The sequence below is a fragment of the Pseudomonadota bacterium genome (assembly GCA_027624955.1).
Classification (GTDB): Bacteria; Pseudomonadota; Alphaproteobacteria; order UBA828; family UBA828; genus PTKB01.
In genome coordinates, this window is record JAQBTG010000006.1 from 57,672 (window position 1) to 106,860 (window position 49,189).

44 protein-coding genes (1 of these 44 running past the window's edge) are annotated in these 49,189 nt (G+C 59.6%); 27 read left to right on the forward strand and 17 right to left on the reverse strand.

Translation table 11 applies throughout. The features are described from left to right. The 9 genes from O3A94_03885 to O3A94_03925 form a co-directional block, all read left to right on the forward strand. Positions 1–2,454: the 3' portion of an ATP-dependent DNA helicase gene (locus tag O3A94_03885; protein ID MDA1355392.1), read on the forward strand. The gene continues 414 nt to the left of window position 1, outside the view; the window shows 2,454 of its 2,868 coding nt (coding positions 415–2,868); its start codon lies off the left edge, out of view; its stop codon occupies positions 2,452–2,454. Positions 2,455–2,559: 105 nt separating this feature from the next. Next, entirely contained in the window at positions 2,560–2,991 is a 432-nt protein-coding gene (locus tag O3A94_03890) for a tellurite resistance TerB family protein (GenBank protein ID MDA1355393.1), read from the forward strand. Between the two features lie 101 nt (positions 2,992–3,092). Continuing rightward, a complete protein-coding gene (flgB, locus tag O3A94_03895; protein ID MDA1355394.1) occupies positions 3,093–3,503 on the forward strand; it encodes a flagellar basal body rod protein FlgB in 411 nt (136 codons plus the stop codon). Positions 3,504–3,533: 30 nt separating this feature from the next. Continuing rightward, complete coding sequence (locus O3A94_03900) at positions 3,534–3,839, forward strand: hypothetical protein (GenBank protein MDA1355395.1); 306 nt, start codon at positions 3,534–3,536, stop codon at positions 3,837–3,839. After that, on the forward strand, positions 3,824–4,144 hold the full coding sequence (gene fliE, locus O3A94_03905; protein MDA1355396.1) for a flagellar hook-basal body complex protein FliE: 321 nt from the start codon (positions 3,824–3,826) through the stop codon (positions 4,142–4,144). The genes O3A94_03900 and fliE overlap by 16 nt, the downstream gene beginning before the upstream one ends. A gap of 16 nt (positions 4,145–4,160) precedes the next feature. Then, positions 4,161–4,427, forward strand: a complete 267-nt coding sequence (gene fliQ / locus O3A94_03910; protein ID MDA1355397.1) for a flagellar biosynthesis protein FliQ — start codon at positions 4,161–4,163, stop codon at positions 4,425–4,427. A gap of 13 nt (positions 4,428–4,440) precedes the next feature. Beyond that, the gene (gene fliR / locus O3A94_03915) at positions 4,441–5,205 is read left to right on the forward strand and encodes a flagellar biosynthetic protein FliR (protein MDA1355398.1); all 765 of its coding nucleotides are present in this window, start codon (positions 4,441–4,443) and stop codon (positions 5,203–5,205) included. A gap of 3 nt (positions 5,206–5,208) precedes the next feature. Beyond that, on the forward strand, positions 5,209–6,297 hold the full coding sequence (flhB, locus tag O3A94_03920; GenBank protein ID MDA1355399.1) for a flagellar biosynthesis protein FlhB: 1,089 nt from the start codon (positions 5,209–5,211) through the stop codon (positions 6,295–6,297). Positions 6,298–6,322: 25 nt separating this feature from the next. Further along, positions 6,323–8,482 (forward strand): ATP-binding protein, encoded by a 2,160-nt coding sequence (locus tag O3A94_03925; GenBank protein ID MDA1355400.1) that lies wholly within the window; start codon positions 6,323–6,325, stop codon positions 8,480–8,482. Here the strand turns inward: O3A94_03925 and O3A94_03930 are convergent. The 6 genes from O3A94_03930 to O3A94_03955 form a co-directional block, all read right to left on the reverse strand. Then, entirely contained in the window at positions 8,479–9,504 is a 1,026-nt protein-coding gene (locus O3A94_03930) for a branched-chain amino acid ABC transporter permease (GenBank protein MDA1355401.1), read from the reverse strand. The genes O3A94_03925 and O3A94_03930 overlap by 4 nt on opposite strands. Then, positions 9,504–10,385, reverse strand: a complete 882-nt coding sequence (locus tag O3A94_03935) for a branched-chain amino acid ABC transporter permease (protein ID MDA1355402.1) — start codon at positions 10,383–10,385, stop codon at positions 9,504–9,506. Before O3A94_03935 ends, O3A94_03930 begins: the two co-directional genes overlap by 1 nt. Before the next feature lie 98 nt (positions 10,386–10,483). After that, positions 10,484–11,674 carry an ABC transporter substrate-binding protein gene (locus O3A94_03940; GenBank protein ID MDA1355403.1) on the reverse strand — a complete coding sequence of 397 codons (1,191 nt, stop codon included), beginning with the start codon at positions 11,672–11,674 and terminating at the stop codon, positions 10,484–10,486. Positions 11,675–11,814: 140 nt separating this feature from the next. Beyond that, on the reverse strand, positions 11,815–12,714 hold the full coding sequence (locus O3A94_03945; GenBank protein ID MDA1355404.1) for a polysaccharide deacetylase family protein: 900 nt from the start codon (positions 12,712–12,714) through the stop codon (positions 11,815–11,817). Between the two features lie 22 nt (positions 12,715–12,736). Next, positions 12,737–14,182, reverse strand: coding sequence for an amidase family protein (locus O3A94_03950; protein ID MDA1355405.1), 1,446 nt, complete (start codon positions 14,180–14,182; stop codon positions 12,737–12,739). A 165-nt stretch (positions 14,183–14,347) separates the two neighbouring features. After that, positions 14,348–15,211, reverse strand: a complete 864-nt coding sequence (locus O3A94_03955; protein ID MDA1355406.1) for an oxaloacetate decarboxylase — start codon at positions 15,209–15,211, stop codon at positions 14,348–14,350. A gap of 86 nt (positions 15,212–15,297) precedes the next feature. Between O3A94_03955 and O3A94_03960 the strand changes: the two genes are divergently transcribed. The 3 genes from O3A94_03960 (at position 15,298) to O3A94_03970 (ending at position 18,389) form a co-directional block, all read left to right on the forward strand. Further along, entirely contained in the window at positions 15,298–16,065 is a 768-nt protein-coding gene (locus O3A94_03960; GenBank protein MDA1355407.1) for an SDR family NAD(P)-dependent oxidoreductase, read from the forward strand. 72 nt (positions 16,066–16,137) lie between these two features. Beyond that, positions 16,138–17,526: an FAD-binding protein gene (locus O3A94_03965; GenBank protein ID MDA1355408.1), complete on the forward strand. Its 1,389-nt coding sequence runs from the start codon at positions 16,138–16,140 to the stop codon at positions 17,524–17,526. Continuing rightward, positions 17,523–18,389, forward strand: a complete 867-nt coding sequence (locus tag O3A94_03970) for a CoA ester lyase (protein ID MDA1355409.1) — start codon at positions 17,523–17,525, stop codon at positions 18,387–18,389. Before O3A94_03965 ends, O3A94_03970 begins: the two co-directional genes overlap by 4 nt. 56 nt (positions 18,390–18,445) lie before the next feature. Here O3A94_03970 and O3A94_03975 read toward each other — a convergent pair whose 3' ends face one another. From O3A94_03975 to O3A94_03985, 3 genes are all read right to left on the reverse strand, one after another. Continuing rightward, positions 18,446–19,186 (reverse strand): SDR family NAD(P)-dependent oxidoreductase, encoded by a 741-nt coding sequence (locus O3A94_03975; GenBank protein MDA1355410.1) that lies wholly within the window; start codon positions 19,184–19,186, stop codon positions 18,446–18,448. 65 nt (positions 19,187–19,251) lie between these two features. After that, on the reverse strand, positions 19,252–20,433 hold the full coding sequence (locus O3A94_03980) for a VWA domain-containing protein (protein MDA1355411.1): 1,182 nt from the start codon (positions 20,431–20,433) through the stop codon (positions 19,252–19,254). A 10-nt stretch (positions 20,434–20,443) separates the two neighbouring features. Next, positions 20,444–21,289, reverse strand: a complete 846-nt coding sequence (locus tag O3A94_03985) for a MoxR family ATPase (protein ID MDA1355412.1) — start codon at positions 21,287–21,289, stop codon at positions 20,444–20,446. A 60-nt stretch (positions 21,290–21,349) separates the two neighbouring features. On the opposite strand from O3A94_03985, the gene O3A94_03990 reads away from it, so the two are divergent. From O3A94_03990 to O3A94_04005, 4 genes are all read left to right on the forward strand, one after another. Further along, positions 21,350–22,744 (forward strand): FAD-dependent oxidoreductase, encoded by a 1,395-nt coding sequence (locus tag O3A94_03990; protein ID MDA1355413.1) that lies wholly within the window; start codon positions 21,350–21,352, stop codon positions 22,742–22,744. A gap of 29 nt (positions 22,745–22,773) precedes the next feature. After that, complete coding sequence (locus O3A94_03995) at positions 22,774–23,730, forward strand: 3-hydroxyacyl-CoA dehydrogenase NAD-binding domain-containing protein (protein ID MDA1355414.1); 957 nt, start codon at positions 22,774–22,776, stop codon at positions 23,728–23,730. A gap of 2 nt (positions 23,731–23,732) precedes the next feature. Beyond that, complete coding sequence (locus O3A94_04000; GenBank protein ID MDA1355415.1) at positions 23,733–24,854, forward strand: Ldh family oxidoreductase; 1,122 nt, start codon at positions 23,733–23,735, stop codon at positions 24,852–24,854. Between the two features lie 99 nt (positions 24,855–24,953). Continuing rightward, positions 24,954–26,051, forward strand: coding sequence for an LLM class flavin-dependent oxidoreductase (locus O3A94_04005; protein ID MDA1355416.1), 1,098 nt, complete (start codon positions 24,954–24,956; stop codon positions 26,049–26,051). A gap of 6 nt (positions 26,052–26,057) precedes the next feature. Here O3A94_04005 and O3A94_04010 read toward each other — a convergent pair whose 3' ends face one another. Further along, positions 26,058–26,732, reverse strand: coding sequence for an NUDIX hydrolase (locus tag O3A94_04010; protein MDA1355417.1), 675 nt, complete (start codon positions 26,730–26,732; stop codon positions 26,058–26,060). 132 nt (positions 26,733–26,864) lie between these two features. Here O3A94_04010 and O3A94_04015 point away from each other — a divergent pair, with 132 nt between their 5' ends. From O3A94_04015 to O3A94_04030, 4 genes are read left to right on the forward strand one after another with little or no spacing between them, the layout of a single operon-like run. Beyond that, on the forward strand, positions 26,865–27,338 hold the full coding sequence (locus O3A94_04015) for an SRPBCC family protein (protein MDA1355418.1): 474 nt from the start codon (positions 26,865–26,867) through the stop codon (positions 27,336–27,338). A gap of 10 nt (positions 27,339–27,348) precedes the next feature. Continuing rightward, positions 27,349–28,206, forward strand: a complete 858-nt coding sequence (locus tag O3A94_04020; protein MDA1355419.1) for an FAD binding domain-containing protein — start codon at positions 27,349–27,351, stop codon at positions 28,204–28,206. Continuing rightward, complete coding sequence (locus O3A94_04025; GenBank protein ID MDA1355420.1) at positions 28,203–28,697, forward strand: (2Fe-2S)-binding protein; 495 nt, start codon at positions 28,203–28,205, stop codon at positions 28,695–28,697. Before O3A94_04020 ends, O3A94_04025 begins: the two co-directional genes overlap by 4 nt. Then, entirely contained in the window at positions 28,694–31,006 is a 2,313-nt protein-coding gene (locus O3A94_04030; protein MDA1355421.1) for a xanthine dehydrogenase family protein molybdopterin-binding subunit, read from the forward strand. The genes O3A94_04025 and O3A94_04030 overlap by 4 nt, the downstream gene beginning before the upstream one ends. Before the next feature lie 12 nt (positions 31,007–31,018). Here the strand turns inward: O3A94_04030 and O3A94_04035 are convergent, their stop codons facing one another. Further along, complete coding sequence (locus O3A94_04035) at positions 31,019–32,482, reverse strand: hypothetical protein (GenBank protein ID MDA1355422.1); 1,464 nt, start codon at positions 32,480–32,482, stop codon at positions 31,019–31,021. A gap of 109 nt (positions 32,483–32,591) precedes the next feature. Between O3A94_04035 and O3A94_04040 the strand changes: the two genes are divergently transcribed. Then, a complete protein-coding gene (locus O3A94_04040) occupies positions 32,592–33,053 on the forward strand; it encodes an OsmC family protein (GenBank protein MDA1355423.1) in 462 nt (153 codons plus the stop codon). On the opposite strand, the gene O3A94_04045 is transcribed toward O3A94_04040, so the two are convergent. The 6 genes from O3A94_04045 to O3A94_04070 form a co-directional block, all read right to left on the reverse strand. Further along, positions 33,050–34,849: a hydantoinase B/oxoprolinase family protein gene (locus O3A94_04045; protein MDA1355424.1), complete on the reverse strand. Its 1,800-nt coding sequence runs from the start codon at positions 34,847–34,849 to the stop codon at positions 33,050–33,052. The genes O3A94_04040 and O3A94_04045 overlap by 4 nt on opposite strands. Before the next feature lie 13 nt (positions 34,850–34,862). Next, the gene (locus O3A94_04050; GenBank protein ID MDA1355425.1) at positions 34,863–36,944 is read right to left on the reverse strand and encodes a hydantoinase/oxoprolinase family protein; all 2,082 of its coding nucleotides are present in this window, start codon (positions 36,942–36,944) and stop codon (positions 34,863–34,865) included. A gap of 92 nt (positions 36,945–37,036) precedes the next feature. Next, positions 37,037–39,079: an FAD-dependent oxidoreductase gene (locus O3A94_04055; GenBank protein ID MDA1355426.1), complete on the reverse strand. Its 2,043-nt coding sequence runs from the start codon at positions 39,077–39,079 to the stop codon at positions 37,037–37,039. Positions 39,080–39,107: 28 nt separating this feature from the next. Further along, positions 39,108–40,523 (reverse strand): benzoyl-CoA 2,3-epoxidase subunit BoxB, encoded by a 1,416-nt coding sequence (gene boxB / locus O3A94_04060; GenBank protein ID MDA1355427.1) that lies wholly within the window; start codon positions 40,521–40,523, stop codon positions 39,108–39,110. A 3-nt stretch (positions 40,524–40,526) separates the two neighbouring features. Beyond that, entirely contained in the window at positions 40,527–42,176 is a 1,650-nt protein-coding gene (boxC, locus tag O3A94_04065; protein MDA1355428.1) for a 2,3-epoxybenzoyl-CoA dihydrolase, read from the reverse strand. A gap of 28 nt (positions 42,177–42,204) precedes the next feature. Beyond that, positions 42,205–42,975, reverse strand: a complete 771-nt coding sequence (locus tag O3A94_04070; protein ID MDA1355429.1) for an enoyl-CoA hydratase/isomerase family protein — start codon at positions 42,973–42,975, stop codon at positions 42,205–42,207. 94 nt (positions 42,976–43,069) lie between these two features. Here O3A94_04070 and O3A94_04075 point away from each other — a divergent pair, with 94 nt between their 5' ends. The 6 genes from O3A94_04075 to O3A94_04100 all read left to right on the forward strand — a co-directional run. After that, entirely contained in the window at positions 43,070–43,906 is an 837-nt protein-coding gene (locus O3A94_04075; protein MDA1355430.1) for a carbohydrate ABC transporter permease, read from the forward strand. 423 nt (positions 43,907–44,329) lie between these two features. Continuing rightward, entirely contained in the window at positions 44,330–45,823 is a 1,494-nt protein-coding gene (locus O3A94_04080) for an extracellular solute-binding protein (protein ID MDA1355431.1), read from the forward strand. A gap of 157 nt (positions 45,824–45,980) precedes the next feature. Beyond that, positions 45,981–46,847: a sugar ABC transporter permease gene (locus O3A94_04085; GenBank protein MDA1355432.1), complete on the forward strand. Its 867-nt coding sequence runs from the start codon at positions 45,981–45,983 to the stop codon at positions 46,845–46,847. 2 nt (positions 46,848–46,849) lie between these two features. Further along, positions 46,850–47,800 carry a carbohydrate ABC transporter permease gene (locus O3A94_04090; protein ID MDA1355433.1) on the forward strand — a complete coding sequence of 317 codons (951 nt, stop codon included), beginning with the start codon at positions 46,850–46,852 and terminating at the stop codon, positions 47,798–47,800. A gap of 7 nt (positions 47,801–47,807) precedes the next feature. After that, a complete protein-coding gene (locus tag O3A94_04095; protein ID MDA1355434.1) occupies positions 47,808–48,914 on the forward strand; it encodes an ABC transporter ATP-binding protein in 1,107 nt (368 codons plus the stop codon). Beyond that, on the forward strand, positions 48,914–49,189 hold a 276-nt coding region (locus tag O3A94_04100; protein ID MDA1355435.1), incomplete at its 3' end, for an ATP-binding cassette domain-containing protein. The genes O3A94_04095 and O3A94_04100, both read left to right, overlap by 1 nt.

Sequence of the window (49,189 nt, forward strand, 5' to 3'; positions counted from 1 at the left end):
GCCGCCGTGCTGGAGAAAGCGGGGTGGATTTGGGGCGAAGCCGTGGTGCGAGCGCTTGGCCCGGCGGCTCAGAAGCGCAGCGCCGTGCCCGGGGCGCCCACCACCAGCGAAAACAATGCCCTTGCCGTTTGGACGCGACTCAAGGAATGGCAGGATTCGGCGCCGCTGGCCGCACCAAGTCATTTTGGTGTAAGCAATCCCGAGGCCCGCGCGCGCCTGGCGGAACTGCTTGGCGAAGGTGCCGAAGCGCGTCCGCAACAGGCGGATTATGCCTCGGCGGTGTGCGGCGCGTTTCAGCCGGCATTGGAGCCAGAACAGCCGCATTTGGTGCTGGCCGAGGCCGGAACCGGTGTTGGTAAGACGCTAGGCTATATCGCGCCGGCCAGTCTATGGGCGGAAAAGAACGAAGGCACCGTGTGGCTGTCGACCTTCACGCGCAACCTCCAGCGGCAAATCGACGGCGAATTGGACCGGCTGTTTCCCGACAGTGCCGTCAAAGCTGACAAGGTGGTAGTGCGCAAAGGGCGGGAGAATTATCTCTGCCTGTTGAATTTGGAAGAGGCGGTCAGCCGCAGTGTTTTGATACCGGGTGACCGCATTGCGATGGCGATGATGGCGCGCTGGGCCGAGGCGACGCGTGATGGAGATATGGTGGGCGGCGATTTCCCCGCCTGGTTGGCCGATTTGTTCGGCTATGGCCGCACCCTCGCCCTGACCGACCGGCGCGGCGAGTGCATCTATTCCGCCTGTCCGCATTACCGCAAATGCTACGTCGAGAAAAATCAACGCAAGGCGCGCGGCGCCGAGATCGTGATCGCCAACCATGCGCTGGTCATGGTGCAGGCCGCACAGGGCGCTTTTGCCTCCGGCGAACGAGGTGCGCCGACACGCTTTGTGTTCGACGAGGGGCATCATGTCTTCGGTGCGGCGGATTCGGCCTTCTCGGCACATTTGACCGGCAGTGAGGCACGCGAACTGAGGCGCTGGCTGATGGGCGCCGAGCGGAGCGGCGCAACCCGCCGTCGTGGCTTGAGAAGCCGCGTCGAGGATTTGATCTTCGAGGACGAAACCGCCTTGCAGGCGTTGGATCAGGCACTCAATGCGGCGCGGGCCTTGCCGTCCGATGACTGGGCAAAACGCGTGGCGGAAGGTGGGGCGCATGGTCCGACGGAGAAATTTCTCAGCTATATCCGCCAGCAAGTGATGGCGCGCAGCAACGATGGCGACGGCCCCTATAGCCTGGAGGCGCCCACAGTGCCGGAGATCGAAGGAATGGCCGGCGCGGCGGCAGCACTTGAATCTGCGCTCGGCGGCATTCGTCGCCCGCTCTTGGTTTTGGCGCAACGTCTCGCGGCGGCTCTGGACGAGAAGGCAGATTCGCTTGATAGCGCCCAGCGCGCCCGCATCGAAGGCGTGGTGCGCGGCGTCGCCCGGCGCGGCGAAGAACAGCTCGCCTCATGGTGCGGCATGCTGCAAACCCTGATGCTCTCTCCGGCCACCGCCAATGAGGATACGGGGCCAGATGTTGCCGTGGGTGTCGTCAAGGGCGGCGCCGAGGATGTCGTCAGGGATGTCGCCGAGGATGGCTATGTCGACTGGTTCGCGATTCAGCGTAGTGACGGGCGCGACATTGATCTCGGCATGCATCGCCATTTTATCGACCCGACCCGGCCCTTCGCTCAGGCCGTGCTTGCCGTATCGCATGGCGCGCTGTTGACATCGGCAACTCTACGCGATGGCTCCGGCGATTTTGCCGCGGATTGGGACGGCGCCGAAGCGCGTACCGGGGTCCGCCATGTGTTGGGTGCCAAAGCGGTGCGGGCGGAAGTTCCCTCGCCCTTCGATTACGGCGAACAGACCCGCATCTTCATCATCACCGACGTTCGCCGCAACGACGCGGATCAGGTCGCGGCCGCCTATCGTGAGCTATTCAAGGCCTCGGGCGGCGGCGCGCTCGGTTTGTTTACCGCCATTTCACGTCTGCGCGCGGCGCATTCCCGCATCGACGCCGCGCTCGATGCCGCCGGGTTGCGGCTCTGGGCACAACATGTCGATCCGCTCGACACCTCGACTCTTGTCGATATTTTTCGCGCCGATGAACATAGCTGCCTGCTAGGCACCGATGCGGTACGCGACGGTGTTGATGTGCCGGGCCAGAGCCTCCGGCTGATCGTCTTCGACCGGGTTCCGTGGCCGCGCCCCGACATCCTGCACAAGGCGCGCAAGAAGTGCTTCGGCGGCGCGCGCTATGACGACATGTTGACCCGCCTCAAGCTCAAGCAGGCTTACGGTCGATTGGTCCGGCGAGCCGATGACCGAGGCGTGTTTGTCATGTTAGATTCGGCGCTTCCAAGCCGCCTGCTCGGCGCTTTCCCACCTGAAGCGCCGATCGAACGACTGGGATTGGCCGACGCCATCGCTCAAACGCGGCGATTTCTCGGGACAACGGATTGAGGCGCCCTTGCCCGCAGGCGCGTAATCGCCTAAGAGGCAGGTAACGACAAGCAACAGCCGAGCAGCAAACGATTGCTGCGCGGACTACCCAGAAAAGAGGATGGTATGGCGAGCAGCACGACAGAATCGGGGCCGATCAGCCACCACAAGGCGTTGATTTACACCATGGTAATGGTTTCGGCTGCGGACCGTGAAATGACCGATGCCGAAATCATGGCAATTGGCGAGGAAGTTCAGCGGCTTCCCATTTTCCGCGATTACGACGTCGATTTGCTGCCGAGCGCAGCAGCCGAATGCGCGGAATATCTGCAGGCCGAGGACGGCCTCGACAATTTGTTGATCATGGTCAAAAAGGGCCTGCCAAAAAAACTGTATGAGACGGCCTACGCGTTGGCTTGTGATGTCGCCGTGGCTGACGGCAAGCTTTCGCAAGAGGAATTGCGCCTGTTGCAGATGCTGCGCAATCGCCTGGAATTGGACCGGCTCCATTCAGCCGCGATCGAACGCGGCGCCCGAGCGCGGCACGCGCTGCTCTAACACGGCAGTTAGATTGCTGATTAAGAGCAATTTGTTTTACGGAATGTTAACGAACTGAATTCATACTCGCTCGGCACAGCAAGGTCAGCGGTCGAGCGAGAATGAATCTCAACGATATCCCCCTGTTTCGCATGATGGGCCAACGAATGGAGTGGCTCTCGCAGCGCCAGCAGCTGCTCGCCCATAATGTGGCGAATGCCAACACCCCAGGCTACAAGGCCCAGGACCTCAACCCCCTCACCTTCGAGACCATGGTCCGCGCCGGCGCGGGGCGAATGGCCGCGCGCGCGACCCGCTCCGGGCACCTATCCGGCGGCACGGCTGGAAGCACCACCAAATTCAAACTCAAAGCCGAGACAGACAGCCGGCAAAAATCTATGACCGGCAACGATGTCGTGGTTGAGCAGGAAATGATGAAGGTCGCGCAAACCTCGATGGATTATCAGCTGACCACCAATCTGTACCGTAAGCATCTGGCGCTCATTCGCGCCGCCCTCAATCCGCCGCGTTAGAAGGCGGCCAATCAACGAAACGGATAGCCAATGGATCTGACGAAAATTCTCCTCACTTCCGCGTCCGGCATGCATGTGCAGGGCGAGCGCATGCGGATCGTGGCTGAAAACCTGGCCAATGCCGGCGCCAGCGCGAATTCGCCGGACGACGAACCCTATCGCCGCAAGTTGATCACCTTCAGCAATGAGCTGGACCGCGAGCTTGGCGTGCCCCGGGTCAATGTTGACCGCATCACATTCGACCAATCCGATTTCGGCCGTAAATACGATCCCGGCCACCCCGGCGCCAATGAACTTCAGATCAAGGAGGCAGCTTGGACATGGATATTAAGATAGCGAACGCCGCTGCGGCCTATGCGTCGCGCCAACTCGGCAACAGTTCCGCGACGAACGCGGCTTCCAGCGAAGGCGCGGGTTCCGCTGGTGGAGATTTTTCCAATCTGGTGAAGTCGGCCGTGAACGAGGCGGCGGCGACAACTCGCACCAGCGAGATGGTCAGCGCCCAAGCGCTGGTAAATCCGGGCGACCTGGGCTCGGTGGTCACAGCCGTGACCAGCGCGGAAATTACGATGCAGGCGGTGATCGCGGTGCGCGACAAGGTGGTTCCTGCATACCAAGATATCCTGCGCATGCCCATCTGACGGCGGGTTATCCACCGTGAACACCACCGACGTAATCGATGTCGGCCGCGAGGCCATCTATGCGTTGCTCAAGATGGGCGGTCCTGTGATGGCGATCGCCCTCGTCGTCGGCCTGCTCGTCGCCTTGTTTCAGGCGCTGACACAAATCCAGGAGATGACGCTCACTTTCGTACCCAAAATCGTCGTCATCTTTCTTGCCGTTTTGGTTTTGTTGCCCTTCATGATCTCGACTCTCACGACCCTTACGCAAGGGCTGTTCGAAAGAATCGCCACCGTCGGTTGATGCGGCGGGCGCTATGCTGAGCGGCTTTCTCCAGGGCGAGCTTTTCGCCTTTTTCTTGGTATTTTCGCGCATCGGTGCGGGCATGATGCTGCTTCCCGGATTCGGTGAAACATATGTTTCGCCGCGATTTCGCTTGCTCCTCGCGCTCGCAATTTCTTTCGTGGTCACACCGCTGGTGAGTGCCGGCCTACCGGCCATGCCGAGTGGAATTCTGGCGCTCTTTATCATGCTCATCGGCGAGATCGTCGTCGGGCTGTTTCTTGGCGCCGCGGGACGTCTTATGTTGGTTGTTCTGCAAACCACCGGCTTTCTAGTCGCCCAGGCGACCAATTTGGCTGCGGCGCAGGTCTTCGATCCCACCCAGGGAACGCAAGGTACGCTCACGGGTAATTTTCTCGGCATCATGGGCGTGTTGCTAATTTTTATCACCAACCTGCACCATATGATGCTCGGCGCCTTAATCCGCAGCTATGAGGTGTTTCCCTCCGGCGCCACGCCGCCGACAGATGATTTCGCCCATATGGCCACGCGCTTGGTCGGCGATGGCGTTGAACTGGCGCTTCAGCTCTCCGCGCCTGTTCTCCTGTTCGCGCTTATCTTCCAGGTTGGGCTCGGCCTGATGGCACGGCTGATGCCGCAGATGCATGTGTTCTTCGTTGGCATGCCGCTACAAATCATGCTCGGTTTCGCCGTCTTCGCGATGTCCCTCGGTGCCATGATGACATGGTATCTGGACCGCTTTGTCCGACCGTTCACTGTCATTCTCAGTGGAGGGTGAGGCATGGCCGATGAACAAGACCAATCACAAAAAACAGAAGACCCAACTTTAAAGAAACTCGACGACGCGCGTAAAAAAGGCCAGGGCGTCAACTCGCGCGAGATCACCAATCTGTTCATGCTGGTGGCGGCGGCGATCGTCGTGGCCGTGGTTCTGCCGGGCGTTATGGGAGACATCACAACCTCAATGCGGCCGTTTATCGCTGAGCCACATTTGATGAAGATCGGTGATGCCGAAGCGCCAGGTGGGCTCGCGAAAGTGGGTACCAGTATGCTGGGTGCCCTGGCTGCGCCACTCGGGATTTTCGTGGTCGCCGCTCTAGCGGCCGGGCTGGTACAGCGCGGGTTTAATGTCTCTGCCGAATCGATGAAACCGGAGTTAAAAAAAATCTCGCCGCTCAAAGGGCTCAAGCGCATGTTCTCGATGCGCTCGTTCACCGAGTTCGCTAAAGGCGTTGCCAAGCTGGTGATCGTCGGTGCGGTCGGCGTGGCCACGATTATGCCCGAAATGGACGGCTTGGAGCTGCTGACCAGCGTGTCGACCCTGCAATTTATTGAGCGAATTCATGATTTGGTTCTTCGCCTGCTGGTCGGTGTGTGTTCAATCTTGGCGCTTATTGCCGGCCTCGATTATCTCTATCAGCGTTTCGAGTTCATGAAGCAGATGCGGATGTCCCGCCAGGAGATCAAGGACGAGTACAAACAGGCCGAAGGAGATCCAGCGATCAAAGGAAAAATCCGCCAGCTCCGTCAGGAGCGGTCGCGCACCCGCATGATGTCTGCCGTGCCCAACGCTGATGTGGTAATAACCAATCCGACACATTTTGCCGTCGCCCTAAAATACGATTCCAACAACATGAATGCGCCGGTGCTAGTCGCGAAAGGTGCTGATTTAGTGGCCAAGCGCATGCGCGAAATTGCCGAGGAAAGCAACGTGCCGATCGTGCGCAATCCACCATTAACGCGCGCGCTCTACGCCACCGGCGAGCTCGATCGGGAAATCCCTCTCGATCATTATAAAGCGGTTGCCGAGGTGATCGGCTATGTCTGGCGTCTTAAGGGAAAACTGAGGCAAGATGGGTCCCAAGCATGATAGGAATTGAGTTCGGTATGGCGCGATGACTTGGGTTTTTGGTTTGGGTGCGGCCCTGGGTGCGGCGGCATTGGTCATCGCCGCACTGGTGCCGCCGGCCGGGGCAGCGTTATGGCCTGGCCTCATCCTGCTGTGTAGTGTGACGGGCTTCGTTTTGTTCCGGCATGTGCGCCACGACGCGAAATTTTCCCAACTTGCCGGTGGCACTGTCCTGCCGTTGCCAGCCGCCGACGGCGCCACGCCATTCAATACACCGTCAGAAAATTCGCGTGAAAGTTTGCTTGCGGCACTGTTGGACGGCACGCCGTCAGGCGCCTATGCAGCTACGGGCGACGGCCGGCTGATCTACGTCAATGAAACATTGGCGCGTGCCTTCGGCAAAGAACCCAGCGAATTGGTCGCCGAATGCGATGGTTTGACGCCCTATATTTGCGGTAATGGGGACGGGTGGCAGCCCGGCCGGGCGCTGGTCAACGGCGCTGCCGAGGGCGACCGGGAAATTATGCTGACCTTGCCGGGCGGCGGCGCGTCGCCCGTTGCGGCGAAAGTCCATGAGTGGCACCCCGTTGGTACCATCGGCACTGCCCAGCAACCGGCGGAGATCGCTACTGTGCTGGGTATCGTTAATTTGGCCAAAGTGTTTGAAGTGGTTGTGCCGGCCGAATTGACACAGCAGTTCCATCACCTTTTTGACGGCGTGCCGATCGGCATTGGGGTTCTCGACCGTGACGGCGCGCTCGTGGAATATAATGAGGCGTTGGAGCGTCTGGTAAATGTGCCGCCCGGCAGTTCGAGCGGCAGGAAGATCGTCGAGTTCATCGCCGCGGCGGAGCGCCCCGGAGTCGAGCAGGCGCTCGAAGCGATTCTGGCCGACCAACCTGTCGATCTGCCGCTCGAAGTTCATATCGAAGGCAAAGGCGGGCGAGTCGCCGCGCTGTTTGCCAGCCGAATCGAGAAAGCGGCAGGGGACCAATCCGAAATCATCGTTCACGCGGTCGATACGACGGATCAAAAAAACCTCGAATTGCAATTTTCCCAGGCCCAAAAGATGCAGGCCGTCGGCCAGCTCGCTGGCGGCATCGCACATGATTTCAATAATTTACTGACCGCGATCATCGGATTTTGCGATTTGCTTTTGATGCGCCATCAGGCCGGCGATCATTCTTTCTCCGATATCATGCAAATCAAGCAAAACTCCAACCGCGCGGCGAATTTGGTTCGCCAATTGCTGGCCTTTTCGCGCCAACAAACCCTGAAGCCCGAAGTTCTCTCGATCACAGATATGCTCGCCGATTTGACCAATCTCCTGCGCCGCCTGATCGGCGAGACGATCGAAATGAAGATGATCCATGGCCGCGATGTGGCTTACGTCAAAGCTGATCAGGGACAATTTGAACAGATCATCATCAATCTCGCGGTGAATGCGCGGGATGCAATGAAGGGCGGTGGCACATTGACCATCCGCACCAGCAATATCGCGCAGGTCGAGTCGGTCCGCATGGGGCATGATCTCCTGCCGCGTGGAGATTATGTCCTGATCGAGGTGAGTGACACCGGCGTGGGCATCCCAAAGGAGCATGCCGGCAAGATTTTTGAGCCGTTCTATACCACCAAGGAAGGCGGCGCCGGCACTGGCCTTGGCCTCTCCACAGTGTACGGCATCGTCAAACAGTTTGGCGGATATGTGTTCGTCGATAGCGAGCCGGACCAGGGGGCCAATTTCAATATTTTTCTACCGCAACATGCTACCGATCAAGGCAAAAAGCTAACGACGGAGCGGTCAAACGAAACCCCGCGGATCCAGGACCTAACTGGCCAGGGGACAATTCTTTTGGTGGAAGACGAAGATGCGGTGCGCATGTTCGGCGCTCGTGCGCTTCGCAACAAAGGCTATACCGTGCTCGAAGCAGATAGCGGCGAAACCGCATTGGAGCTCATGGAAGCCTCTGAGCAGCCGATCGACTTGCTGGTCACTGATGTCGTCATGCCGCGCATGGATGGCCCGACGCTGACCAAGGAGGTCGAGGCTCGGCGCCCCAATATCAAGGTTATCTATATCTCCGGCTATGCCGAAGACGCGTTCCGCTCGAAAGTCGACAGCAAGGTCAACTTTCTACCCAAGCCGTTCAGTCTGAGTCAGTTGGCGACCAAGGTGAAGGAAGTAATGCTGGCCGACGAGCACTAAGGCGCGCCGGCGCGGTGGCGTAGGAAAGCGGGCATGGAAAATTCCCACTTGCCCGCGATGCCGTTCGGGCGCACGGCTAAAACCAGCAGCATGAAAGCGGCCAAGCCTAATTCACCGAGCCCCGATACGCCGACCGGCTTTTCAATTTGCCTTAAACCCTCGCTGACGAACGAGATGGCGACAACGCCGACCACGGCGCCGGTAAGCGAGCGCATGCCGCCGACCAGCAGCATCACGATGGTGATGAAGGTCAGGTTGAGGTAGAGCAAATTGGCCTGGGTGATGGTTGCGGTGAAATGGACATAGAGCACGCCGCCGATGCCGGTCACGAACGCGCTGACAACAAAGGCGATAAGGCGCTGGAAGGTGATGTTCACGCCGGCCGCCCTGGCTGCGACCATGTCTTCGCGAGAGGCACGCAGCTGCAGACCGAATTTTGAACGGTCATACGCGAAAGCGATCAACAACGCGCCGGCAACGAAACCGAACGCTGTCCACAGATCGACATAGGTGGGCAGGCCGATCAGCGTGCTGGCGCCCTTGGTGAATGAATCCCATTGATTGTAAACCACCGTAATGATGGTGAAGACGGCAAACGTGCCGATCGCGGCGGCGATGCCGGAGAGGCGCATCAACGGCGCGCCGACAATCAACGCGAGCACGGCGGAAAGTAGCCCTGCCAGCAACGCGCCCGGCAAGACGTGCATCTCCATCAGGCCGAAGCCTTCCCAGATATTGGGCAGCATAATTTTTTTACGGATCACCGTCATGGTGAGCCAGGCGGACATATAGGCTGAGACGATCATGAAAGTGGAATGGCCGAACGACAGCACACCCGAATTGCCAACGAAAATATAGAGACCAACGACCACCGTCATCATGATCAAGGCTTTGGTCACCATGCGTTCGAAGGAGAGCGGCCCCAAATGCGAGAAGGCGACAATGACAGCGAGAATGAGAATCAGCGAGAGCACCGGCCAAAGCTGAGCCAATGCGCCGGTGCCGCGTTGGCCATGCGTCATCAAACGCGTTCCTGAAGTGCGGCGACCTTGATGATGCCGCCGGGGCGGTACATCAGGAACAGCAGCACCACGGCAAAAATGAAGGCTTCACGGTAGTTAAGCAGTGCCAGTGGCAACAGTCCGCCCAACACCACTTCCAATATGCCCACGGCGTATCCGCCAATTACCGCGCCGGTCAGGCTACCCATGCCACCGCACACCGTGGCGACAAAAGCGACCAAAGTTAAGCGCAACCCCATCGCCGGCAGCACGAGGCCGGTTTTGCCGAGCACCACGATCGCCGCCGCGCCGGCCAACAGGCCGCTGATAGCAAACGCCGCGGCAATCACCAGATTGACCCGCACCCCCATCATCCGTGCCATACGGACATCTTCGGAGGCGGCGCGCATGTTCACGCCGATCTTTGTGCGCTTCAGGAACAGCGTGAGCGCCGCCATGAGCACGAAGGAAAGCCCAATTGTAAAAAGGTTGAGCAGCGAAATGCTGAGCGTCCCCCAGACAATATGGTGATTGAGTACGGGCACGATATCGACGCCCAGCGCGCGCCCGCCCATCACCATCAAAACGAAATTTTGCAGGAAAAAGCTCACCGCAAAGGATGCCGCGAGCAACACGGACGGATCCGCCGTGCGCAACGGTCGAAAGGCGATTCTCTCAGTGGCCAGGGCGACCAGGATAGCGATAACGACACCGCCGAGGATGGTGAGCGGCCACGCTGCGGCGGCCAACATGAACATCGCATAGGCGCCCATCATCAAAAGATCGCCATGGGCGAAATTGACCAGCCGCATGATGCCGAAGATGAGGCCGATGCCGAGCGCCGCGAGGGCATAAAGCCCGCCGACGCTCAGCGCATCGATCACATATTGAAGGATTATCAAGTTCGGGACCTACAGCGTGCAGATAAGTAAAGGCCCCCGCAGCGTGCGTGATGACACACCACGAGGGCCCCTTGAATTAGCACCGATATGTTCCCGTATCAGAACGTAATCGGCGGTACTTTCTCGGCGGTGTAGCGCGTGATCGGCGCATGTTTGCCGTTCTGCACTTCCATAATCTGTAAACCACGATAGAGGTTGATATGCAGGTCCGGCGAGAAGCTTGTCGCACCGATCAGCAAGTTTTCATTGCTGAATTTGTCGAGCTCCTGGCGGATCGCATCGGGATCGAGCGAGCCGGCCCGTTCCGCCGCCATCGCCCAGGCCTCGATCAGGCTATAGCCGGTCAGCGAATGCGCAGTAATCGGCGCCGCGCCATGCATCGCCGTAAAGTCAGCGACATATTTATTAATCTTCGGGTCCGGATCGTTGCCGAACATGGAACCGTAGACGCCGAGATAGAATTCGCTCAAATTCGGCACCGCTTCCAGCCAAAACGCGCCGTCCATGGATTCGGAGGCGAGGATGGGCGTGTTGACGCCGGCCGCGCGGGCCTGCTTGATCAGCGCCGGGCCGTCGAATGTTGCGGCGCAGAGGAACACGAAGTCTGCGGTGTCGCTGGCCTTCATGCGGGTGACCTGGCCCTCGAAGGTTTTAACCTCGGCGAAGTTATAAACGTCCTCGCCGACGATCTCGCCGCCGAGCTCTTCCCAACGAACTTTGAAATTGGCACAGAGCGATTTGAAATATTCGACCATCGAATCCATTTCGACATAGACCTTGCGCCAGCCTTTTTCCTTAAACGCCCATTCCGCGAGCGTGGCGCCCTGCGCCGGGGTGCCGAGCGCCATGGTATAGGCCAGCGGGCCGATGCCTTGGACGCCGAATTTCGGATCACCCGCACAAGACGAGAACGTGACTTTGCCCATCGCCGAAGCCTGCAATGCCGCGGCCGCGCCGAAATCGAAATCGCAAGTCACGATGACCATTTCAGCGCCTTGCTCCAGCACTTCGATGGCGGCATTTGTGCCTTGCGCCGGATCGGATTTGGTGTCGGCGGTGACGATGGAAAGCTGCCGGCCCAACACGCCGCCCTTGGCGTTGATATCGGCGATGGCGAGCTGCGCACCCTTGAGCGGGCCGTCGTCATAGGGCTGAACGAAGCCACTGAGCGCGATCGCGGCGCCGATAACAATTGGGTCTTCCGCGCGGGCTTGGTCGGACGAGCCCGCCAACCCGGCAATGCCGAGCGCAAGCAGCCCGGCCATGGCCAAAGATGTGAGTCTCTTCATGATAGTTCTCCCTATTATTGTTTGACTCGAATTTCGTTTATTGCGTGTCGGAATTTTTCTCCGTTCCACGTTTCTATCTCAACTGTAGTATCGCACACCCTCTCAGGCCAGACCCAAAGCGGTTGCCGGTGTCTGCTCACCTACCCATGCATCTCCAACCACTCCCTCGCGATTTCCTCGCGGGTGGCGAACCACACGTCGTCATGGCTCTTGGCGTAGTCGATGAAGCGAGAGAGGCCGGCGATCTTGCCGGGGCGGCCGATGATGCGGGGGTGGAGGCCGATTGACATCATGCGCGGGTAGTTCGCTGCCTCGGCATAGAGGGTGTCGAAGCTGTCGCGCAAATAAGTGTCGAAATCGCCCGCCGTGACGAAGCCGGGCGCCAGCCAAAAGTTGAAATCATTGGCGTCTGAGACATATGGCACGACCAGATGGCGGGTGCCGTCGACGTCGACGAAATAGGGCGAATCGTCGTTATAGGCGTCGGAATCATAGATAAAGCCGCCCTCTTCGACCACCAGCCGGCGTGTGCGCACGCTCGGGCCATAGCGGCAATACCAGCCCACCGGGCGTTTGCCGCAGGTGCGCTCGAAGGATTCGATCGCCATGCGCATATGCTCGCGCTCTTCCTCTTCACTAAGCGTGAACACTTCCTCCCAGCGGTTGCCATGGCTGCAAATCTCATGGCCTCCGACGACCGCCGCCTTGGCGACGTCAGGATTATGCTCGAAGGCGACAGCGCAGGCGAAGAAGGTTGATTTCACCTCGGCCGCCTGGAGCACGTCGAGTATCCGCCAAACGCCGACCCGCGCGCCATATTCGGCCACCGATTCCGCCGCCAGATTGCGAATTTCCGGCGGCGTTGGATAGGCACCCCAGTCGAACATCGTATCCTGGCGGTTGTCGCCCATGGCGTGGGAATATTCCGACCCCTCCTCGTAATTGACGACGATGGAGACGGCGAGCCGGGCGCCGTTTGAGAAAGGTTTGGTCGGCGGCTTACCGCCATAGCCTACGAGATCGCGTTTGATTTCCGTCATCGTCTTTCCTTTGTTTGAGAATTTATCCGGCGTAGCAAACCGGTGGCCGCCGGGCCGCCCAGGGTTGCGCTTCTTCGAGCTGCGCCGCGAGGCGTATCAGAGTGGCCTCATCATTCATGCGCCCGGCGAACTGCATACCGACCGGCAAGCCGCCTGTCGTCCAATGCAGCGGCAGCGAGACAGCCGGGTGTCCGGTGGAATTGAACAGCGGCGTAAACGCACACCATTCGAAGACGCGGCGTGTCCATTCCGCGCTGTCCACGCCCTTGGCATTTTGATCGAGAGTGCCAAGCTTGATCGGAGGCTGAGCGAGAGTCGGCGACAGCAGCACATCATATTTTTCAAACGGCGCTGACGCCGCACGGTTGGCCTGGTTGAAAGCGGCCTGGGCGGCGAGAAACTCGGTCGCTGAGATGCTCAGACCATGGCGATAAATCGCTTCGGTGACGTGTTGCAAATTGTCCGGGCCGGGAACGCGATTCATGATTTTTCCCATGAGATCGATTGCCCAGGCGAGATTGGCCGACCAGATCACCACCAGCGCGTCGAAATAGCTTGGCCAATCGATCACCGGTGCATCTTCAACCAGTTCATGACCGAGCGATTCTAGAAGGCTGACGCATTTGTCCAAGCCGGCTATCACTTCCGCGTCCACTGGTGCGCTATTTATCGCCTTGGCGCTCCAGGCGATTTTTAGGCGCCCGGGTGGCAAAGAGCTTTCGTCGAGAAACGGGCGGGCCGGCGCGGCGATCACATTTGGCGCGCCGACATCGGCGCCCGCCACCGCGTCCAGCAGCGCGGCGCTGTCGCGCACACTGCGGCTGACGCAAAGCTCGATCGCCAGGCCGCTCAGCGGCTCCCCCGAAACCGGCCCGGCAGGCACGCGGCCTCGTGTCGGTTTCAGGCCAACCAGGCCGCAGGCCGCGGCTGGGATGCGGATCGAGCCACCGCCGTCGTTGGCGTGCGCCATCGGTAAGATGCGCGCCGCCACACTGGCCGCGGCGCCGCCGCTGGAGCCGCCCGGGCTCCGCGTCAGATCCCAGGGATTATGCGTCGGACCGTGAAAGGAGGATTCGCAGGTCGGATTGAAGCCGAATTCGGGCGTCGGTGTGGTTCCGATGGTCAGCAGGCCAGCAAGGCGAAAGCGCCGCATCAGTTCGGTATCGGCTTGCGGCACGAAGCCGTCGCAAAGTTTGCTGCCCATGCGAAATGGCGAGCCCGCAGCCTGTACGCCGATCTCTTTAATCAAGAACGGCACGCCGGTGAACGGTCCGCTCGGCAGGCCGGCAGTGAGGGCGCTCTCGGCCTGTGCGGAGAGATCGCCGACGACGCAGTTGAGTTCGGGGTTCAGTTGCGCGATGGCGCCGAGCGCATCTTCCATCAGCTCGCTCGGCTTGATGTCGCGTTTGCGCACCAGCTCCGCCAGCCCGAGTGCGTCATAGTCTCCGTAATTGGCTAGATTGGCCATGCCCAATTTCTCCCCTTTATTATGCCTCGGAGCATAGTTCAGATTGTCCAAGGTTGCTGGCGAGAATACACCACACTCGGGTTATTGTTCCGCTTTGAATTTGCGGAGGCCAAAACGAGAAGCAGCGAGAAAACCGGGCGCCTGGCCATTCGATCCGCCGAACGTCTAACCGCCGTATTTTTCGTCGAGCGCCACGACTTTCTCGAGATCCATCAACTCATTGAACTCGTCGAACGGCAGCATGCGATCGGCATAGCCGAGATAGGTACCGCTTTGCTTGATCTCGCCGTAGAGCTCGATCAGGGTTTTCGAAACCGCGTAGAGGGCATCTGTAAAGAGTATGAACTTGTAACCCATCTCGGCGACCCGGTCGGCTGGCAGCAGGGGAGATTTGCCGCCGTAGCACCAGTTGTAGAGCGCCGGCCGCGCTACCGCGCGCGGCACGGCAGCGGCCTGTTGCTCGCTTTCGGGGGCCTCTACAAAGACCACATCTGCGCCGGCTTCGGCGTAGATATTGGCGCGCTCGATCGCCTGCTCGAAGCCCTCAACGGCGATGGCGTCGGTTCTGGCGATGATGACGAAATCGCCGTCGCGCCGCGCATCCACCGCAGCTTTGATTTTCTGTTCGAACGCCGCGGCGGCAACCAGACGTTTGCCCGCCATATGGCCGCAGCGTTTGGGAAACACCTGGTCCTCGATATGCACCCCGGCAAGGCCAGCGCGCTCTAATTCAGCGATCAAACGACCGACATTGAGATGATTGCCATAGCCGTCATCGCCGTCGGCGATCACCGGGAGCTGGGTGTTGGCGGCAATGCGCCCGGCCAAATCCACCGTTTCGCTGAGCGTTAAATAGCCAACATCCGGCAGTCCGAGATGAGAGGCCGACAGGTTATAGCCGCCGACATGCATCACCTCGAAACCGGCGCGCTCGACGAGGCGCGCGGAGAGTGCATCATAGGCGCCGACGATCGGCACCAGCCCATCGCGGGCGATCAGCGCGCGAAGTTTTTTTGTTACTATGCTCACACTTGAATTCCCTCTTTTTCCGCGGGCCACGCGAGCTTAGCATCGGCGGCGCGCTGAGACGAAACTGAACGGATCGGATTGCAGTTATGGATTTTGCCGGAAGGGTCGCGCTGGTGACCGGCGGCGCCAGCGGTATCGGGCGTGAGGTGGCGCGGCAATTAGCGGCCAGGGGTGCCGCTGTGGCAGTGGCTGACATCAACATGGAGGGCGCTGAGGCGGTCGCCACCGAGCTGGTTTCGGCAGGCGCTAAAGCCATCGCCATTGCGTTTGATGTGGTAGACGCCGCGTCGGTCAACGCAGCGGTGGCCAAAACAAACAGCGAACTCGGCGGCCTGCACGTCTTGGTGCACAGCGCAGGGATCGGCGTCGAGCGTGGTTTCCTCGACACGACGGAGGCGGAATGGCGGCGCATCATCGATGTAGACCTGACCGGCACTTTCTTGTGTGGCCAGGCGGCGGCGCGCGAGATGGTCAAGGGCGGCTATGGCCGCATCGTCAACTTGTCCTCGACCGCGGCGATGCGCGGCGGTACCGGGCGCGCCGCGTACGGCGCTGCCAAAGGCGGCGTGGTGACGCTGACGCGGGTGATGGCGGTCGAATTGGCAAGTCATGGTGTGACCGTAAACGCATTGGCGCCGGGCGCGATCGATACCGAATTGGTCGCCAAGATGCATTCCGCCAAGACGCGTGAAGTCTACACCCGGGCGATCCCCGAAGACCGATACGGCACGCCCGCGGAGGTCGCCTCAGCGGCGCTTTATCTGGCGAGCGAAGAGGCACGCTACATCACCGGCCATATCATGGCGGTTGATGGCGGCTTTCTCGCCGCCGGACTCATGCTCGACAAAGACTAGCTAGGCAATTACCAACCGGCCCTGTTGGTGTATGATCGGAAATTAGCAGCCGCAACCTAACGGAAACAAATCATGGCAACTCAGTCCCTGCCGCGTGAAAACGCCATCAGTGAGCTTTCGCAATTGCTCGGTGACCGCCTGACCACCTCAGCCGCCGTGCGCGATCAGCACGCCAACGGCGAATGCGGCGTCTATACGCCGCAGCCACCGGACGCCGTGGCGTTTCCGCACAGCACCGAGGAAGTGTCCGCAATCGTCAGCATTTGTGCGGCCCACGCCGTGCCGATGGTGCCATACGGCGTTGGCACATCGGTGGAGGGCAATGTCACCGCGCCTTATGGTGGTGTATGCATCGATCTCAGCCAGATGAACGAAGTCGTGTGCGTGAACGAAGCGGATTTGGACTGTACCGTCCAGGCCGGCGTGACGCGCAAACAGCTCAACCAGTACCTCAAGGATACCGGCCTGTTCTTCCCGATCGACCCCGGCGCTGACGCGACCTTGGGCGGCATGGCGGCGACGCGCGCCTCGGGCACCAATGCGGTGCGTTACGGCACGCTGCGCGAGAACGTGCTTGGCCTGACCGTGGTTCTGCCTGACGGCAAAATCATCAAGACTGGCGGCCGGGCGCGCAAATCCGCCGCCGGCTATGATCTGACGCGCCTCATGGTCGGCTCGGAAGGCACCCTCGGCGTGATTACCGAAGTGACGCTCCGGCTATACGGAATTCCTGAGGCGATTTCGGCGGCGATGTGCTCATTCCCGACCCTGGAAGGCGCCGTTAACACCGTCATGCTGACCATCCAGTCAGGCATTCCGGTGGCGCGCATGGAATTACTCGACGATGTGCAGATGGATGCCTGTATGCGCTATTCGAAGCTCGATTACGCGCCTGACCACACGCTGCTGTTTGAATTTCACGGCACCGAGCGCGGCGTCGAGGAGCAAGCCCAAATGGTTGGCGAGATCGCAGCGGACTACGGCGGCTCTGATTTTCGCTGGACAACAACCACCGAGGAACGCAACGCCCTCTGGCAATCGCGCCATGACGTGCTTTATGCCTGCTTTGCGCTCCGGCCCGGCTGCATGGTCTGGGCAACCGATGTTTGCGTGCCGATCTCGCGGCTCGCCGAATGCCTGCTCGAGACCAAGCGCGAAATCGAAGAAAGCGATCTGATGGCGCCCATCGTCGGCCATGCCGGAGACGGCAATTTTCATGTCGGGTTCCTGCTTGAGCCGGGCAATGAAGACGAACTCGATCGGGCCAAGCGGGTCAACGACAATATGGTCGCTCGCGCGCTCGCCATGGGCGGCACCTGCACCGGCGAGCACGGTATCGGCGTCGGCAAGATCCGCTACATGGAAGCCGAACACGGCGATTCGGTGGACGTGATGCGCTTGATCAAGCGCTCGATGGATCCGCAAAACCTGATGAATCCGGGCAAGGTGCTGGCACTGTGACGGCGGATGGTTCGGTTCAGCCGCGCCGCAGCCTGATTTTCACGCCGGGCAACCGGCCGGATATGTTTCCGAAGGCGCTCCGCACCGGCGCCGATATCGTCACTGTTGATCTCGAAGACGCAATCGCGCCGCAACACAAGGATGAAGCGCGCGATAAGACCCTGGCCCTGTTCGCGGATTTGCCGGAGATCGGCGGCGTAGAATGTGTGGTGCGCGTTAATACGCTGCGCAGCGCCGATGGCCTCATGGATTTGAGCGCGATCATTGCCGCCGATGTGCCGCCGCTGGCGATCATGTTGCCCAAGGTCAAATCGGCGGAAGAAATAGAGCTACTCGACGAACTACTGATCGGAAAGTGCGCTGCCATCCGTTTTCACGTCATCATCGAAACCAATGACGGGCTCGACCGCTGTTACGACATCGCCAAATCCAGCCCGCGCATCGATTCTCTCCTGTTCGGCGCCGTCGACATGGCCGCCGAATTGCGCGTCGCGCCGGTGTGGGAGCCGTTATTCCGCGCCCGCTCCCAATTGGTGCACGCAGCGGCGGGGGCCGGCCTGGACTTAATCGATGTGCCGTTCCTCGATCTTGAAGACATGGCGGGATTGCGCGTGGAGGCAGAGCGCTGTGCTGCCCTCGGCTTCACGGGTAAGGGCGCTATCCACCCCAAGCAAATCGCCACCCTGAACGAGGCCTTCAGCCCCACTGAAGCGCAGATCGATTATGCCCGCCGCGTTATCAAAGCGTTCGAAGAAGGCGATTCCGGCCTGGTGCTCATCGACAACAAACTGATCGAAAAGCCGGTGCTGCGCTCGATGTACCGCATCCTCGCGGTCGCCGAGGCGGCACAGGCACGACGCTAGCGGGCCGCTGAAAAAGTCACTATCTGCGCTAGTAGAATTGCTCGCCCTCAACGTTTTCAAACATGTTGACCACCATTGATATGAATTTCAGCGCCATTGATGTAGGCCGATTCAGGCGAACACAGGAATTTGATCGTTTCCGCGACCTCCATGGGATCGCCAAGGCGGCCCATCGGAATTCTCCGCTCGACAAGTTCCTCGGTGCCCGCTGAAAGGATCGAGGTTTTAATCTCGCCCGGCGCAATGGCGTTCACCCGGACACCGAACTCTCCGAAATCCTTCGCGAGTTCGCGTGTCAGTGCCGCCAGCCCGGCTTTGGAACAGGCATAGGCGACCCCGGCAAACGGATGTACCCGAGAGCCAACGATGGACGTGACATTGACAATGGTGCCGCCCGAGATTTTCAGCTTAGGGAATAGCCCGCGCGCCAGCATGGCGATGGAGACAAGATTGACGTTGAGTACATCGATCCACATTTGATGGTCGCAATCAAGCACGCCCAGGCGACCGCCGTCCGGCTTTTTGGGCGATATGCCGGCATTGTTTACCAATGCGTCAAGCCCATGGTCGCCAATGCGGGAGGACAGCTCTGCGATCAACTGTGGATAGGATTCGGGATCGGCGAGGTCGGCTCGCACGTGATTCTCCGCGCCGCCTGGCCATGGACAATTCAAATCGAAAGGGTTGCGGGAAATTGTCAACACACGCCAGCCGTGCTCATGAAACAGCTTTACCGTGGCGTGTCCAATGCCCCGGCTGGCGCCGGTCAACAGCATCGTCTTCTGATTTACGGTCATTACGCCGGTCTCCGTCTGGTCAATTGGTGTTGCTCAAAATCGAGATTTATTCGCACCGGGACAGCCTATTTTCCAAGCTCGCGCATGGCCGATTCAAGGCCATTCAGGGTGAGCGGATACATGCGGTTTCCCATCAATTCCTGGATCATATTTATGGATTGGCTGGAGTGCCACCCGCGCTGCCGCAGCGGATTGAGCCAAACCGCATTGGGATAGGCGCGCAGCATCTGCTTTAGCCACAGCTCGCCGGGTTCTTCATTGAAATGCTCGACGCTGGCGCCGGGATAGACAATTTCATAAGGGCTCATGAAGGCGTCACCGACGAACACCACTTTATATTCCGAATCGTAGCTGTTGATCAGCTCCCAGGTATCGATTTGCTCGGTCCGGCGGCGGCGATTGTCGCGCCACACGCTTTCGTACAGACAATTGTGAAAGTAATAATATTCGAGATGCTTGAACTCGCTGCGCGCCGCCGAGAACAGCTGCTCGCAGCCCTGTACATGGGCGTTCATCGAGCCACCAACGTCGAGCAGGAGGAGGACTTTCGCCGCATTGTGGCGCTCTGGCACCATGCGGAGATCGAGCCAGCCGCCGTTGCGCGCGGTGGATTTTATCGTGTCGTCGATGTCGAGTTCGCTGAGCGCGCCTTCGCGGGCGAAACGGCGGAGACGCCGAAGAGCAATTTTCATGCCGCGCGTGCCGAGCTCGACCTCGCCGTCGAGATCGCGGAATTCGCGCTTGTCCCAAACTTTGACCGCGCGTCCCTGCCGGCCCTCGCGCTGGCCGATGCGCACGCCTTCCGGATTGTAGCCATAGGCGCCAAACGGCGAAGTGCCGGCGGTGCCGATCCATTTGCTGCCGCCCTGATGGCGTTCGTCCTGTTCGGCTAGGCGTTCGCGCAGCGTTTCCATCAGTTTTTCCCAGCCACCCAGCGCCTCGATCTTGGCCATTTCCTCTTCGCTCAAATTGAGCTCCGCCAGGCGCTTCAGCCATTCCGCCGGGATTTCTACTTCTTCATCATCCGCCGAGACGCGCTCGAGGCCCTTGAACACTTGGCCGAACACCTGGTCAAAGCGGTCGAGATGGCGCTCGTCCTTCACCAGAAGTGCGCGCGACAGATAATAGAATTGATCGACGCTGTAATCAGCAAGGCCCTTGTCCATCGCCGCCATCAGGTCGAGATATTCCGGCAGCGTAACCGGCACCCGCACCCGTTTCAGCTCACGGAAAAGATTTTGGAACAAGGCGCTGACCTCAGCGTTGTTCGCGCCGGTTGAGGAAGGCCAGTCGCTCGAACAGTTGCACGTCCTGTTCCGATTTCAGCAACGCGCCATAGAGCGGCGGAATGATTTGCGCCGAATCTGTGGCGCGCAAATCTTCCGGCGAAATATCTTCGGCCATCAGCAGCTTCAACCAATCCAGCAGTTCGGACGTCGACGGTTTTTTCTTCAGCCCCGGCGCCTCGCGGATATCGTAAAACAGTCCGAGTGCCGCGCTGACCAGACGTTTCTTGATGTCGGGGTGGTGCACGGCGACGATGCGCTCCATAGTTTCCCGGTCCGGAAAGCGGATGTAATGGAAGAAGCAGCGCCGGAGAAAGGCGTCCGGCAGCTCTTTTTCATTGTTGGAGGTGATGATGATCACAGGGCGATGCACCGCGCGGATCGTCTCCTTGGTCTCATAGACATGGAATTCCATGCGGTCGAGTTCGAGCAGAAGATCGTTGGGAAATTCAATGTCCGCCTTGTCGATCTCATCAATCAAGAGGACCGGCCGTTGATCGAGCGCAAACGCCTCCCACAATTTACCTGGCAAAATATAGTTGGAAATCTGCTTCACCCGCTCATCGCCAAGCTGGCCGTCGCGCAAGCGCGCCACCGCGTCATACTCATAAAGGCCGTGCTGTGCCTTGGTAGTCGATTTCACATGCCACTCGATAAGCGGCGCGTTCAGCGCCGCGGCGATCTCGGCGGCGAGGATGGTCTTGCCGGTGCCCGGCTCGCCCTTGACCAGCAGCGGCCGCTGTAATGTGATCGCGGCGTTGACGCCGGCGTTCAATTCCTCGGTAGTGACGTAAGTTTTGGTTCCTTTGAAGCGCAAGGGTTCTCTCCCATGATACAGATTTGTGCAGCAGCATAGGATTGGTGAAGGTCTATAACAATGCATGTGAAACCGGCTGAGGGCGAAACGTTTGAGACGGAATTTCCGGTCGTCATCATCGGCGGTGGCGCCTGCGGACTGACCGCGGCACTGACTCTGCGGGATGCTGGCGTTGGCGTGCTGGTGCTAGAGCGCGACACGCCGCCGGCTGGCTCCACGGCGCTTTCCTCTGGCTTTATTCCGGCCTGCACGACGCGCTGGCAGGCCGAACGCGGCGTCAAAGACAGTGTGGAGCTCATGGCCGGCGACATCCAGGCGCAAGCCAGAAACTTAGCCGACCCCGCGATCATCGATCTCTGTTGCCGACGCTCAGGCCCGACCCTCGAATGGTTGGCCGCGACGCACGGCATTCCTTTCGTCCTGATCGAAGGCTTCCTCTACACCGGCCAGCGGCGGGCGCGTATGCATGCGGTGCCGGAGCGCACCGGCGCGGCCTTGATGGCGCGCCTCTTGGCCGCTGCCGGGGCAGCGGAAATCGATATCCTGTGCGGCGCCGAAGTGCAGGAAATATATGCCGACGCGGATGGCCGGGTGCGCGGCGTTGGCTTTCGCCGGCCCGACGGCAGCGCCGAGCGAGTGGGGTGCCAGGCGCTAATCCTGGCGTGCAGCGGCTTCGGCGGAAACCGTGACATGGTGCGCCGCTATATCCCCGAAATGGCCGGCGCGGGATATTTCGGCCATGCCGGAAATCGCGGTGATGCGGTTCTATGGGGGGAACAGCTCGGTGCCGAAATTCGCCATATGGGCGCCTATCAGGGCCACGCCTCAGTGGCGGTGCCGCACGGCATCCTGATTACCTGGGCGGTGATGCGCGAAGGTGGAATTCAGGTCAATAGCGCGGGCAAGCGTTTCGCCGATGAGAGCCGGGGTTATTCCGAACATTCGATCGATGTCCTCGGCCAGCCTGGCGGGGCAGTGTGGGATATCTATGATTCATGCATCCATGCCCTGGCGATGGAATTCGAGGACTATCGTCAAGCCGACGCGGCGGGCGCGGTAAAAACTGCAATGAGCGGGGCGGCACTTGCTGCCAATCTCGGATTGCCTGAAGCCGCGCTTACAGAGACATTGGCGGAGACGCAGCGCCACGCAGAAATTGAAGGGCGCGATCTTTTTGGCCGGCACTTCGAAGGTAAACCGGCGCTGGCGCCACCTTATTACGCGGTGCGGGTCGGGGCCTCGCTTTTTCATACCCAGGGCGGACTCGCTATCGACACATTGGCGCGGGTGCTGCGCCGGGACGGGAACGCATTGCCCAATCTCTTTGCCGGCGGCGGCGCGGCTTGCGGTGTCTCCGGTCCCGAGGTATGGGGCTATTCCTCCGGCAATGGTTTGCTGACGGCGGTGATGCTGGGCCGCGTCGCGGGTGAGAGCGCGGCAGCTCTGGTATCTTGAAAATTGGACATTCACATGAGGGCACAAGTATGAATTTGGTGAAACCAGACGCGGTCGAGCGCGTCGCGATCCTCGGCGCCGGCACCATCGGCGCTTCCTGGGCGGCGCATTTCATGGCGCATGGCTTGGCCGTCAATGTGTGGGACCCGGCGCCCGGCTTCGAGGCGCGTTGCCGCGCCTTCATCGCTGCCGCCTGGCCCGCCCTTATCCGGCTCGGAGCGCCCGCCCTAGTGGATGAAAGCCGCATGGCGTTTTTCGATGATCCGGCGGAAGCGGTGCGCGACTGCCAGTTTGTTCAGGAAAGCGGCCCCGAGAACAAAGATATCAAGATCGAGCTCTATGGCCGCCTCGATGCTGTACTTCCTGACGATGTAATTATGGCGTCGAGCTCGTCTGGCCTCTTAATCAGCGAGCTTCAGGCGGGGCGCAAGGCGGCGGCGCGCTATGTCATCGGCCATCCCTTCAACCCGCCGCACCTCGTGCCCCTGGTTGAGGTTGTCGGCGGAGACGAAACCGATGCCGCTGCTGTCGAATGGGCGCTCGCCTTCTATAACGGCTGTGGCAAAAAGGCGATCCGCATCAACCGCGAAGTGCCCGGCCATCTTGCCAACCGGTTGCAAGCGGCAATGTGGCGTGAAGCGGTGCATCTGGTAGATAGCGGCGTGGCGAGCGTCGAGGATGTTGATATCGCCGTCTCCTACGGTCCCGGTTTGCGTTGGGCACTGATGGGGCCAAACCTCATCCTGCATCTCGCCGGCGGCGATGGTGGCGTCCGCCACGCGATTGAACATTTCGGTCCCGCGCTCGAATCCTGGTGGGCGGATCTTGGCCGCGAGCCCAAAATCTCTGACGCCGCGGCGGAGAAATTAATTGCCGGTGTGACCGCCGAAGCGGCGGGCCGCTCGCTCGACGAGCTAACCCGGGAGCGCGATCATTTGCTGATTTCGCTGTTGGAAATGCTCGCGCGCGAGCGCGGCAGGAGCTAGCCATGGCAAATCTCCAAAAGACAGACGTCACCGTCCCGGCCGATGTTCTCAGCCGGCTCGTCAGCGATACATTCGCTGCCGCCGGCTGTTCGGCCGACGAGGCGGGGCGCATCGGCCGGTATCTGACCTCGTCAAACCTTTCCGGCCATGAGAGCCACGGCGTCCTTCGCGTGCCGCGCTATCTCCATTGGCTGAAGGAAGGCTACGTCTCGCGCGATCAGGAAGTTTCTATCGTCAGCGAAAATGATGTGCTGGCCGTGGTCGACGGCAAGTTTGGGTTCGGCCAAACGGTCGGGCCACAGGCGGTGCGCCTCGGCATGGCGAAGGCCACCAAGTGCGGCCTCTCGTTGGTTGCGCTGCGCAATTCCGGCCATCTCGGACGCATCGGCGATTGGGCCGAGATGGCGGCGGCGGACGGCGTGATCTCAATACATTTCGTCAACACGTCCGGTCTTGGTTTGCTCGTGGCACCGTTCGGCGGGACGGAGCGCCGCATGTCGACCAATCCAGTGTGCATCGGTATTCCGTCGAAGGACGAACCATCTCTGGTGCTCGATTTCGCGACCTCAATCGTTGCCGAAGGCAAGGTGTTGAACGCGCTCGGCGGCGGCAAGCCACTGCCGGCGGACGCTTTGATCGATGGCGACGGCACGCTCTCTACCGATCCAGTGCTGATATATGGCGTCAGCGACAGCTCCCAGCCTTTGGATGTTCGCACCGGCTCGGGCGCGATCCGCGCGATGGGTGAGCATAAGGGCTCGGGCCTCTCCTTCATGTGCGAGATCCTGGCCGGCGCCCTGACCGGCTCGGGCTGCTCTACGCCGGGCAAGCAGCAATTGGCGAACGGCATGCTATCGATCTACATCGTGCCGGAATTTCTCACCACGTCGGATGGTTTTGCCGCCGAACTGCGCCAATATGTGGAATTTTTCCGCTCGGCGCGCCCGGCCGAAGCGGGCGGCGAGGTGCTTTGTCCGGGCGACGCGGAAACGCGCAACCGAGCACAGCGGCGGGCCGACGGCGTGCCCCTGCCGGGCTCAACCTGGCAGAGTTTGCTGGATGCGGCTAAGGATGCCGGAATGCCGGCCGCTGAAATTGAGGTCGCACGCGGCGCAGCGCTGTAAAACTGACGAATTCATGACATCGGCGCAGCGCGACGGGCTGGCAACCAGGGTTGAGATGCCGTTACAGTCGGCAGTATTCAGTCAGCAGGGGAGCGAACAGTGACAAAATTGCGTCTTGGAACTTATGTCGAATTTCAATGCCCGCCGGGGCGCGATCATGCCGAGCTAATCAACGATGTGATCCGATGCGCCGAGCATTCGGATCAGCGCGGATTCAACGTGTTCACCACGCTGGAGCATCCGTTTTTCGAGAAATTCGCCATCAATTGCGCGCCGCTGCCGCTCTTTACCAAGCTTGCCGAGCGCACGCGCAATCTGCGCTTTCGCACCCTCTGCCACACCCTGCCGCTGCACAATCCGATGGTTCTCTGCGGCCAGATCGCCGAGGCCGATATTCTTACCGGTGGGCGTATCGAAGTCGGCATCGGGCGTGGTCATGGTTGGCTGCAGGAGCCCGCAAATGTCGCCTATGAGGAAAGCCTTGAGCGCTTTCACGAATGCATCGAAATTCTCATTAAGGGCTGGACCGAAGAGCGCTTCTCGTTCCACGGCAAATATTACACCTGCGAAAATCTCTCGATCGTGCCGAAGCCGATCCAAAAACCGCATCCGCCGATCTTCCAGGTCGGTACCAGCTCCAAGACGTTCACCCAGGCGGGCGAGCGCGGCTGGAGCGTGGTGCTGGGCGCACCGACGCCGGACGATATCTTCATTGAGCCGCACAACATCTATCAGGAAGCCTGTGCCCGCGCCGGCACCACGCCGCATGTATCCTTCCTGAAAGCATTATACCTCGACGAAGATCAGCAGCGCGCCGAGCGCGACGCCGAGGAATATGCGATGCGGTTCATCGAATATAATGTGTCGCCGCTGAAGGAGATGAACCGCACCGAGGAGGTCAAAGCCCGGATGCGCGCCGGCGGATTCGATTTTTACGCCGGCGACGATTTCCTTCGTCTCGGCGATGTCTCCTATCAGGATATCGTCGATCTCGGCATCGTCTATATCGGCACGCCCGAGAAGGTCGCCAATCAACTGCTCACGCTATACGACAAGGTGCCCTTCGAGGAATTTATCCTGGTCAGCCATTATGGCGGCATTCCCGCGCATAAGGCGATCCAGACCCAGGAATTATTCGCCAAACAGGTATTGCCAATTGTCGAACGCGGCATCGCCGAGCGGCGTCACGCGGTTTAGAGCCCGCTACTCCATATTCAAAATATACTTTTCGCCAACGCGGCGGAAGAATGGGGTGGCTTCCACTTTGTCGCGCGGCGCCGGGTCCTGTAGCAGGCGGTCAATTTCGCGCAGTACCACGCCCGTGATGCGCGGGATCGGCATTTTCAGCGCCTCCGCTATCGGCACCCAGGCGATATCGTGAAGTTCGCCGTTGCCGGTGATTTGGCCGTGTAAGTCCTCCGCAAAGGCCATAAAGAATCGTGCGTTGAATCGGCGTGGCGATCCTGGTGGCGTTACGGCGCGGAAGATGTAATCGAGTTTGTCGAGCGACGGCGCCAGGTTGCGCTCCTGAAAACCGCGCCATTCGGTTCGCACCTTGTGGTGGGGCGGGGCGCTGGGGGCTGCCAACATGAGGCCTGTCTCTTCGAAGGTTTCGCGGATTGCGGCGGCAGCGAGAGAGCGCGCCCGCGCTAATGTGCAGGAACGCGCCAAGCGCTGTGCCACGCCTTCGCGCAATTCGCCCGCCGGTCGCACATAGCGGTCGCAAGCTTCCACGCCGCCGCCGGGAAAGACATAGCGCTCGGGCATGAACACTTGCTCCTTGCCGCGTTGGCCCATGAGTACCAAGGCGGTCCCGCCGTCCCGGCGTATAAGAGCGAGGGTGGCAGCGTCCTTGGGGCGAATCGCGGGGTTTTTCATGGCGCCGCGAAAGTAACCGATTTACGCCCGTTTGCCACGGTCCTTAAGACGCGAATTTTTTTCCGGTTTTGCGCGCCGATTGACAGGGCTGGGCGCGGGCCATAACAACGAAGCAAGAGCAAGTGGGGAAGCGTGATCATCGAGGAAAACTTTACCGTGGCGGCGCCGCTCGAGCATGTCTGGGACTGCATCCGCGATCCCGCCTTCATGGCGCCTTGCGTGCCCGGCTGCCACGACGTCGAGGATATCGGCGATGGCGCCTATCGGGCGGCTGTTAAAGTCGGTATCGGGCCGATCAAGACGGTATTCAAACTCGATATCCAGGTAGCTGAGGAACGGCCGCCCAGTTTTGCTCGGGTCGAGACGCGCGGCCAAGAAGGCACCAATGCCAGCCGCCTGACGGCAAAGAGCGAATTGACTTTGAGCGCGTCCGGCGCGGACGCCACCAATGTGCATTACCAATCCGATGTTCAGGTCACAGGGCGCTTGGTAAAATTCGGCCTCGGCATCATGAAAAAGAAGGCGGCGGCGCTGGGCGCTGAGTTCGCCGAGAACTTTCGCGCCGCCGCAGAGGCGAAATTGTCGGAACCTGTTGTCGGCGTCTGAGGCGAAGCCCATGGAATTTCATCAGCCCACAAGCCTCGACGCAGCCCTAGCCCTGCTCGCCGCCGACCCGGAAGCGCTGCTTTTGGCTGGCGGCGCGACATTGGTGGCGATGATGAATGCCGATCTGGTCGCGCCTTCTGCTCTGATTAGCCTGCGCGCCGTTACCGAGCTGCAGACAATCGAGGCGGCGGCAGATGGTGGCCTCCGTATCGGCGCCATGTTGAGCCACACCGCCCTGGCCGCTGAAGCACGGCTTACCGGCGGCAACGCCGTTGTCCGCGACGCGGCGGCGCAGATTGCCCACCCCTCCGTGCGCAATATCGGCACGCTCGGCGGCGCCGTGGCGCATGGCGATCCCAGTTCCGATCTGCCAGCGGCGTTGGTGGCGGCAAACGCGGTGATCGAAACTGCGGGCCCGGCGGGCAAACGTGAAATCTCCGCCGAGGATTTCTTCGAGGATTATCTCACCACGGCGCTGCAGGCGGGCGAGATGGTCGCAGCCGTCCGGCTGCCGGCGCCACCTGAAGGCGCGATGGGGCATTACGAAAAATTCGCCCGGGTGCACGGCGATTACGCCACATTGTCCGTCGCTCTGGTGCTCGCCATGGAGGGCGGCGAATGCAGCTTCGCGCGGATCGCGCTCGGCGCCGCTGGAGCCACGCCGGTGCGCGTGGCGGAAGCCGAAGCGTGTTTGATTGGCGCGGCGATGGATTCGGATGCGATCGAGGCCGCTGCCGCTAAACTGGTCGAGGCCAGCGATCCCGTGGACGATGTACGTGGCAGCGCCGAATACCGCTTGATGTTGGTGCCGCGTCTTCTGGGGCGCGCTCTCTCAGCCGCGCGGGCTAAGTTGGAATCTCAGTCATGAGCGATAAATTGGATATCACCCTCCAGGTAAATGGTGAGGAACGCGCGCTTCGCGTCCCGCCGTCGCGCACGCTGCTCGATGCGCTGCGTGGTGAACTGGCGCTGACCGGCTCGAAAAATGCCTGCAATCAAGGTGTTTGCGGCGCCTGTACCGTGTTGATCAACGGCCTGCCGATGAACGCTTGCCTGCTTCTCGCCGTTAACGTCACCGGGCGCGACATCATCAGCGTTGAGGGTTTCGGCGAATACGACGAGTTGTCCGTCATGCAGCAGGCCTTCGTTGATGCCGGAGCGATACAATGCGGCTTTTGCATGAGCGGCATGATCGTGAGTGCGACGGCATTACTGGCCGACAATCCGGCGCCCACGCGCGAGGAAATCCGCAACGCACTTTCGGGCAATCTCTGCCGCTGCTCCGGCTATGTTCGGGTCATCGACGCCGTTCAACTGGCCGCAAAGAGGCTTGGTCAAGCCGGAGGGCCCGGCACATGAGCGATATCGAAAGCGCAATCGGTAAAAGCCCGCCACGCCTGGACGCGGCGGAAAAGGCCGGCGGCAAGGCAATCTTCACGGGCGATATGCTGCTGCCCGGCATGTTGCACGGCGCGCTTCTCACCAGCCCCTATGCGCATGCGCGCATTCTCTCCTACGATGCCTCAGCGGCGCTGGCGCTGCCCGGGGTTAAGGCGGTTGTCACAGGCGAAGACATCACCGGCGGCCGGGTTGGCCTGGTGGTCAAGGATGAGTACGCCCTGGCGCTCGGCAAGGTGCGCTATATCGGCGATCCCGTGGCTGCGGTCGCGGCCATAGATGAAGCGACGGCACGCTTGGCGGCGCGTTTGATCGAGATCGATTATGAAGAGCTGCCCGCTGTCACGACGGTGGCGGAAGCAATGGCCGACGGCGCGCCGGTGTTGCATGAGAGTTTTGCTGAATACGCAAAAATTTATCAGGCGCCCGAGAATGCGGGCAATTTACTTGCCCGTGCCGAGGCCGTCATGGGCCGCGGGCTGGACGGCTTTGATGAGGCCGATATCATCGTTGAGGGCACCTACGAAGTGGGCGCGCAATATCATGCATATATGGAGCCGGTATCAGCGCTTGCCGCCTTCGGGCCGGACGGCCGGCTGACGGTCTGGTCGTCCACCCAGAGCATATTCCGCACCCAGGCCAATCTGCATGAGGGCCTCGGCATCCCAATGGGAAAAATTCGCTGCATCGCGCCGCGCGTCGGCGGCGGCTTCGGCGCCAAGGCGGAGGCCTCGGGCCAGCTCGTCGCCGCGATGCTAGCGCGAAAAGCCCGGGCGCCGGTCCGTCTCATCCTAAATCGCGATGAAGACATGACCACCATGCGCGCCCGCCATCCGGGCACCATCCGTGTGCGCACCGGCGCCAAGGCGGACGGCACCCTGGTGGCGCGTGAGATGGAACTTTGGTTCGACGCCGGTGCCTATGCCGATGACAGCCCGGCGGTGATGAATCTGGCGCTGTTTTACGCGCGTGGCCCCTACAGCATCCCGCACGTGCACGCCCTCGGTCATGCGGTCTATACCAACAAGCTTCGCTTTGGAGCGTTTCGCGGCTTCGGCAATCCGCAAGCCTCGTTTGCCTGTGAATCGCAATTGGATGAGATCGCTGAGGCGCTCGGTATCGATGCGATTGATCTCCGCATCAAGAACGCGATCAAAGCGGGCGAGCCGTGGCTTGGCGGGCAGAAGATTGCATCCTGCGCCCTGGTCGAATCTTTAGAGGCAGTGCGCGACGCGTCGGACTGGAGGCGCCCGCGCGAGGCGCCACCTGGAAAGAAGCGCGGGCTCGGTGTGGTTGGTTTGGCGCACACCTCGGCCTTTCTCTCAGCCGGCGCGATCGTGCGCCTTCAGGGCGATGGCACGATCATCCTCAATGTCGGCGCGGTAGATATCGGCCAGGGCTCAGATACCGTGCTCAGCCAGATGTGCGCCGCCGCCCTCGGCCTCGACATCGAGCAAGTGAGTTTTGCCCCGCCCGATACCGATTCTGCGCCCTATAACTTCGGCACCAATGCCAGCCGCGTGACTTACACAGTGGGTCAGGCCGTGCATCGGGCGGCGATGCAGGTGCGCACGCAATTGCTCGAACATGCCGCAGATATGTTGGAATGCCCGCCTGAGGAACTAGAGCTTCGCCCTGGCGGGCGCATCGGCGTGAACATCGAGCCGCCGGGCAACGCCGAGGTCAGTTTCGCCGATATCGCCGGGCGCTCGTTATGGGCAGTCGGCGGGCCGATCACCGGTTCCGGCAGCTTCATCCCCAACGATCCTCCAGACCCGGAGCACACTCAGATGACCGGCTTTCTCGGCTTGGATGCGCTGTCGGTCATCACCTTCGGCGCGCAAGTGGTTGAGGTTGAAGTCGATGAAACCACCGGCCAAGTGCAGGTGCTCGAAGCCTGGTGCGCCCATGATGTCGGCCGCGCCATCAATCCGGGCCTGGTGGAAAGCCAGATTGAAGGCGGCTTCGTGCAGGGCCTTGGCTATGCGCTATGCGAAGAAATGCTGTGGGAGGATGGCCGCCTGGTGAACCCGAGCTTTATGGATTACAAATTCCCCGGCACCATGGAAGCGCCCGATAAGATTCACACCATCGTCCTGGAAACACCGGAACCGAGTCACCCCTTTAGCGTCAAGGGCGTCGGCGAGCCGCCCCTGGTCGGCGCCGCCCCGGCCATCAACAACGCCATCTCGGCGGCCACGGGCCTCCGCCTCAAACAAATTCCCCTCACTCCGGAACGGGTGCTCAGAGGCCTACTCGCCAAGAGCTAGGCAATCGGGCGTCTAGCGCTTGTCTCCCGGCGCACCATAACTCGCCAGCAAACTATCGGTAAAATCTTCGATTTCGGCCCAGTCTGTTTCTCGCCCCACATGTTCGCGGACGATAAAAGCCGGGCCCATATAGAAGCGCTCATACTGTGAGTGGCGGCCGGCGAAATCGGTGCCGAGGATGTCCCAGGCGAGCTTGAACAGTTTCATTTTGTCGGCGGCGTCCCATTTCTCGGTCGACCAGCACATATCAAAGATGCGCTTGGTTTCTTCATCGTCCATCACCGACACGTCGGCCGGCATCTGCAACACGCCGCCGCCGGTCAACTCGCGGATGCGGGCCAGGATCTTGTCGTAATTCTGTGTCGCAAAGTAGATCGACGCATACATGTAACGCCGGTTGTAGCAGGCATAGCCGCCGGGCAGTGTCTCGTGATCCTGGATCTGGCCGGCGATCATCGCCGAAATCGTGGCGTGCATGGCGGACAGGTGATTGATCGTATCGGCCACCGCCGGCACTTTGTCGGTGCCCATCGATTCGGTAATACGTTTCGCGATGCCGAGCAGCAGTTTTAATTTTGAGCGATAGCGCACCGCCGCCTGATGATTGGAAAGCGTATGCGCCGAGGTGTCGAAATAGATATTTCGCGACCACGGAATATCGCCGAGCGTGAGGACACGCTCCCACGGCACCTTCACGTCACGGCAGATCACCACGCAATCGGATTCGTCGTAATGATAGGCGAGGGGATTGTCGTATTCGCTTTGGGCGAAGCTCGCATAGGGCTTGCGTGACCACAGTTCGAGGCCCGGCGAATTCACCGGGATGACGCAGGTCACGGCTTCCGCTTCGCGGCCGGGCGCCAGTGGCAGGATATTGCCGATCCATATTTCGTGCGAAAACGCCGCCGCCGTGGCCAGCAATTTGACGCCATTGATCACCAGTCCATCGTCGCCTTCTGAGGTGACCGAAAGGGTGGGGACGAACGACGATGAGCGGCCGTAATGTTCGGGGTCGCGCGTGCCTTGCGGCGGCGCCACGGCGTGGGAGAGAAAAATATCATTGGCGCGGCAATGCTTGTAATAGGCGGTCATATTGCCGGAAAAATCATGTGCGTCGGTTTTGAACATCTCCGGCTGCATGGCAGCGCCGGTGACATAGCCGCCGACGAAGTCCGGCGAGCGCCCCATCATGCCGTAGGACAGGTCGGCAATCGCCGTGGCCGAGCGTGTGCGCTGCTCCAAATCGGCGCGGCTCTTGGGCATCAAATAGTAGGCCGGGAAGCGCTCGCCGTCTTCTTCAACGCAAAGATCGTCGGCATATTCCGCACTGTGGCGGGCGTCCCAAATGCGCGCAAAAGAGCGCGCCGCATTGCGGAAAGCCGGATGGCTGGTGACATCGTTCACCGTCTCGCTGCCGATCCGGATGGTGCGCCCGTCGCGCAAAGATTCGAGATATTCGGCGCCGTTCATCAGCATATGTGTGTTCCCTGAGTATCTTCACCGAGCCTAGCATGATGCAGCCGCTTGGCTGTCGGCTCGTTGCATGGTTTCATGCGCGCCATCAAAGCACAGGAGAAAGAGCGTTATGACATTCGATATGCCAGCCAGGCATCATTTCAAAATCAAGGCGGAATGCCCAACCCATTCGCGCACCGACGCCAGCGTGCGCCACCACCAGGTGGTGATCGACGAGCCCGAGATACGCGGCGGCACCGACGCGGCGGCGTCACCGCTCGAGACCATGCTGTCGTCCTATCTCGCTTGCCTCAACGTCATCTCGCATCTTATTGCCGGTGAAATGGGGATTCGCCTCGACGATATGTCGATGGCCCTTGATGCGGAATTCGATACCAACGGTATCTCGACCCAGACGCCGACCATCCTGCCGTTTCCCAACCTGACATTGACGGTCAACGTATCGAGCGACGCCAATGACACCCAACTCGCCCAATTGAAATCAGATCTTTACGCGCGCTGTCCGGTGACGGTAATTTTCACCCAGGCGGGCTCAAAGATCGATTCAACCTGGAACGTGACGCGGATCTAAGCGCCGGCGCGGGCCGCTTCTGTCGCCGTCTGATCTATGGCGAGATCATCATTGTCGAGGCTGCCGGTCAGCACCACGCCATAGATATCGCGCGCGCGCTCGACGGTTTCCCAGCGCCGTTCAACATCCTTTAGAACACGCTCGGCTGCGCGCTCATACGGGCTGCCATAGCCACCGCCGCCGGCCTCCCGGCCGCGCACGAACTCACCCGCCTGCAATTCGAGCTGCACCAAGTTCGGCAACAAGGTCTCGTCGCCATTGGCGCTCACTTTCCATTGCGCCGCCAGTTCGCCGTTCAGCCCGCCGCGCACACCGTGCGCCGGATTGATCTGGCAGTCGGACGGAATGACGATGGTCATCGGGTCCTGGCGCGGGCCGTAGACGACTTCAGCTGCCGGTCCGCCGCGAAACCGCCCGGCGCCGCCGCTGGCAGGAAGAAGGCGCATGCTGTCGAAATGAACCGGGTGTTTGATTTCGTCCAACTCGATGCTGTCGCGGTACATCAGGCCGGCAACGACCGGCAAGCCGTACGTCACCCAGCCATCGGCCTGCGGACTGGCCGGCCCGCCATTCACGGCGGTCGTGAGTTGGTTGATATAAGGCTCACCGCCGCGGCGGAAATCATTGCCTGAAACGACCGCGAAGCCGGCTGCCATCGCACTGCCGCCCTCGGCCAACCCGTGACCATCTCCCAACTGCGCGAAGGCTGATTGGGTCAAATTTACCAGGCGGTCGGCGACGTTGGTGGTCGCCATGGAGGAGCTGTGCGGAAAGCTCGGCCGGCCGACCACGCAGCCATCGCGCAGATGCACGATAATGCGGCGGAACGAGCCGGCATTATGCGGCAGGTCGCCCTCCAAGCTATGAAACACGCCGGCTACCACATTGTTGATCGCGCAGGCCTCGGATTGATTGAGCCCGCAATCGACACAATCGATATTGTCGCGCAAATCGATCTCGATGATGGCGTTGTCGGGATCGAGGGTCAGTTCAACTTTGATTGGAATACCGTCCGGCAGCATCGGCTCAAACGGATCATGTGCCCCTTCGTTGACGATCTTTGCCTTCGGCAGCGCACGGATCGTCTGGACCATGACGCGTTCGGAATAATCGAACCATTCTTCAATGAACTGCTTGATCTGATCTTTGCCGTATTTGGCACAGAGTTCCTTCAGTCGGCGCTCGGCGATGCGCGCCGAACCAAGCGCGGCGAGGAAATCGCCATACCATTGCTCCGGCACGCGAATGCGCCTGCGGCACATGCGGATGATATCGTCGTTCATCACGTAGTCGGTCTGCACGCGTACGCAGGGGAAGATGATTGCGCCTTCCTCATACACATCGCGCGCGCCAGCGTGATAGGTGGACGGAATTGAATTGCCGATGTCGGCCTGATGCGCCTTGGCGCAAGCGGTAAACATATGCTCGCCATCGATGAACACAGGCACCAGAACGGTCAAATCCGCCGAATGCGTATTGCCGAGATAGGCATCATTGTGGAGGAAGGCGTCGCCTTCGGCGAGATCGTCATGCAGGTCGCACATGGATTGAGTTTGCAAATGCGAGCCGAAGATATGGACCGGCAGACCCTCGGCGGCGCAGAGCAGACGGTTGTCGGCGGTACAAATCGCGCAGGAAAAATCGCGCGCCGCGGCAATCACCGCCGAGCGCGCCGCGCGCAGCAGCGTGTTGGACATTTCCCGCACGATGCCATCCATGCGGTTGGCGAGGATGGAAATCAATACCGAATTGAGCTGTTGCGTCGCTTCGCCATTGCCTTTGGTGCCTTTGGTCATCTTCTTTGTCCTCTCACCCGGTTCCGGTCTCAAGCAGGTAATTATCGGCTTCGCTGAGGCGGGCCGACATGCCGGGATAAACCACCAGTGTCGTGGTCGGTTCCTCGATGATCGCCGGGCCGACAATATGCGCACCGCGGCGCAAAGCATTGCCATGATAAATTGGTGTCTCGACGCGTCCGACGGCGCCGAAATAGGCTGAGCGGTGCGCCACCGGGGCGTTGTCTCCTGCCGTTTCAGCCGCTGGGATTATTTCCGGCGGATGCGGCAGCCGCACCCGCGCCCGGCCTTTCCAGTTGAGGCACTCAACCTGGCTATCCTCATCGCGCACGGCGAAGACGCGTTCATGCACATCATGAAACGCCGCGACCAAGGCATCCACATCCTGCTGGCCACGAAAGCGTTGAATGCTGATCGGCACGTCGAGCTCCCACACTTGGAACAGGTAGCGCGCCTCAAGGAAATACTCGATGCTCGAATCGGCCAACCCGCGGCTTTCGAGCGTTTTGACGAAGCGCCCCAACTCGTCATCGATTGACTGCAGCGCCTGGTTCACACCGTCATAGTTGAAATTGCCGGTCAGCGTCACTTTGCTGGCGCTGTGCTCGGCGATGATGTCGGAGAATTGCATGCCGCAGGCCGAGAGCGCGCTGGCAGTCTTCGGCAGAATGACGCGCGTGCAACCCAGTTCGGCGGCGATCGGCATGATGTTGAGACCGGCCGCGCCGCCGCCGGCGACAAGCGCGCTTTCCGCCGGGTTGATGCCTTCTGTCACGGTAATATCGTGGATCGCCTTGATCATGTATTCGCTGGCCAAATTCATGATCGCGTCGGCGGCCTCCTCGATACTTCCGCCGATGCCCTTGGCGATGGTTTCGATCACCCGGTGTGCCGCCGCCGTGTCGAGCGTCATGCGCCCGCCGAGAAAATATTCTGCGTCGAGATAACCGAGCACCATCGCGGCGTCCGTCACCGTCGGCAGGTCGCCGCCGTTGCCGTAACAGGCCGGTCCCGGCACCGCGCCGGCGCTGTGCGGGCCGATGCGCAACAGGCCGCCCGGATCGATCCAAGCGATTGAGCCGCCGCCGGCGCCGATACTGCGCACATCAACAGAGGAAATCGCCAATATGTCTCCGGTCCATTGCGGGCCGATCCAGGTTTCGCGGGTGAACTTGACCTCGCCGTCGCGCACCAGTCCGACATCGAATGTCGTGCCGCCGGTATCGCAGATGATGACATCACTGCCAAAACCTTCGATACGGGCATAATTGAGACCCGCCACCGGTGCCATAGCCGGCCCGGACTTGACCGTGTGAATCGGCCGCTGGGCCAGTTCCTCGACATGCATGCAGCCGCCGATGGCGGTCGATACCAGGATTTCGCCTTTATACCCGGCGCCGCGCAAATCGCTTTCCATCTGGCGCAAATGCTCCTGCATAAGCGGCTTCAGCGAAGCATCGATGGCGGTGGCGGAGGCGCGGCGATATTCGCGGATGATCGGCACCAGCTGATGCGACAATGTGAACGGCACACCGGGCAAAATTTCTTTGATCATTCGGCCGATGGCCTGCTCATGAGCGGGATTCATGATCGACCACAGAAGGCAAACAGCAATGGCCTCGAATTCATGCGCCTTGAGGCGAGTGAGAATTTTACGGGCTGTAGTGGAGTCGAGCGGTTTGCGCACGCCGCCCTCGGAATCGATCCGTTCGGGAATCTCGAAAGTGTATTTCTGCGGAATGTAGGGATCGGGATAATCTTGAGTAAAATCATGCGGCCCGTGTTTGCCGCCTTCCTTCAGCACCAGCGTGTCAGGGAAGCCCTCGGTGGTGAGGAAAGCAGTCTTGGCCACTTTGCCCTGAACGATGGCGTTGGTTGCCCGAGTCGTGCCGTAGATCAGAACGCTCGCTTCCGCCAGCAACTGTTCGGGCGTCACGCCGAGTTCGCCGGCCGCCGATTCGAGCGCGCCCTTCATGCCATTGAAAATGCGCTCAGGCGTGGTCGGCGCCTTGCCGATCACCTGCCGGCCGCTATCGCTCGCCACCACCATGTCGGTGAAGGTACCGCCGGTATCGACCGTAATGCGGTAGCTCATAAAGCTCTCCCAGTTTTTGTTTTATTGCTTCTGCCCAAGGTGAAAGCCGCGGGTTGTGCTGTCAAGCAAGCGGCCCCCCTGCGCCGTTCAAATCACAGTTTGCGTGCCTGGCGATGGCCCTCATAGACGGCCTCATAGGTCGAGCGCGGCGCAGTTGCGTCGCCGATGGCTTCAAAGCTAACGCCGCTTTTCTTGAGCGGCGCCATCAGAGCGTTCTCTGAGCGCCGTCCCGTTGCCATGACGATCCAATCAGCGGCAAGGGTGCTTTCTTCTTTTTCGTGATGAACGTTAAAGATGTGTAGCTTGTCGCCGTCGATGCGCCGCACGAACCGGTCGCACATCATTTTCACACCGCTTTGGTAGATCTTGGGTAGGATCCAATCGAGATAGACGTCGAGGATGGTCTCCATGCCAATCATCGGCCAGCGCGTTAGCAGGGTCACGGAATTAGCGCCGGCTTGGCTCATGGCGACGGCGGTGAGCGGCGCTATCACATCGCACATATCGTCGATCACCACGACATCGCCGGGAAACGACACGCCGGCAGCGCGCGTGCCGGCCGTCAACACCTCGTCCCAACCCAGGCAATTGCCACTCTCCCAGCCGGGCAGGGACTCGCCGGTCCATCCCTGAAAGCCGTCAACGCAAACGCTCGAGCCTGTGGCCACGACCACATGGTCGGGCCGCTCGGCTGCGAGGAGGGCGTCAAGGCCGGCTTCCGAGACCGGTGAATCGGTGCGCAGCTCGGCGCCGTTTTTAGTCGCCTGATGCGCCAACCAGCGACCGATCTCGCCAAATTCCTTGCGGCTCGGCAGCAGTGATTGCAGGCGCACGTGACCGCCCAATTCGCTCCCGCTTTCGAGAAGCGTGACGGCGTGACCCCGCGCCGCGGCAACGCGGGCATATTCCAACCCGGCCGGGCCGCCGCCGAACACCAGTACTTTTTTAGGTGTCTTGGATTTCCTCAATGTGCCCTCACCCCATGCGGCTTCGCGCCCAATGGTGGGATTGTAGACGCATTGGATGCGCGCCCCCCGGCTGACGCTCTTCCAGCAGAAATTGGCGGCGACGCAGGTGCGGATATCGTCAGCCTGGCCGTCTTCCGCCTTCTTCGCCCAATAGGGATCGGTAAATAGCTGGCGCGCGAGACAAATGGCGTCGGCATCGCCGGCCTCGAGCAATGATTCGGCTAGATCCGGTGTGGTGATACGTCCGACCGCGAGCACCGGCTTGTTGGACACTTCGCGAATTTGGCGGGCATAGCCGCGCTCCCAGCCGCCTTCGAACTCCATCGGTGTGTGAATGAAAGAGTGATGAACGCCCGCCGAAACGTCGACATAGTCGATATCCGCGCCTTTCTCGATATCCGGCACGATCTTCTTCACATCTTCGATCTCAAGATCGCCGGGCCAGAACGAGGTCGAGTTAATGCGGTATCCGACGAACTTCTCGTCGCCGACCGCCTGGCGCATCGAGTGCAAAACTTCGAGCGGGAAGCGCAGGCGGTTCTCGTAGGAACCGCCCCACTTGTCGGTGCGCTTGTTGTACAGCGGCGAGAGAAATTGCCAGGGTAGATAGCCGTGGCTGAGATGCAGTTCGACCCCGTCGAGACCGGCTGCCATAGCGCGGGCAGCGGCCGACCCATAGGCCGCGATCAATTCCTGAATTTCTTCTTCGTCGAGTTCCTTGGGTGTCGAGGCGCCGGGGAATTCGCCGAGCGGCACTTGGCTCGGTGACACCGTGTACCAAGTAGCATCCGGATCGTAGCCCGGTGCTTGCTTGACGGCAGGATGGCCGCGCACACCCGAATGCCACAGCTGGATCGCCAGTTTGCAGCCATGCTTGTGTACCGCTTTGGCGATCTTGGAAAGCGGCTCGATCTGGCGGTCATCAAACAGCTGCGGCATCAATAACGGCGCCATGATCGAGCTCGGATGGACATGGGTGCCACCAATGATGATGAGGCCGACGCCGCCCTTGGCGCGCTCTTCGTAATAGTCGGTGGCCATGTCGATAAAGAGGCCGTTCCACGGGTCCGACACCCAGGTTGGGCAGGTCGGCGGGAACACCACCCGGTTCTTGATTTTGCAATTGCGGATGGACCATTCAGAAAATAATAACGGATAGTGCGCCATTTATTTCTCCCGCGACTGGGTCGTGTTTTCAGATTAGATTCACATAGTCGAAATCAAGCGGCTGACCGTTGATGCCGCGCCGTGGTGGTGCGATCCAGCCGGCGAACTTGCCCGGCTCGACAACGCGCTGCATGAGCGAAATGACATGTGCGCGTTCGGCTTCGCTGGGCAGCCATTGGTCTTTGCCGGCAGTCCATTCGGCTTCGCTGAGGGGGGTGCCGGCGGGCGTAAAATGCGTCTCGCGATACTGTCCGATGGCGCGCTGAAACGCGCGATGCGGCAGGCTGAGCGTATGCTCGACATTGTTTTCCCGAATGGTGCGGTTCCAGCGCGCAATGCCTTTCTCGCAATCCTCGATATAGTCATCGCGCAGGCGCTCGTTGATCACGGTGAGCGCCGCTTGCTGGCTCTCGGCAATGACACCTCCGTCGAGCTTGGGCACCGAATAAAGCGCATCAGCCAGCACATGATCGTCGTCGATCTGCTCTTCCTTGTAGCGGCCCTTCAGGCCAGCGGTGAAATAGTTAGCGGCATTAGTCGAAAATTCCGATCCGAACAGATCGATGGAAACGGCAAAGTGGAAGTTGAGGTAGCGCTGGATGGTGTCGAGGTTGACGCCGCCATGGGGCGCGACATCTTCCGAGTCATGCGCCTTCATCAGTTCGCAGGTCCGCTGGACGACGCGCTGAATACCTGTATCGCCGACGAACATATGGTGGGCTTCTTCGGTCAGCATGAAACGGCAAGTGCGCGCCAGCGGGTCGAAAGCCGATTCGGCGAGGGAGGCCAATTGATATTTGCCGTCGCGGTCGGTGAAGAAGGTGAACATGAAATAGGATAGCCAGTCTGGCGTGCGTTCGTTGAAGGCGCCCAGAATGCGCGGCCGGTCGACGTCGCCCGAGCGCCGTTCCAGCAGCCCCTCGGCTTCTTCACGTCCGTCGCGGCCAAAATGCGCGTGCAGCAGATAGGCCATCGCCCACAGATGCCGGCCCTCCTCGATGTTGACCTGAAAGAGGTTGCGCAGGTCGTACAGCGACGGGCAGGTGAGGCCGAGCAGGCGCTGTTGCTCGACGCTCGCCGGTTCGGTGTCGCCTTGTGTCACAATCAGGCGGCGTAGGGTTGCGCGGTGCTCGCCCGGTACGTCCTGCCAGACAGCCTCGCCCTTGTGCGCACCGAACGCGATGCGCCGGTCAGGCTCGGGCTTGGCGAGGAAAATACCCCAGCGATATTCCGGCATTTTGACATAGCCAAAATTCGCCCAGCCATCCGTTTCTACCGAAACAGCCGTGCGCAAATAGACATCCGCTTGGCCAGACTCCGTCGGCCCCATTTCATTCCACCAATCAAGAAAGCCGGGCTGCCACGCCTCAAGGGCACGCTTGAGGCGTCGATTGTCGGCCAAACCCACATTGTTGGGAATGCGCTCATTGTAATCGATCGCCACGTCTCAAACCCGTTCTCTGTCAAAGCGCGGCCGCTGGCCGCTGCCGTAAAGTTTGAGCGTGCCTTCGGCGCCGACCGCATTGGGGCGCTGGAATATCCAGTTCTGCCAAGCGCTGAGGCGGCTGAAGATTTTACTTTCCATGGTCTCCGGTCCTGCAAATCGGAGCGACGCCTCCATGCCCGTCAAGGCATCGGGCGAGAAGGCGGCGCGCTCTTCAACGGCAATACGCGTCTCGTCCTGCCAGTCTATATCGTCGGGCGCAAAGGTGACGAGGCCTAGTCGTTCCGCCGCAATCGCGTTGAGCGCCCGGCCGGTCTCTGGTTCGACCTGGGCGAGCGCTGCCGGGTCGCCAAAAAAACGGCTTTCCAATCTGCTGAGTCCGTTGGCCATGGGGTAGGAGCCGAAATTTGCCGGCGTCATGCGGATGGTGGCGGGCGGGCGATTGTCGCCGTCGAAGGCGCCGTCCAGCATGTAAATACGGTCGGCGGCCAGAGCCAATTCGAGCAACGTGCCGGTGAAACAACTGCCAGGTTCGATGAATGCGAAGATTGAGCGGGCCGACAGATCGAGGCGTTTCAGTGTGCGCTTTATATAAAGTGTGATCTCGCGCACCAGCCAATCACTAGCGTGGGTGGCCAAGACCGCGTCTGCGGCCGCAACATATTCGCTCTCGCCCTCGGTGCGCATCAGCCAGGTGCCGATTTCACATTCGTTGAAACGCAAATGAAAGATCAAATCTTCCAATTCGCGCGCCACGGCAAGCGGCCAGAATGCCGCACCTTCGCTATGGATCGCGGCGATCTCGGTCGGCGGCGTCGCGGCCGGCGCGCGGACGGTGATATGCGCCGCCATCAGCTCGCGGTCGATCACGCAGGCAAGGTGGGAATATTCGATACGCTCGCCTTCGATGGTTCGCTTGAGCGGCGAAAGCTCGATGCCTGCGGCGCCCGCCGGACGATCCGAAGCCGCCGCCATCGCGCCGGCGCGCGCCATGACTGCGTCCTGCCATTTGGAACGCGGCACGATTTCATCCACCAAATTCCATTCGAGCGCGCGTTTGCCGCGTACGCCCTCCTCGACAGTGCAGAAAAAATCTGCTCGGTCGCGCCGGACGCTGCGTTTATCGACCAGCCGGGTGAGGCCGCCGGTGCCGGGCAGCACCGCCAGCAGCGGGATCTCCGGCAAGGACACGGACGATGCTCCATCGTCGATCAAAATGAGATGGTCGGCGGCAAGCGCCAATTCATAGCCGCCGCCAGCGCAGGGGCCGTTGATCGCACATATATATGTCTGCCTCGAATGTGCGCTGGCATCTTCCAGGGCCAGCCGGGTTTCGTTAGTGAATTTGCAGAAATTGACTTTGTGCGCATGGCTGGAGGCGCTCAACATACCGATATTGGCGCCGGCGCAGAACACCCGTTCGTTGGCCGAGGTAAGAATCACTGCGCCGACCTCGGGATGCTCGAATCGCAGCCGTTGGACAGCGTCGTTCAATTCGATATCGACGCCGAGATCGTAGGAATTCAGCTTCAGCTCATAGCCCGGGTTGATGCCGCCTTCAGGGTCGACATCGAGCGCCAAGGTGGCGACGGCGCCGTTCAGCGTAAGCCGCCAATGACGGTAGCGCTCAGGTGCGGTGCGAAAGTCGATCACGCTCACGGTTTTCGTGCCTTAAACTTTCTTAAGACCAGTTCGGCGGCCGCTTTTCGCGGTAGGCGGTCATCGCTTCGCGAAAATCGTCTGAGCTGGTGGCTTCGGTCTGGCATTCTTTATACAGAGAGAAGAAGCTTTCGAAATCGAGATCGAAACAATTCTCCAGCAATTTCTTGGAGAGACGACAGCCCTCCGAATTCGCGGCACTGACGCGCTCGACGATATCTTCGAATTCCGCCGCCGCGTTGTCTTCCGCAACGAGATAGTCGATCAGGCCGATACGCTCGCCTTCGGTCGCGTCGATCATGTCACCGGTGATGATCATCCGCTTCGCCCGGCCCAAGCCGATATAGCGTGCCAGACGCAAGGTGCCGAGGCCGGGAATAAGGCCTTCCTTAATGGCCGGCAGGCCGAGCTTGGCGGATGGCGTGGACACGCGGATATCGGCGGCGAGGGCGAGCTGCAATCCGCCGCCCAAGGCGTAGCCATGGATCAAGCAGATCACCAGCTTGTCCATGGTCTCGAATCGGCGAAGCGCACAGTCCCAGAGGTCGAAATAGCTGTGGTCGATCAAGCCTGCAGCGAGGTCTTTGAGGTCAATGCCTGTGGAAAAGGCGCGCCCAGCGCCGGCGATGGTGACGATACGGATGTCTTTATCATTTGAGATTTCGGCCGCCAGCCTGTCGAATTCGCGCGCGCCACGCATGGCGACAGCGTTTAAGATATGCGGACGGTTGAATGTTATCCGCGCCCGCCGACCTTCCTTTTGGTAAATCATCGTTTCGCAATCGCCGGTCATGGCGCGCACTCCCGAATTCGTTTTATTCGCATGCTCCGCCACTCTATGCTGCCGCCGCACTGACCGACAATGACAACCGCGAAAGCATCGACTAATGCCTCACCGACCCTTTCGCTGGTACAATACCATTGGTCTTGTCGTCGGCCTTGTATTCGCGCTTTTCCCTATATTCTGGATGGTTTCGACCTCGTTCAAGCCGACCCATGAGTGGGCAGCGACGCCGGCGGTGTGGATTACCAGCAACGCGACCTGGGACAATTACGCTCCGCTCTTTTTCGATGTTAAAGGAATGTACATCGCCGGCAACGGCGCCTCGTGGGTGGCGATGATGCATTCATTTATCGTTTCAAGCGCGGCCACCTTCTTCTCACTCTTGATCGGCGGGATGGCGGCAATCGGATTTTCGCGCTACCGCGCCGGCGGCCACGCCTTGGCAATAGCCATTTTGTCGGTGCGCGGTATTCCGACAGTGGTCATCGCCATCCCGTTTCTGATTTTATTTGGCTGGCTCGGCCTGCGCGACACCCATATTGGCTTAACTCTGGCCTATGTCGTTTTCACGGCGCCGTTTGCGTTTTGGATGTTGAAGAGTTTCATCGATGAAATTCCGGCGGAGATCGAAGAGGCTGCCATGATGGATGGCATGACGCGTTTGGAGGCGCATTTTCGCGTCACCCTGCCGCTGATCAGGGGCGGCGTGATCGCCACTGCGCTATTTATCTTCATATTGAACTGGAGCGAATTTCTGTTGGCTGCGGTGCTCACCGAAAAAACCGTGATCACTGTGCCGGTCAATATGAATTTATATGGCGGGGCGATCGGCGTGCAGGCGGCGCTAGCCACCGTCGCCGCCCTGCCGATGGTTATCATGGGGCTGATGATTCACAAACATTTGGCGCGTGGCTTCACGCTCGGAGCCATAAAACGCTGAACCGCGGGGAGGCGTGGTTAGCCAAACCGCAAGATGCGCCCGGGTCTCGATTTTCGAGGGCTGAGTTGGCTTTTGAACGAAATGTTTGCGCCCGTGCTGAGAAATATCAATTTGTCGCTAATTTCTTACTTTACGACGCCTGAGGTCGCCGCTATGGTCCCTCGGCGTCTGGAGAATTTTGATCATCGTTACGCAGTCTGTATTATGGGTTGGCTGCGGAACGTCTATGCTAATGACTAATGTTTTTGACTGCGGTTCGGATGCAAATAAGAAGCGGCTCGGGCCGCCCAGCTTTAGGGAGCGATGAACATGTCACATACGGATGATAAGAAAGAACGTTTCAAAAAAGAGCTTTACCGTCTTTGGGGTATGCACTTTTCGGGCGATCACAAAGTTTCACGCCGCGATCTGATGAAAGGCATGATGGGCCTTGGCCTGAGCGCCACTGCCATCTCCATGATCATGCGCAAAGCGCCGTTCAGCGTGAAGCAGGCTTGGGCGGCAGAGGGCGGCACACCAGAAGACCGCGCCGTTAAAGCGGCAAAAGCGCTTTATGCCAACTCGCCGAAGAAGACCATCGCGATCATGCATCCGTCGGGTTCAGGCGGCAACATGTCGCCGTTCACCGCCGAATGGAAAGCGCTGACCGGTTTTGACGTCGAGCTTATCGAAGTGCCGGTGACGCAGACTCATCAAAAGGGCATGCAGGAAGCAGTCGCGCAGACTGGCCGGTATGACCTTTTGCTGCCCGCGCCGCTGAGCCTTCCTGACTTCGCCGAATCGGGCCTCGCGCACGATCTCACGGGGTGGGTCGATCAATACAATCCGGAGCTTTTCGAGGGTCCCAACAAGCTGGAATTCCCAGTTTCGGATTTCGGTCAGAAATACAAAGGCAAGATGTATGGCCTCTACTGCGATGGTGACTGGTGGCTGTTGAACTATCGTAAGGATGTTTTGGCTGCGGCCGGCAAATCGCCGAAGTCAGCACGTGTCGTCGTCGATACCTGGGAAGAGTATGACGCACTCGCTGCGGAGATGACCGATACGTCCAAAGATTTCTGGGGCGCGTTGGAATATCGCTCACCTTTCTGGAACAAATTCCATTGGATGATGCGCTTCCAGTCGAAAGGTAAGCTCTATTTCGACAAGGACATGAAATCCATGGCCGGCAGCCCGGAGAGCATCAAGACCGTTACGGACTTGGTGAACATCCAGAAATATATGCCGCAGGAGCAGTTCAGTTACGGCTTCACGGAAAACTATGCGCAATATTATGCGGCCGGCCGCGGCTTCTTCGAGTTCGGTTGGCCGTCCCTGTGGCGTTATAGCCATGACGCGGCTGGCGCGCAGTCGATCATCGCGGGCAAAGACGCCAATGGCCCGACGCAGACCGGCATCTCTTTGGTGCCGGGCGATATGGTTAATGGCGAATTGATCCGTGCTGATGTCATGCCGTTTGCATGGGATTTCGTGGTCAACCAGCATTCGCAAATTCCAGAAGCGTCCTATCTCTATGCGCAATGGCTCACGGGCCCGACCATGTCGATGCGTTCGATTCCGAACGAAGGCGGGTATTTCGATCCGTGGCGCAACAATCACTTTCTCACACCGTCACCGGAATTCCTTGCCGCCTATCCCGGCGATTTCCTGGGAACGGCCTACGAGTCAGTGGTCAACGTTGTGCCGGAGATCATCCTGCGCGGTGGTTCGGAATATCACGATGCCTTGGATCGTAATCTGCAGGCCGCGTACAACAAGCAAAAGACCCCCGCAGAGGCAATGGCCGATACCGCGAAAGAGCAAGACCGTATCACGCGCCGTCTGGGCAAAGACACGCAGGTCGAAGCGTGGCGCGCCCTTGCCGCCATGTATCCTTCGGCGCTTCAGAAGGCGTCCGGCGCGGACAAGTGGAGCTAATAGTTTGACCACGCAACAATTCGTCAACGACAACACATAAGAAAAGACCGTGGTTGCAAATACTTCTAATGGCGGGGTTTCCTCTGCACGTTCGAGGAAACCCCGCCGATTTGACCCGAATGACAAAAGGTTCATTCCCGGCCTTCTGATCACGCCCGTGCAGATATTGCTGTGCGTGATGCTGATTTTCCCGTTTGTTCTGGAATTCGTCATCAGCATGACAGAATGGCAGCCGATTTACGGTGATTTCTGGGATTCCTTCGCCAGCGTTTTCACGCAGAAAATCAATCAAGGTATTGGCTACAATTACCTGATAACCGACGAGCCTCGCTATTTGCAGGCGCTCGGTCGCACCGTGATCATTTCAGTGATCAGTCTCTGTTTGGAATTCTTGATCGGCCTCGCGTTGGCCACTCTATTCCTAAAGAAATTTTGGGGTAAGCGTCTGTGGTTTACGGCGCTGCTCTCGCCCATGATGATAATGCCGGTTGTGGTGGGCTACACCTGGTTCATGCTGTTTCAGTATAACGGACCGATAAACCAATTCTTTTCCTGGATCGCGTTTAGCGAAGTCAACCTGACATGGCTTAACGACGGGACCTTGGCCTTTATCGCCGTGATCACGACCGAAGTGTGGCATTGGACGCCGCTCTTCTTCTTGATCATGCTGTCTGGCCTTAATGCGGTGCCTGAAAATCCAATTCGCGCTGCGACCGTGTTGGGCGCCAGCAACTTCAAAATATTCTGGACGATTATCCTGCCGAATATGAAGGCCGTGATTATCATTGCCTTCGTGATTCGCGGCATGGAAGTGGTCAAGCTGTTCGACGAAATTTACATTTTGACACGCGGCGGCCCAGGCACGGCGACCGAAACCATCAGCCTTTATCTCTATAAATTGGCGTTCGAGGATTTCCGGCTGGCTTATGCGGGCTCTGCCGCATTCATCGTCCTGATTATCACCGTTGTTCTGATAAACATGATGCTGAAGCCGATCCGCTATCAGCTGGTTGAGGGGCGCTGATCATGCCGGAAAGCAAATTTACGCCATTCAATTTCCTCGGCCTTGTCGCCGGACTGCTGTTTGCGGTGTTTCCAATCTTTTGGATGGTTTCGACGTCCTTTAAGGTACGCAGCGAGTGGGTTACGAGCCCGCCAACCTGGATTTCTGCCAAGCCCACAGTGGATAATTATCTTACCGTCTTGGCGCCGCACATATTGTTGGAACGGCGCGGCGGCACGCAGCAGTACACCGAAGCCGGCGAGTTAATCATAAACGAAAATAAGAACGAAGAAGCAGCGGCTGGCGGCGCTATCGCAGACTTTTTGAACCGCTCTGCCTGGCCCGGCATCAAGGGCACGGTCATCATCTCGGTATCAGCGACTATATTGTCCATTGTGGTCGGCCTTATGGCCGCAATCAGCATTTCGCGATATCGATTCGGCGGGAATTTCACGCCATTCTTCATATTGTCGGGACGAATGTTTCCGCCTATTGCGATCGCGATTCCGTTCGTCATCATGTTTGGACCCAAAGTGTTCGACATGACCGACACCTATTTCGGCTTGATCGTGGCCTATGCGGCGGTAACCGTGCCGTTCTCTACTTGGATGTTAAAGAGTTTTGTCGATGACTTGCCTCACGAGATCGAGGAGGCGTCGATGATGGATGGATATTCGCGTTGGGGAGCCCATCTCAAGGTGACGGTACCGCTCATAAAAGGCGGAATCATCGCAACCGCTCTGTTTATTCTTATCTTGAATTGGAGCGAATTCCTATTTGCCTTAATCTTGACCTATACCAATGTGCAGACAATCCCGGTCCAGCTCGCTAAGTATTTTTCGGCGACCGAGGGCACGCTCTATGGCGTACAGGCGGCGTTGGCCATGGTCTCCATAGTTCCGTTGGTGATTATCGGCTTCTTCATTCAAAAACATCTCGTGCGCGGGCTTACGCTCGGCGCCATCAAGCGGTGATCAGTTAATGGCTAACATCAAGCTGGAACTGGTTAATCTGCGTAAGGAATTCGGCGCTCTCAACGCTGTCGATAATGTCTCGATCGCTATCGAAGAAAGCGAAACAATGGCCCTGTTGGGCCCGTCCGGCTGCGGAAAAACGACGATCCTCAACATGATCGTCGGGCTGGAAAAGCCAAGCAGCGGCGATATTCTGATCGATGGAAAATCAGTGCTGAATGTGCCGCCGGGAAAGCGCAGCGTCGGGCTGGTGTTTCAGGACTACGCCGTTTTTACTCATATGACCGTGCGCCAAAATTTGGCCTACGGCCTAAAGATTCGCAAAATGAAGCAGCCGGAGATCGACAGAGAGATCTCCAAGGTGTCAGAATTTTTGTCGCTCAGCCATCAACTTGAACGCAAACCTTCGGAGTTGGGCGCGAGCGAATTGCAACGCGTTGCGATTGGCCGGACGCTGGTGACGAATCCCGAGATTCTCCTGCTCGATGAACCTTTGAGCAATCTGGAGGCTTCGATGCGCAACCAGATGCGGCGCGAATTGCGGCGTATTCAGGGCGAAACTGGGCAGACCATCATTTATGTTACCCATGATCAGATCGAAGCGTTGTCGCTGGCGCACCAAATCGCGGTGATGAATTTCGGTGTTTTGCAACAATATGACACTGCTCATAACGTCTACGAATATCCCGCCAATCGTTTTGTCGGCAGTTTTCTTGGCAATCCACCGATGAATTTCATCAAAGGAAAACTGGCGGATGAGAGCGGTCAACGCGTCGTGTCTTCGGGAAAATCGACAATGCCATTGCCAGCGGGGATCGTTGGCGTGGATGTGGCGATTGGTACGGATGTCGTCGTTGGCGTGCGGCCGGAAACATTGAACATTGCCCCAGTCGGTAATCCAGGCAGCTTTACCGCAGAGGTGCTCGCGGTGGAGCCGCAGGGACCTGAGACCGTGGTGACTGCGTCTTTCGGGGAAGCGTCTTTTAAAGTCATTGTCCCTGCTGGAACGGAAGCTGAGACAGGTGGTGCTATTACTCTCGCGCCACAAAACGATCTTGTGGCTCTGTTCGACGCCGAGACCGGCGTTCGCTTGATGAATAGCGGGGGCGCCTGATGTCTGAGCCGATTCTAGAGCTACGCTCAATTTCGAAAAATTTTGGCGAAACCCAGGCGCTCGATGACATCAACTTGGCGGTGGAGCAGGGCTCGCTGATCGTTTTGTTAGGTCCGGCAGGGGCCGGCAAGACGACCACCTTGCGTATTATCGCCGGATTGGAAGCGCCAAGTTCGGGACAGGTTTTTATAGAGGGTGCGGATTTTACAAAACATCAACCGAATCAGCGCGATATCGCGATGATCTTCGATAACCTTGCGCTCTATCCCAATAAG

Bases quoted from the DNA above. Each gene is read 5' to 3' on its own strand.
- fliR (MDA1355398.1), top strand. From the start codon at position 4,441: ATGCTGAGCGGCTTTCTCCAGGGCGAGCTTTTCGCCTTTTTCTTGGTA.
- O3A94_03930 (MDA1355401.1), bottom strand. From the start codon at position 9,504: ATGACGCATGGCCAACGCGGCACCGGCGCATTGGCTCAGCTTTGGCCG.
- O3A94_04040 (MDA1355423.1), top strand. From the start codon at position 32,592: ATGACATTCGATATGCCAGCCAGGCATCATTTCAAAATCAAGGCGGAA.
- O3A94_04035 (MDA1355422.1), bottom strand. From the start codon at position 32,482: ATGCTGATGAACGGCGCCGAATATCTCGAATCTTTGCGCGACGGGCGC.
- O3A94_03975 (MDA1355410.1), bottom strand. From the start codon at position 19,186: ATGACCGTAAATCAGAAGACGATGCTGTTGACCGGCGCCAGCCGGGGC.
- O3A94_04090 (MDA1355433.1), top strand. From the start codon at position 46,850: ATGCCGGAAAGCAAATTTACGCCATTCAATTTCCTCGGCCTTGTCGCC.
- O3A94_03940 (MDA1355403.1), bottom strand. From the start codon at position 11,674: ATGAAGAGACTCACATCTTTGGCCATGGCCGGGCTGCTTGCGCTCGGC.
- O3A94_03945 (MDA1355404.1), bottom strand. From the start codon at position 12,714: ATGACGGAAATCAAACGCGATCTCGTAGGCTATGGCGGTAAGCCGCCG.
- O3A94_04050 (MDA1355425.1), bottom strand. From the start codon at position 36,944: ATGAGCTACCGCATTACGGTCGATACCGGCGGTACCTTCACCGACATG.
- O3A94_03950 (MDA1355405.1), bottom strand. From the start codon at position 14,182: ATGGCCAATCTAGCCAATTACGGAGACTATGACGCACTCGGGCTGGCG.
- O3A94_03890 (MDA1355393.1), top strand. From the start codon at position 2,560: ATGGCGAGCAGCACGACAGAATCGGGGCCGATCAGCCACCACAAGGCG.
- O3A94_03900 (MDA1355395.1), top strand. From the start codon at position 3,534: ATGGATCTGACGAAAATTCTCCTCACTTCCGCGTCCGGCATGCATGTG.
- O3A94_04055 (MDA1355426.1), bottom strand. From the start codon at position 39,079: ATGGCGCACTATCCGTTATTATTTTCTGAATGGTCCATCCGCAATTGC.
- O3A94_04080 (MDA1355431.1), top strand. From the start codon at position 44,330: ATGGGCCTTGGCCTGAGCGCCACTGCCATCTCCATGATCATGCGCAAA.
- O3A94_04095 (MDA1355434.1), top strand. From the start codon at position 47,808: ATGGCTAACATCAAGCTGGAACTGGTTAATCTGCGTAAGGAATTCGGC.
- flgB (MDA1355394.1), top strand. From the start codon at position 3,093: ATGAATCTCAACGATATCCCCCTGTTTCGCATGATGGGCCAACGAATG.
- O3A94_03925 (MDA1355400.1), top strand. From the start codon at position 6,323: ATGACTTGGGTTTTTGGTTTGGGTGCGGCCCTGGGTGCGGCGGCATTG.
- O3A94_04010 (MDA1355417.1), bottom strand. From the start codon at position 26,732: ATGAAAAACCCCGCGATTCGCCCCAAGGACGCTGCCACCCTCGCTCTT.
- O3A94_04045 (MDA1355424.1), bottom strand. From the start codon at position 34,849: ATGACCAAAGGCACCAAAGGCAATGGCGAAGCGACGCAACAGCTCAAT.
- O3A94_03995 (MDA1355414.1), top strand. From the start codon at position 22,774: ATGAATTTGGTGAAACCAGACGCGGTCGAGCGCGTCGCGATCCTCGGC.
- flhB (MDA1355399.1), top strand. From the start codon at position 5,209: ATGGCCGATGAACAAGACCAATCACAAAAAACAGAAGACCCAACTTTA.
- O3A94_04030 (MDA1355421.1), top strand. From the start codon at position 28,694: ATGAGCGATATCGAAAGCGCAATCGGTAAAAGCCCGCCACGCCTGGAC.
- O3A94_03965 (MDA1355408.1), top strand. From the start codon at position 16,138: ATGGCAACTCAGTCCCTGCCGCGTGAAAACGCCATCAGTGAGCTTTCG.
- O3A94_03990 (MDA1355413.1), top strand. From the start codon at position 21,350: ATGCATGTGAAACCGGCTGAGGGCGAAACGTTTGAGACGGAATTTCCG.
- O3A94_04075 (MDA1355430.1), top strand. From the start codon at position 43,070: ATGCCTCACCGACCCTTTCGCTGGTACAATACCATTGGTCTTGTCGTC.
- fliE (MDA1355396.1), top strand. From the start codon at position 3,824: ATGGATATTAAGATAGCGAACGCCGCTGCGGCCTATGCGTCGCGCCAA.
- O3A94_04025 (MDA1355420.1), top strand. From the start codon at position 28,203: ATGAGCGATAAATTGGATATCACCCTCCAGGTAAATGGTGAGGAACGC.
- O3A94_04070 (MDA1355429.1), bottom strand. From the start codon at position 42,975: ATGACCGGCGATTGCGAAACGATGATTTACCAAAAGGAAGGTCGGCGG.
- O3A94_04000 (MDA1355415.1), top strand. From the start codon at position 23,733: ATGGCAAATCTCCAAAAGACAGACGTCACCGTCCCGGCCGATGTTCTC.
- O3A94_04020 (MDA1355419.1), top strand. From the start codon at position 27,349: ATGGAATTTCATCAGCCCACAAGCCTCGACGCAGCCCTAGCCCTGCTC.
- O3A94_03960 (MDA1355407.1), top strand. From the start codon at position 15,298: ATGGATTTTGCCGGAAGGGTCGCGCTGGTGACCGGCGGCGCCAGCGGT.